At 66.7% G+C, this 54,187-nt stretch carries 45 protein-coding genes; 17 read left to right on the top strand and 28 right to left on the bottom strand.

Annotation, left to right across the window (positions count from 1 at the left end):
- On the top strand, positions 1-969 hold a 969-nt coding region (locus DPQ64_RS14790), incomplete at its 5' end, for a hypothetical protein (RefSeq protein WP_115865087.1).
- On the opposite strand, the gene DPQ64_RS14785 is transcribed toward DPQ64_RS14790, so the two are convergent.
- The 8 genes from DPQ64_RS14785 to DPQ64_RS18920 all read right to left on the bottom strand — a co-directional run bounded on the left by DPQ64_RS14785 (position 885) and on the right by DPQ64_RS18920 (position 9,152).
- Positions 885-1,757 (bottom strand): glycosyltransferase family 2 protein, encoded by an 873-nt coding sequence (locus tag DPQ64_RS14785; RefSeq protein WP_115865086.1) that lies wholly within the window; start codon positions 1,755-1,757, stop codon positions 885-887. The two genes, DPQ64_RS14790 and DPQ64_RS14785, sit on opposite strands and share 85 nt — an antisense overlap.
- Before the next feature lie 70 nt (positions 1,758-1,827).
- Positions 1,828-3,669, bottom strand: a complete 1,842-nt coding sequence (locus tag DPQ64_RS14780; protein WP_198662149.1) for a glycosyltransferase — start codon at positions 3,667-3,669, stop codon at positions 1,828-1,830.
- A gap of 86 nt (positions 3,670-3,755) precedes the next feature.
- Positions 3,756-4,721, bottom strand: coding sequence for a glycosyltransferase family 2 protein (locus tag DPQ64_RS14775; RefSeq protein ID WP_115865084.1), 966 nt, complete (start codon positions 4,719-4,721; stop codon positions 3,756-3,758).
- Between the two features lie 17 nt (positions 4,722-4,738).
- The gene (locus DPQ64_RS14770) at positions 4,739-5,698 is read right to left on the bottom strand and encodes a glycosyltransferase family 2 protein (RefSeq protein WP_115865083.1); all 960 of its coding nucleotides are present in this window, start codon (positions 5,696-5,698) and stop codon (positions 4,739-4,741) included.
- A complete protein-coding gene (locus tag DPQ64_RS14765; RefSeq protein WP_115865082.1) occupies positions 5,695-6,717 on the bottom strand; it encodes an FkbM family methyltransferase in 1,023 nt (340 codons plus the stop codon). Before DPQ64_RS14765 ends, DPQ64_RS14770 begins: the two co-directional genes overlap by 4 nt.
- 103 nt (positions 6,718-6,820) lie before the next feature.
- A complete protein-coding gene (locus tag DPQ64_RS14760) occupies positions 6,821-7,810 on the bottom strand; it encodes an AAA family ATPase (protein ID WP_115865081.1) in 990 nt (329 codons plus the stop codon).
- Between the two features lie 107 nt (positions 7,811-7,917).
- On the bottom strand, positions 7,918-9,006 hold the full coding sequence (locus tag DPQ64_RS14755; protein ID WP_157971736.1) for a DUF4350 domain-containing protein: 1,089 nt from the start codon (positions 9,004-9,006) through the stop codon (positions 7,918-7,920).
- Between the two features lie 2 nt (positions 9,007-9,008).
- Positions 9,009-9,152 carry a hypothetical protein gene (locus DPQ64_RS18920; RefSeq protein ID WP_157971735.1) on the bottom strand — a complete coding sequence of 48 codons (144 nt, stop codon included), beginning with the start codon at positions 9,150-9,152 and terminating at the stop codon, positions 9,009-9,011.
- 128 nt (positions 9,153-9,280) lie between these two features.
- Here DPQ64_RS18920 and DPQ64_RS14750 point away from each other — a divergent pair, with 128 nt between their 5' ends.
- The 3 genes from DPQ64_RS14750 to DPQ64_RS14740 all read left to right on the top strand — a co-directional run bounded on the left by DPQ64_RS14750 (position 9,281) and on the right by DPQ64_RS14740 (position 12,884).
- Complete coding sequence (locus DPQ64_RS14750) at positions 9,281-9,562, top strand: hypothetical protein (RefSeq protein WP_115865079.1); 282 nt, start codon at positions 9,281-9,283, stop codon at positions 9,560-9,562.
- Between the two features lie 122 nt (positions 9,563-9,684).
- Entirely contained in the window at positions 9,685-10,881 is a 1,197-nt protein-coding gene (locus DPQ64_RS14745; protein ID WP_157971734.1) for a DUF1616 domain-containing protein, read from the top strand.
- Positions 10,878-12,884, top strand: coding sequence for a hypothetical protein (locus DPQ64_RS14740; RefSeq protein WP_115865077.1), 2,007 nt, complete (start codon positions 10,878-10,880; stop codon positions 12,882-12,884). The genes DPQ64_RS14745 and DPQ64_RS14740 overlap by 4 nt, the downstream gene beginning before the upstream one ends.
- Positions 12,885-12,937: 53 nt before the next feature.
- Here the strand turns inward: DPQ64_RS14740 and DPQ64_RS14735 are convergent, their stop codons facing one another.
- From DPQ64_RS14735 to DPQ64_RS14710, 6 genes are all read right to left on the bottom strand, one after another.
- The gene (locus DPQ64_RS14735) at positions 12,938-14,170 is read right to left on the bottom strand and encodes a glycosyltransferase family 4 protein (protein WP_232820594.1); all 1,233 of its coding nucleotides are present in this window, start codon (positions 14,168-14,170) and stop codon (positions 12,938-12,940) included.
- Complete coding sequence (locus DPQ64_RS14730; protein ID WP_115865076.1) at positions 14,163-16,130, bottom strand: alginate lyase family protein; 1,968 nt, start codon at positions 16,128-16,130, stop codon at positions 14,163-14,165. Before DPQ64_RS14730 ends, DPQ64_RS14735 begins: the two co-directional genes overlap by 8 nt.
- A 2-nt stretch (positions 16,131-16,132) precedes the next feature.
- Positions 16,133-17,470, bottom strand: a complete 1,338-nt coding sequence (locus tag DPQ64_RS14725) for a glycosyltransferase family 4 protein (RefSeq protein WP_198662148.1) — start codon at positions 17,468-17,470, stop codon at positions 16,133-16,135.
- Between the two features lie 48 nt (positions 17,471-17,518).
- Complete coding sequence (locus DPQ64_RS14720; protein WP_115865074.1) at positions 17,519-18,817, bottom strand: nucleotide sugar dehydrogenase; 1,299 nt, start codon at positions 18,815-18,817, stop codon at positions 17,519-17,521.
- Complete coding sequence (gene wecB / locus DPQ64_RS14715; RefSeq protein ID WP_115865073.1) at positions 18,814-19,920, bottom strand: non-hydrolyzing UDP-N-acetylglucosamine 2-epimerase; 1,107 nt, start codon at positions 19,918-19,920, stop codon at positions 18,814-18,816. The genes DPQ64_RS14720 and wecB overlap by 4 nt, the downstream gene beginning before the upstream one ends.
- A 99-nt stretch (positions 19,921-20,019) precedes the next feature.
- Positions 20,020-21,060 (bottom strand): ATP-grasp domain-containing protein, encoded by a 1,041-nt coding sequence (locus tag DPQ64_RS14710; RefSeq protein WP_115865072.1) that lies wholly within the window; start codon positions 21,058-21,060, stop codon positions 20,020-20,022.
- A gap of 188 nt (positions 21,061-21,248) precedes the next feature.
- Here DPQ64_RS14710 and DPQ64_RS14705 point away from each other — a divergent pair, with 188 nt between their 5' ends.
- Positions 21,249-21,911 carry an HAD family hydrolase gene (locus DPQ64_RS14705; RefSeq protein WP_157971733.1) on the top strand — a complete coding sequence of 221 codons (663 nt, stop codon included), beginning with the start codon at positions 21,249-21,251 and terminating at the stop codon, positions 21,909-21,911.
- Between the two features lie 49 nt (positions 21,912-21,960).
- Here DPQ64_RS14705 and DPQ64_RS14700 read toward each other — a convergent pair whose 3' ends face one another.
- Positions 21,961-22,641: a PIG-L deacetylase family protein gene (locus tag DPQ64_RS14700; RefSeq protein WP_115865070.1), complete on the bottom strand. Its 681-nt coding sequence runs from the start codon at positions 22,639-22,641 to the stop codon at positions 21,961-21,963.
- 327 nt (positions 22,642-22,968) lie between these two features.
- On the opposite strand from DPQ64_RS14700, the gene DPQ64_RS14695 reads away from it, so the two are divergent.
- Positions 22,969-24,765, top strand: a complete 1,797-nt coding sequence (locus DPQ64_RS14695; protein ID WP_115865069.1) for an ABC transporter ATP-binding protein — start codon at positions 22,969-22,971, stop codon at positions 24,763-24,765.
- 279 nt (positions 24,766-25,044) lie between these two features.
- On the opposite strand, the gene DPQ64_RS14690 is transcribed toward DPQ64_RS14695, so the two are convergent.
- Together DPQ64_RS14690 and DPQ64_RS14685 are read right to left on the bottom strand one after the other, a co-directional pair.
- A complete protein-coding gene (locus DPQ64_RS14690) occupies positions 25,045-26,217 on the bottom strand; it encodes an NAD-dependent epimerase/dehydratase family protein (protein WP_115865068.1) in 1,173 nt (390 codons plus the stop codon).
- 1 nt (position 26,218) lies between these two features.
- On the bottom strand, positions 26,219-27,241 hold the full coding sequence (locus DPQ64_RS14685) for a Gfo/Idh/MocA family protein (protein ID WP_115865067.1): 1,023 nt from the start codon (positions 27,239-27,241) through the stop codon (positions 26,219-26,221).
- A 119-nt stretch (positions 27,242-27,360) separates the two neighbouring features.
- Between DPQ64_RS14685 and DPQ64_RS14680 the strand changes: the two genes are divergently transcribed.
- Complete coding sequence (locus DPQ64_RS14680) at positions 27,361-28,317, top strand: glycosyltransferase family 2 protein (RefSeq protein WP_157971732.1); 957 nt, start codon at positions 27,361-27,363, stop codon at positions 28,315-28,317.
- Between the two features lie 11 nt (positions 28,318-28,328).
- On the opposite strand, the gene DPQ64_RS14675 is transcribed toward DPQ64_RS14680, so the two are convergent.
- Positions 28,329-29,588, bottom strand: coding sequence for a glycosyltransferase family 4 protein (locus DPQ64_RS14675; protein WP_115865065.1), 1,260 nt, complete (start codon positions 29,586-29,588; stop codon positions 28,329-28,331).
- Between the two features lie 133 nt (positions 29,589-29,721).
- Here DPQ64_RS14675 and DPQ64_RS14670 point away from each other — a divergent pair, with 133 nt between their 5' ends.
- Positions 29,722-30,804 (top strand): glycosyltransferase family 2 protein, encoded by a 1,083-nt coding sequence (locus DPQ64_RS14670; RefSeq protein ID WP_157971731.1) that lies wholly within the window; start codon positions 29,722-29,724, stop codon positions 30,802-30,804.
- A gap of 55 nt (positions 30,805-30,859) precedes the next feature.
- On the opposite strand, the gene DPQ64_RS14665 is transcribed toward DPQ64_RS14670, so the two are convergent.
- Together DPQ64_RS14665 and DPQ64_RS14660 are read right to left on the bottom strand one after the other, a co-directional pair.
- On the bottom strand, positions 30,860-31,096 hold the full coding sequence (locus DPQ64_RS14665; protein WP_115865063.1) for a CopG family transcriptional regulator: 237 nt from the start codon (positions 31,094-31,096) through the stop codon (positions 30,860-30,862).
- Positions 31,097-31,157: 61 nt separating this feature from the next.
- Positions 31,158-32,426: a sulfatase gene (locus DPQ64_RS14660; protein WP_115865062.1), complete on the bottom strand. Its 1,269-nt coding sequence runs from the start codon at positions 32,424-32,426 to the stop codon at positions 31,158-31,160.
- A 297-nt stretch (positions 32,427-32,723) separates the two neighbouring features.
- Here DPQ64_RS14660 and DPQ64_RS14655 point away from each other — a divergent pair, with 297 nt between their 5' ends.
- The 3 genes from DPQ64_RS14655 to DPQ64_RS14640 all read left to right on the top strand — a co-directional run bounded on the left by DPQ64_RS14655 (position 32,724) and on the right by DPQ64_RS14640 (position 35,766).
- Positions 32,724-33,029, top strand: coding sequence for a hypothetical protein (locus DPQ64_RS14655; protein ID WP_115865061.1), 306 nt, complete (start codon positions 32,724-32,726; stop codon positions 33,027-33,029).
- A 222-nt stretch (positions 33,030-33,251) separates the two neighbouring features.
- On the top strand, positions 33,252-34,529 hold the full coding sequence (locus DPQ64_RS14650; protein WP_157971730.1) for a glycosyl hydrolase family 28-related protein: 1,278 nt from the start codon (positions 33,252-33,254) through the stop codon (positions 34,527-34,529).
- A 334-nt stretch (positions 34,530-34,863) separates the two neighbouring features.
- Positions 34,864-35,766, top strand: a complete 903-nt coding sequence (locus tag DPQ64_RS14640; protein ID WP_157971729.1) for an alkaline phosphatase family protein — start codon at positions 34,864-34,866, stop codon at positions 35,764-35,766.
- Positions 35,767-35,784: 18 nt separating this feature from the next.
- Here DPQ64_RS14640 and DPQ64_RS14635 read toward each other — a convergent pair whose 3' ends face one another.
- The 4 genes from DPQ64_RS14635 to DPQ64_RS14620 form a co-directional block, all read right to left on the bottom strand.
- Positions 35,785-36,963: a prenyltransferase/squalene oxidase repeat-containing protein gene (locus DPQ64_RS14635; protein WP_157971728.1), complete on the bottom strand. Its 1,179-nt coding sequence runs from the start codon at positions 36,961-36,963 to the stop codon at positions 35,785-35,787.
- An 18-nt stretch (positions 36,964-36,981) separates the two neighbouring features.
- Positions 36,982-38,415: a sulfatase gene (locus tag DPQ64_RS14630; protein ID WP_198662147.1), complete on the bottom strand. Its 1,434-nt coding sequence runs from the start codon at positions 38,413-38,415 to the stop codon at positions 36,982-36,984.
- Positions 38,416-38,590: 175 nt separating this feature from the next.
- Positions 38,591-39,727, bottom strand: coding sequence for a glycosyltransferase (locus tag DPQ64_RS14625; RefSeq protein ID WP_115865055.1), 1,137 nt, complete (start codon positions 39,725-39,727; stop codon positions 38,591-38,593).
- 2 nt (positions 39,728-39,729) lie between these two features.
- Positions 39,730-41,532 (bottom strand): asparagine synthase-related protein, encoded by a 1,803-nt coding sequence (locus tag DPQ64_RS14620; RefSeq protein WP_115865054.1) that lies wholly within the window; start codon positions 41,530-41,532, stop codon positions 39,730-39,732.
- A 504-nt stretch (positions 41,533-42,036) separates the two neighbouring features.
- Between DPQ64_RS14620 and DPQ64_RS14615 the strand changes: the two genes are divergently transcribed.
- Complete coding sequence (locus DPQ64_RS14615; RefSeq protein WP_115865053.1) at positions 42,037-43,359, top strand: glycosyltransferase family 2 protein; 1,323 nt, start codon at positions 42,037-42,039, stop codon at positions 43,357-43,359.
- A gap of 17 nt (positions 43,360-43,376) precedes the next feature.
- On the opposite strand, the gene DPQ64_RS14610 is transcribed toward DPQ64_RS14615, so the two are convergent.
- The 4 genes from DPQ64_RS14610 to DPQ64_RS14595 all read right to left on the bottom strand — a co-directional run bounded on the left by DPQ64_RS14610 (position 43,377) and on the right by DPQ64_RS14595 (position 48,164).
- Complete coding sequence (locus DPQ64_RS14610; RefSeq protein WP_115865052.1) at positions 43,377-44,447, bottom strand: glycosyltransferase family 4 protein; 1,071 nt, start codon at positions 44,445-44,447, stop codon at positions 43,377-43,379.
- A gap of 191 nt (positions 44,448-44,638) precedes the next feature.
- Positions 44,639-45,130, bottom strand: coding sequence for a hypothetical protein (locus DPQ64_RS14605; protein WP_157971727.1), 492 nt, complete (start codon positions 45,128-45,130; stop codon positions 44,639-44,641).
- Between the two features lie 144 nt (positions 45,131-45,274).
- The gene (locus DPQ64_RS18915; RefSeq protein ID WP_157971726.1) at positions 45,275-47,449 is read right to left on the bottom strand and encodes a DUF7282 domain-containing protein; all 2,175 of its coding nucleotides are present in this window, start codon (positions 47,447-47,449) and stop codon (positions 45,275-45,277) included.
- A 157-nt stretch (positions 47,450-47,606) separates the two neighbouring features.
- Positions 47,607-48,164 carry a metal-dependent hydrolase gene (locus DPQ64_RS14595; protein WP_115865050.1) on the bottom strand — a complete coding sequence of 186 codons (558 nt, stop codon included), beginning with the start codon at positions 48,162-48,164 and terminating at the stop codon, positions 47,607-47,609.
- Between the two features lie 210 nt (positions 48,165-48,374).
- Between DPQ64_RS14595 and DPQ64_RS14590 the strand changes: the two genes are divergently transcribed.
- The 5 genes from DPQ64_RS14590 to DPQ64_RS14575 all read left to right on the top strand — a co-directional run bounded on the left by DPQ64_RS14590 (position 48,375) and on the right by DPQ64_RS14575 (position 54,008).
- On the top strand, positions 48,375-49,214 hold the full coding sequence (locus DPQ64_RS14590; protein WP_115865049.1) for a hypothetical protein: 840 nt from the start codon (positions 48,375-48,377) through the stop codon (positions 49,212-49,214).
- Positions 49,215-49,415: 201 nt separating this feature from the next.
- Complete coding sequence (locus DPQ64_RS18910) at positions 49,416-50,276, top strand: hypothetical protein (protein WP_157971725.1); 861 nt, start codon at positions 49,416-49,418, stop codon at positions 50,274-50,276.
- Between the two features lie 368 nt (positions 50,277-50,644).
- A complete protein-coding gene (locus DPQ64_RS14585) occupies positions 50,645-51,463 on the top strand; it encodes an ABC transporter ATP-binding protein (RefSeq protein WP_115865048.1) in 819 nt (272 codons plus the stop codon).
- A gap of 33 nt (positions 51,464-51,496) precedes the next feature.
- A complete protein-coding gene (locus DPQ64_RS14580; RefSeq protein ID WP_115865047.1) occupies positions 51,497-52,735 on the top strand; it encodes an ABC transporter permease in 1,239 nt (412 codons plus the stop codon).
- A gap of 55 nt (positions 52,736-52,790) precedes the next feature.
- Entirely contained in the window at positions 52,791-54,008 is a 1,218-nt protein-coding gene (locus DPQ64_RS14575; protein WP_115865046.1) for an ABC transporter permease, read from the top strand.
- Positions 54,009-54,187: the final 179 nt, after the last annotated feature.

Here is a 54,187-nt window from a genome sequence, read left to right as displayed (position 1 = left end):
GCCGACGCGGCTGCCGGCGAGTCGGTCGCGGACGCGGCAGCCGAGGAGTCGGCCGCGGACCTCGCGGCGCAGGTCGAACTGCTGGCCGCGGAGAACCGACGCCTCCGCGAGGAGTACGTTCGCGCTCGGCGGACCACCGACCGGCGCACCGCGCTGGGGCTGTTCGCCATCGGCGCGCTGGCGGTGCTGGGCGGGCTCGCGCTTCCCGGGTCGCGGGAGGTGCTGTTCGCGCTCGGAGGCACCGGGCTGTTCGGCGGACTGCTGACCTACTACCTCACGCCCGAGCAGTTCGTGGCCGCCGACACCGGCGAACGGGTGTACGCCGCGCTGGCGACCACCGGTGCGGAACTGGTCGCCGAACTCGGACTGCAGGACGACCGCGTCTACGCGCCGGTTCGGGGAGGCGAATCCGCCGACGGGAGTGACGCGAACGGTGAGCAAGTCAGCGGACGTGCGAGGCATGGAGAAGTCCGGCTGTTCGTCCCCAACCGCTCGGAGTTCGCCGTCCCGGACGGCGACGACCTCGACTCGCTGTTCGTCGTCACCGGCGACGAGCGTGAGCGCGGCGTCTCGCTGTCGCCGACCGGCGGCGGCCTCTACCGGGAGTTCGAGTCCGCGATGGTCGAGACCGTCGAGTCCCGACCGGCCGCGCTCGCGGCCCAGTTGGCCGACGCGCTCGTGGAGGGCTTCGAACTCGCCGAGAGCGCGTCCGCGGACGCCGACCCGGCGGGCGGCCGCGTGACGGTCGAAATCTCGGGGAGCGTCTACGGGGCGGTCGACCGCTTCGACCACCCGGTCGCCTCGCTCTTCGCGGTCGGACTGGCGGCGACCCTCGGCGCGCCGGTGTCCGCGACGGTGACGCCCGCCGAGGACGGCCCTGCCGACTACTTCGTCACCTGCGAGTGGGAGCCGGATGCCGTCGAGTCCGCGGAGCCGTCGACTGACTCGGCGGCATCCTCGGAGAGGTAGTGTCGCGCGACCACGTCCCAGTTCCGGACCGTCAGGGACAGCCACGTCAGGAGCGATCGATGCAGCGGGGCCCGCCGCAGCAGGGTGCGCAGGTGGTGGACCATCTTGCCGTACTCGTTCTCGGTCCAGCGGTTCCAGATCATCCTGACGTGGAACTGCCGGTAGAACTCCGGAACGTACGGCCGCGCTCTGGGGACCCGATCCTCGGCCTCGCGAGCGAACTGGCGGTGGGTCCGGTCGATGAGGTCGGGGTCGGTCCGCGAGGAGAGGCCGAATTCGTGGTGGCGGACCGTGATGAGGTCCTCGCAGAAGCAGACGCCCGCCTGTGACGCGGCCTCCATCATGAACAGGTAATCCTCCAGACGCGCCAGTGACTCCTCGAACTCGACGTCGACCCGCTCGGTGTCGATTAGGATAGAGGAGGTCAGCGACTCGATGGAGCCGACGAACACCCCGCGGACGAACGCCTGCGTCGAGCGCGGCGACCCCTCGACGCACATCCCCGCGCCGGTTTCGGACAGCCGCGCCAGTTGGCGCGACAGCTTCTCCGGATGCCAGAGGTCGTCTCCGTCGAGAAACGCGACGTACCGCGTGTCGGCCCGCCGGAGTCCCCGATTCCGAGCCCACGCGGGCCCACGGTGGTCGCGGTCGAACACGACGACGACGCGAACGTCGACCGGCCCGCGCTGTTCGAGGACGCTCTCGACGGCGTCGAACAGCATCCCCTTCGGCGTGTGGTCCGGCGAGAAGGGGATGACGACGGTGACGACCGGTGGGTACTCGGACATGCTCCGGACGCACACTCATACTTGCAGTCGACGCATAAGGGTTTTTGCAGTACGCGTACTCCCGGCACCGTTATCGTGAGATTTCCCTGGTCGAACCGCGCGTGACTCGCCGTCGGAGCCACTGTTCGAAGCCGAGCACGTCGGTCGAGAGGTCCCGCAGTTCCCACCGCACGCGGGGCCACGACTTCGCGCCGTCCACCCGCGGGAACACGTGCGGGTCGGTCCAGCGCCGCCGGGGGAGTTCCCGGTGGACGCCGTCGACCGCGTATCGGTACGCGTCCCGGACGAGAGCGACGGATTCGGCGCTCTTCCCCGAGTACGGGTAGCTGAACTGGGTCGGCGTCACCCCGATCTCGGCCTCCATGTCGGCTTTCGCGCCGCGGATCTCCTCGACGAGGCGCTCGCGGTCGTCGATCCGGCCCAAGTCCGGATGCGTTCTGGTGTGGCTCCCGAGCGTGACCAGCTCGTCGTCGGCGAGTTCGCGCAACTGGCCGGCGGTCATGTACTCGTAGTTCGCCCCCTCGTCGTGGACGAACTCCCGGTCGGTGATGGACTCGGTCACGACGAACACGGTCGCCGGGACGCCGAGCTCCCGCAGAACGGGGACCACGTGGTCGTAGAAGTCCCGGAACCCGTCGTCGAACGTGAGCGCGACCGTCTTCTCGCCGGCCCGGGAGTCGATAGCTTCCGGAAGCCCGACGATCCGATACTCCTCGTCGAGGTACCGCAGGTCGTGGCGAAGCCGAGCGGGCGAGACCTCGCCGTAGAACCCGCCGCCAACGGAGTGGTACAGCAGGACCCGATTGTCGGTGTCTGGCCAGAACCGCGTGAATCCCATCTGCGAGTCCGCTCTGGCGAACCGCTCCCAGTTCGCGGCGGCCAGATCTCCACCGCGAGCGAGGAATTCGCTTCCTCCCTGCTCGTCGTTGCGTCCATCCGGCTCGTCGTCCGACCCCGACGCCACCGTCGAACCCGCGAACGTCCTCGGCCCTGCGAACGCCTCCTCGATTTGCTCCGTCAGTGAGACGACCCTCTCCGTCAGCGAAGCTGCGCGCAACGGCAGTTCGAACGCGACCGGCCCGACGTTCGCCGCGGCGTAATAGTAGTGGTTCATCACCCGGTCGGGTGCGAGCCGACGCGCTCGGTCGAACTCAGCGGCCGCCTCAGCCATCCGGCCCTGCCGAGCGAACGCGTGGCCGCGCTTGTACCGGAACTTCGCCCGGTCGTCGGTCGGCACGAGATTCGCCTTTCGGTCCAGTAACTGCCCGAGTCCCCGGAGCAGGTCGGCGTCGCTCTCGGTGATCTGGTCGCCGTGCTTGTAGTAGCGGTACAGCGGCTCGTCGACGCCCCGAAGCGCGTACTCGTCGAGCAGCCGGAGCCAGAACTCGTAGTCGTCGACGAACGTGATCGCGGGGTCGAAGCGGCCCACGTCGTCGAACACCGACGAGCGGAGCGTCGTCCCGCCCATCCGCACCTGATACCCGTCGAGCGCGTCGACCGAGCGAACGTCGGGGCGAACGTCCAGTAGCCGCTCTCGCTCGCCAGGACCGAGCACCTCGTACGCGACGTACGTGCCTCCGTACTCCGACGGGAGATCGGACAGCGTTCGCACCGACGCCTTCAGCAGGTCGGGGTGGAACTCGTCGTCCGAATCCAGAAACGTGACGTACTCGCCGGTGGCTGCCTCGATGCCGGTGTTGCGCGCCGCCGCGAGCCCCTGATTCTCATCGTGAGCGAGGTACCGGATGCGGTCGTCGCGAGCGCGGTAGTCCGCCACGACCTCGGCGGTCTCGTCGGTCGAGCCGTCGTCGACCACGAGAAGCTCGAACTCCGGATACGTCTGGGCGAGGACGCTGTCGAGCGCGCGCGGCAGGACGCCTGCCCGCTCGTAGGTCGGGACGACGATGCTCACCGTGGGCATGTCGACGGTCGCAACAATCGACGACCGACCGATTAAAACCCGCAGTCGATTCAGGCGCGAGCGGGAGAAATCCGTCGTTACCCGAGTGCCCGACTCGCGGCGCGCGCCCACTCGACGAGCTTCGGCGGCACTCGAACGAGCGGCGGACAGGTCGACGCCGCGACGTAGTAGTAGTAGTTCATCGGCCGCCGGGGGTCCGCCGCGATGGCTCGGTGAAACTCCCGGGCGGCGCAGTTCATCCGCCCCTGTCGTGCGAAGGCGTGTCCCCGGGCGTAGCGGTGTCGGGCCGCGTACGCCGGCGGCAGGTCCGGGTGCTTGGCGAGGAGGCGCGCGACGCCCTCGATTATCTTCCCGTCGTTCGCGGTGAGCTGCTCGCCGTGCTTGTAGTAGCGGTACAGCGGTTCGTCGATCCCGACCAGATAGTGGTCCGCGACGAGTCGAATCCACAGGTCGTACTCCTCGCCGTAGGGGAACGTCTCGTCGAAGCCGCCGAGGTCGTCGAGCGCGCGCGCTCTGAGCGTCGTTCCGCCCATCCGCACCTGCCGGCCGTCGAACGACTCGACGCTGCGAACCAACCCTTCGGCGTCGTGAACCGCCGCGCGTGACCCCTCGCGCATCACCTCGTAGGCGACGAACGCGCCGGCACAGTCGGTCGGCCGGTCGGCCAGCACCGCCATCGTCTCCGCGACGAGGTCGGGGTGGAGCTCGTCGTCCGAATCCAGGAAGGTGACGTACTCGCCGGTGGCTGCCTCAATGCCGGTGTTGCGCGCCGCGGCGAGTCCCCGGTTCTCCTCGTGAGCGAGCGAGCGCACGCGGTCGTCGCGGTTGCGGTACTTCGCGACGATCTCGGCCGTCCCGTCGGTCGACCCGTCGTCGACCACGACGACTTCGAGGTCGGAGAAGCTCTGGCCTAACGCGCTGTCGAGTGCGCGCGGCAGGACGTCGGCGCGCTCGTAGGTTGGCACGATCACGGAAACGTCAGGGTCGGAGGCGAGGTTAGGGTCGAAATCGGGGTCCGGGTCGGAATCGGAATCATCGGTCATCGTTTCGGAGGGGCATCTCACCGGGAGAGCGGACCGCTTCGCCCCCGGAAGAGCCGGTCGTTCAGTCGGCCAGCGATGGAGACGGCATACAGGGGAATCTCGAACGCCCGTGGACTCAGCTTCGAGGTCGCGTAGTAGTAGTAGTTCATCAGCCGCCGCGGGTTCGCCGCGATGGCCTTCTGGAACTCCCGAGCGGCCGCCTCGAAGTCTCCCCGGCGCGCGTAGTCGTGGGCGACCACGTAGCGGTACCGAGCCTCCAAGGTGCCCGAGAGGTTGTGGGCCTGCTTTTCGAGCAGCAGCTCCGTTCCCTCGAACAGCGCGTCCCCGGGCGAGTCGGTGAGCTGGTCGCCGTGGAGGTGGTAGTCGTACAGCGGCTCATCGATGCCCTCGACGACGTACGACCGCTCGGCGAGCCGGAGCCAGAGGTCGTAGTCCTCGTGGTACCGGATCTCCTCGTCGAACCCGCCGATCTCGTCGAGCACGTCGGCCTCGACGGCCATCCCGCCCGCTCTGACGAAGTCCCAGTCGACGCCGTCGGTCGACGCGAGCGCCTCCGCGGTGATTGTCGGGGCCGCGTCGAGAACCCGGACGAGGTCGCCGTCGCGGCGCACGTTCTTCGCCACGTACGTTCCGACGCAGTTCTCCGGGGTCTCGTCGAGCACCGCCACCGACCGCTCGACGAATCGTGGCCGGAGTTCGTCGTCGGAGTCGAGGAACGCGACCACCTCGCCCTCGGCCGCCTCGATGCCGGTGTTGCGCGCGGCCGAGGGGCCGCGGTTGTCCTCGTGGACGAGATATCTGACCCGGTCGTCGCGGGCGCGGTACTTCGCGACGGTCTCGGCCGTCGCGTCGGTCGAGCCGTCGTCGACCACGAGAATTTCGAGGTCGGGGTGTGTCTGGGCGAGCGCGCTGTCGAGCGCGCGCGGCAGGACGTCCCCACGCTCGTAGGTCGGCACGACGACGCTCACCGTCCTCATGACTGGCCTCGTCCCGTAGCTCCTCCCGTCTCGTTCGTGACCGGTCCGCGGTCGCTGGAATCCTGCCCGCCACTGCTCTGCCCCGGCCAGCCGTCGCCCTGACGCCGCTTCTCGGCCCGGACGTAGTGGCCATCTCCGTACGGCCAGTCCCAGATGCGCTCGACCTCGAACCCGTGGTCGCGCAACAGCCCGTGGACGGCCTCGTCCGGAACGTCGGTCATCTCGGAGCAGACGTCGCAGTACACCAGTCGACAGTCCTCGTCAGCGAGAACGCCGTCCAGCCCCCGGAGCGCGTCGTACTCCGCGCCCTCGACGTCGATCTTTAGGACGCTCGGCGACGGAATCGACTCGCTCTCGGCCAGTTCGTCGCCGCGGACGACCCCGACCGTCGTCTCTGAAGCCCCGTGGTCTGTTTGCGGTTTCATCTCGTCGTCGACCACGACCCCCGACCCGCCGACCCCGTCCGAACCCGTGGTCCGGAACGCCATGGCCCCCGTCCGGTTCGAGAGCGCGCACTGCGCGACGCGAGCCGAGACGCCGTTGAGCGCCATGTTCCGCTCGATGCGGGCGACGTTCTCAGGCCGGGGTTCGACCGCGACGACGCTACCCGATTCGACGACCTGACCGGCGAACGCGCCGTAGATGCCGACGTTCGCGCCGACGTCCCAGAACGCGTCGTCGGACTCGATTCGCTCTAACAGGTCGACCAGCACCGGCATGTCGTCCTCGCTCTCGGGGTATCGCCGCGGCCCGTCCCGCGTCCAGAACAGTTCTGACTCGCGGATCGACCCGACGTGGAACGTACAGGTGACACCTCCTGCAGACACCTCCGCGTTCGGCGGTTTCCCGACGGGCGTCCGGTCGACGGCGAGGCCGTCGAGCGTTCGCAGCGCGTCGTAGACGCCGGTTCCGCCGAGCGCCGCTCGGGCTCGGTCGGACGCCAGCACGTCGGCGAGCGCGGTGCGCACGCGCCAGACCGTTCCGGCCAGCGACCGACGGAGTCGGTCCCCCACTACCATTCCGTGACGCCACGGCGGTCGTTCTATTAACAGTACTGCCCGTTTATCGACTAACGCTTACGTACCCGGCGTCACGCGTCGCTTCTAAGTCCGAACGGTTGGGTTACCCGTCCTCGGCGGTCGGAGCCGCGGCTTCGCTCGGCGGGGAGATGCCGTCCGGCGGTTCAACGCTTTCGAGCACGTCCGCGATCACGTCCTCGGCGGTCACGTCGCTCAGCTCGGCCTCCGCGCTCGGGACGAGCCGGTGGGCCAGCGCGGGACGAGCCAGCGCCTTCACGTCGTCCGGGATGACGTACTCGCGGCCGTGGATCGCCGCGCGGGCCTTGGTCGCGGCGAGCAGCGAGAGGGCCGCGCGGGGCGACGCGCCGTACTCCACGTCGGCGCTCTCGCGGGTCGTGGCGACAATCGTCCGGAGGTATCGCTTCACGCCGTCGGCGACGTGGACCTGCGTGACCACGTCGCGCGCGGCGAGGATGTCCTCGGTGGTGACGACCTGTGACACGTCGTCCGGGCCGAGGTCGGGTCGCTCGTCGAAGCGGTCGAGCAGTGCGAGCTCCTCGTCCTCGCCGGGCGTGCCGACGGTGATCTTGAACTGGAAGCGGTCGCGCTGGGCGACCGGCAGTTCGTAGGTCCCCTCCATCTCGATGGGGTTCTGGGTCGCCACGACGAAGAACGGCGTCGGGAGCGCGAGCGTCTCGCCGTCGATGGTGACGGTGTCCTCCTGCATGGCTTCGAGCAGCGCCGACTGGGTCTTGGGCGTCGCGCGGTTGATCTCGTCGACCACGACGAGGTTGGCGAACACCGGCCCGCGCTGGAGTTCGAACTCGCCGGTCCCCTCCCGGTAGACGTGCGTCCCCGTGACGTCCGCGGGAAGCACGTCTGGCGTCATCTGGATGCGGTTGGACTCCAGCCCCGTCGCCTGCGCGAACAGGCGCGCGATAGTGGTCTTCGCCACGCCGGGGACGCCCTCCACGAGCACGTGACTCCGGGTCAGCAGCGAGATGGTCAGGACCTCGAGGACGGCCTCGTTGCCGACCAGCACGGTCCCGATCTCCGACCGAAGGTCCTCGTAGAGGCTCGCAGGTTCGGTCATCGTGGTCCGTAACCACGGCGAGCCGGATAACTCGACTGGTCGGTTTCGACGATTTGGTCGGAATTAACTCCTCGGGCGACAGGTTCTTCGCGGAACTAACCGATAATTTATCGCTCGCGACGGCGCTGCATCGCGGCCGCGACCCGCTCGACTCGCTCGCGGTCCCACTCGGGACGCTTGCGTTCGAGGTACGCGGCCAGTTCGGACGCCGACGCCCGCGGGTCGTCCCCCGAGATTCGGCGCGCGTCGCCGTCCCTCCACCAGCGAAGTCCAGCGAGCCGGTTCGAGACGGCGGCCGGACGCCCGGCCCAGACCGCCAGCGCGCCGACTGCGAGCGCGCCGAGGCCGAACTGGACGACGGCCGAACTGCGGACGAAAAGCAGCGCGAGGATGGCCGGCGGGAGGCCGTCGGCGTGCGAGTGGTCGAGGACGACCGTCCCGTGGCCCGACTGGAGCGCCCCGACGAACGCCCGGTTGCCGGGCCGCTCGACCATCGCGTTGATGAACGCGCTGGCGTCCCCGACGACGACCACCTGCCCCTCGCCGACGCGCTCGACGGTCGCCACCGGCCGGCTTTCGAGCGTCTCGTTCGGCCCCAGAACGCCGTCGCGGTTCCCGTCCAGATACGCGTTCTCGGAGGTGTTGAGCAGCGGGGTGGCGTCCCCGGGGTCGACCGTGGTCCCGTAGTTGAGCGTCACGTTGTCGACGCCCGCGACGAACGGATGGTCGGCGACCGGCGTCGCCACCGGCATCGCCGGCGACCGGTAGTTCGACCGGGGGTCGCGCACGGGTCGGCCGTCGATCCGGGCGGACGCGCCGAGTCGCCGGAGCAGTTCGTTGGCGTGCGGGCCGTAGTCGTCGGCGACGACCAGCGTGCCGCCGCGTCGCACGAAGTCCGTGACCCGGGCCGCGTCGCCCGACGAGTACGCCTCGTCGGGAGAGAGGACAAACGCTACCGCGTCGGTCGCCCGGACTTCCGAGTAGGTCGCGGTCTCGTGGGCGAATTGGATTCGCAAGCCAGTTTCGTGAGCGATCGACCGAACGTCCGTCGTGCCGTCCCAGTCGTCGTTGTACGGGCTGTAGGACGCCGCGGACGTTGCGAGCGGAACCATCGACGTTCCCAGCACGGCAACGACGAGAGCCGCGAGGACGAAGTTCGGAATCGACGCCCACTCGCGCCAGTCGTCGCGTGCCACGGTCACGCCACCTCCGAATCGGGGTTTCGGTGGCGAGCTGGCCCGCGGCGGTCCGGAAACCGGACCGCCGCTGGCCAGCCCGCCTGCTGGTGGAGCTCCAGTTTCCGACCCGCGACGCGACGACTCCCGACCACCCCCGTTCCCATGTGCCCGAGGGTACGCTCGCCGTCGCATAGAATCGTTCGGCCGATTCCGGTCGTGCTCGGTGCGTACGAAAGCGATTCCGTAAGTTCCGGGCGGTGGCTTTTATTGAGTCGCCGTCGAACCACCGTCGATGGCGACTCACCGCCGACAGCGGTTCGTGCGCTGGCAAGTGGCGTGGATGGTCGGAACCGTGCTGGCGCTCGCGCTCGTGGAGTCGCTGACGCTGGAGGTGTTCTTCGTCGGGTCGCTCGTCGGCTTCCTCCTGCTGACGGTGTTCGTCGTCCCGCTGAACGTGACGCCCGCGTGGCGGAGCCGCCTGTGGTGGCTCCTCCTCGCGGGACTGCTCGTCTTCGGGGTCCTCGTCGCCAGACGCGTGCTCAGCATCCTGCCGTCTGGACTGCTGCCGTTCTGACCGTCGCCGGGCCGGCGAACGCGCTGGACCGAAGTCCGACTCGCTAGCGGTCGCCCGACGACGCCCGAATGAGCTTCAAATTACCACGTGGTTTTTATCCGTTGGCGGCATTGGTCGGTGTGATGTCGTGGACGCGGACGGCCGTGGGGATGGTGGGCGAGCGGACGCCCGTCGATCTCGGCGTCATCGCGGCGTGGACCGTGCTGAGCGCCGCGTGGGCCGTTACTGTCGGGAACGCGATTCAGCTCGTGACCGCCGTTCTCGCGCTTCCGATCCTGCTCGTCTTTCCGGGCTACGTCGCCGTCGCGGCCCTCTTTCCCGAGTCCTCCGACCCTGCCAGCGACGGTTCGCGGGGAGATGCCCGGCGAACTGCCGGCAGTTCGCCGGGCATCTCCCCGCTCGAACGCGCGGTCCTGTCGGTGTTCACGTCGCTGCTGGTCGTTCCCCTCGCGGCGCTCGCGACCAACTTCACCCCGTGGGGGATCGGCCCGGCGACGATACTGTTCGCCGTGAGCCTCGTGACCCTCGTCGGGACTGCTGGCGCGACCGTCCGACGGTTCGGCGTCCCGCCGGACCGGCAGTTCGGCTGGGCGGTCGACGATCTGGAGGCTGCCGGACGGAGTGGACGGAATCCGGTCGGGACGATTTCGCGTGCAATGGCCGGCGAATCGACGGCCGCGACGGCCCTGAACGTCGTCCTCGTCGTGGTCGTCGTGGCGGCCGTCGGGAGCGTCGCGCAGGCCGTCGTGCTCGACAACGGGCCGGGCTACACCGAGACGTACCTGCTGACCGAGAACGAGTCGGAAGGGCTCGTCGCGGCGGGCTACCCCACGAACCTGACCGCGGGGGAGTCGACGCCGTTGATCGTCGGCGTACAGAACCACCACTCACGAGCCAGCGAGTACACGATAGTCGCCCAACTCCAGCGCGTGGAGTCGTCCGGGAACGCGACCGGAGCGTCCAGTAACGCGACCAGGGCGTCCGAGAACGCGACCGAGGTGGTCGAGACCCAGTCCGTCGGGGAGTTCGACCGCAGGCTCGCTCCCGGCGAGCGCGCGCTCGTCGACCACGCCGTCACGCCGGAGCTGACCGGCGACCGGCTCAGACTGACTTACCTCGTCTACCGGGGGGAACCGCCAGCCGAGCCGTCGGCGGCGAACGCCGACAGCGAGGTTCACCTCTGGGTCGGCGTCAGTGGGAACGAATCCGGAGCGAGCCAGTTGATTGGTGCGAGTCGACTGTCCGGAACGAATACGCTGTCCCAGGCAAGTCAGCTGTCCGGACCGAGTTCGCGGGCGTGCCAGATGGTGTGTTCATGAACCCCGTCGAGTTCCTCCGTCGGCATCCCGCGGTGCTCGTCCTCGTCGTCCTCGCGCCCGTCATCGCGGCCGCGTGGCGCTACCTTCCGCTGTCGACGGCCATTCGGGCCGTGTTCCTCGTCGTCGCGTTCCTGACGAGCGTGGCGGTGTTCTACGCCACTAATCGTGCGGACGGGGGTGACGGGACAGACGCGCCAGAACGAGAGATCCGCGGCTCGGACTGGACCTACGCCAAAATACTCACCATCGCGGCTGGCCTCGCGATCTGTGCTACCGTCTGGCTCGGCTCGCGAGCGCCGTGGGTGGCCGCGTTCCTCGGGCTCGGCTACCTTGCCGTCGCGTACCAGCTTCGCCGAGACGCCGCGCCGACCGCTCTACTGTACGAACTCGTACTCCTGTTCGCGGTGCCACTGTTCGCGAAGTTCCTCACGACCGGGCTGTACTTCGGCGGCGGGGACGTCCTCCGGCACGTCACGTTCGTCAATCGAATGCTCGACGCCGGAAGCGTCCTCGCGATTCAACCGTCGGCCTACTGGATGTACCCGGGGTTCCACCTGCTCGTCGGCTCGTTCGCGGAGCTGCTGGGGCTGACGACGTACGACGCGATGGTCCTGACGGGGCTGGTGGCCTACTCGGCGCTCGTCCCGCTGGTCTACCTGACCGTGCGAGCGCTCTGGGGCGACGAGGCTGTCGCGTTCGGGACGGTGATCGCCTTTACGCTACTGCTAGTTCTGAAACCGTACGTGCTGGCGTTCTACCCGCAGGCGCTGGCCGTCGCGATGCTGTTCGTCGGCGTCTACCTCAACGCGAGCCTATTCACCGCGGAGACAGCGAGGGCGGCTCGTCGGTACGCCGCGGTCGTTCCGCTGCTCGCGGTCGCTATGGCGACGACCCACCACCTGACGTTCGTCATCGCGCTGGTCCCGCTCGGTCTGCTGCTCGGGCTGCTTGTCGTCCAGCGGGGCGTCGCGGCGAGCGACTTCCGGAGCGCCCTGTCGAGAGCGTCGAACGTCCAGGTGGTGTACGCGTTCCCGCTGCTCATCGCGGCGGTCGTGCTGTTCGCCTACTGGCTGTACACGCCGAGCATCTTCCTGACCCGTATGGTCGGCGGCCTCGTCACGTTCTTCGTGCTGACGACCGGCGGCGGAGAGGGAGGTGGGATCTTCCTGTACGGCGTCGGGCTCGTCACCGACGACGTTCGAACCGCGATCCGGTGGCTCTACTCGCCGGACGGGATCTACTATGCGCTCTTGAGCGGGCTCCTTCTGGTCGCGTTCTACGAGACAGTCCAGCACTGGCGACGCCATCTGGATCGGATGCCGCTCCTCGCGACGGGGCTCATCCTGAGCGGGCTGCTGTTGCCGCTCCCGCTGCCGGTTCCGTGGCTGGACCGCATCCGGCTGCTCGTCGCCATCGTCGCAGTGTTTCCGCTCGGCGTGGCGCTGTCGCGACTCGCCCGGACGAACCCGCGATATCCGCGCTACGCGGTCGGCGCGCTCGTACTGATCGCTGCGGGAGCGAGCGCGTCGTTCGCCGCGCCGGTCGCTCGCGACCTCGACTCGCTACACACGGACAAGCAGCGCGTCCAGATCGAGTACGGCGAGCGCGAGTACCGGACCGTTCAGTCGCTCTCGTCGTTCCTCGACGACCACGCGGCAACGACGAACACGGGCACGCAGCTGATCCGGAACACGTTCCTCAGCGAGGGCTATCGCGGGAGCAGCATCGGGCTGTCGCCCGAGGAGGACGGCATGTCGGCAGCCGCCGGGCTGATGATCGTCCGCGAGGAGTGGACCGACCACAAACTGCTGCTGGTCGACGGCAGTCAGGTTACGATCTCCGACGACAGATTCGCCGTCGCCGAAGCCCGACGGAACAAGGTGTACGAGAGCGGCGGCACGTCGCTGTTCTGGTCGGACAGCGAGTTCGTCGGCGTGTTCGGTCGCAGCGAGACCGCGTCGGGGAACGCTACTCCGGCCGCGCAGAACGGCACGGCCGCATAGAACGACACGATCGCGCCGAATGTTACCTTCCTCGGTCCGAGCGACGGCTCGCGTCAGACGTCGCGTCGGTGGAGTGCCTCGGCGTGGAGGTCGGTCAGTCGCTCGGCGTGGGCCTCCCACGTCCAGCCGCGGTCGAGCAGACGTTCGAGCCCCCGTGCGCCCATGCGCTGGAGTCGGTCGAGGTCCGTCAGCAGCGATTCGAGCGCGGCCGTGAGCGCGGCCGGATCCCGCGGCGGGACGAGGACACCCGTCTCGCCGTCCGCGACCTGCTCGGGGATACCACCGGCCGACGAGGCCAGCACCGCCGTCTCGCTCGCCATCGCCTCGTAGATCACCATCGGTCGGCCCTCGGCGTGGCTCGGCAGCACGAGCAGGTCGGCGACGGCGAACCACCGCCGGACCGCGACGGGCGAGAGCTTCCAGTGGACCTCCGAGCAGTAGGGGCTGGCCTGAAGCGCGTCGTACAGCTCCCACCGCAGGTCGCCGCCGTGGCCGATGCAGACGACGTGGGCCTCGGGCACGTCGAGTCGTTCGATCGCCGCGATCAGCTCATTCACGCCTTTCGCTTCGCTGAAGTGGCCGCAGAAGACGACGACCGGAACCTCGGGGTCGACGCCCAGTTCGCGCCGGAGCGCCGCCTCCCTGTCGACGGGGAACCGATCGGGGTCCGCGCCGAGCGGGAGGACGGTTACCTTCCCGCCGGGTACGAACCGCTCGGCCTTCTCGGCGAGCGCCTCGCTCACGCAGAGGACCCGTTCGCTCACGGCGAGCGTCTCCCGAATCCTCGAGCGGACCGCCTCCGAGCGCTCGTCGAACCGGTTCAGCACCGTGCCGTGCGCGACGACGAACAGCGGCACGTCGTGGGTCCGACAGTACGGGAGCACGCCATACCCGTCGAGGTAGATGTGGCCCGCCTGGACCACGTCCGGGCGGGGCAGGTTCTTCTCGACGTACGGCAGCACTCGCTTGGCGTAGGAGTCGCCCGAGACGTGGTAGAACTGGGCCTTGGGCAGGGCGTAGAGGAATCGCGGGTGGTGGACGACGTAGGCGTTCTGGCGCTCCACTGTGGGAATCCTGCGATACTCAGAGTACGGACCGACCGGGGGCGCGTACGGCCGGGGCGACACCACGTCGAGGTCGACGTTCGTCTGCGACACCGCCTCCAGCAGCCGCTGGTTGAACAGGCCGCGGTACGGGCTCACCGGGTCTGGGTGGTTCACCGCGCTGGCGAGGAGGCGGTAGTTCTCGTCGTTCATCGGCTCGTCACGCATCGGTTCGTCACTCATCCGCCCGACGCACCTCCGGAAATCGTTCGTACTCGCCGTCGAGCCGGAGTCCGACGGGTGTCCGACCGTCGAAATTCCGGCCGTCGCGCTCCACGGCCACCGTCTCGCGCCTCGTCGTGCTGAGGAGGAATCCGAACTCGGTGTCGGTTCCGCCGCGCGCGCGGAGGTCGAGCATCGGGCGTCGCTCCTCTAGACCGAACTCGGGATAGTAGTTGCTCTCGCCGAGAGCGACCTCGTCGGCGTCCAGCGCGTACAGCCAGCACGTCGCGTCGTCCAGCGAGAGCGCGAACCGGTCTTCCGTCTCCCGCTCGACGGTGGCCCCCGGGGCGAGGTGGAGGCGGCTGTGAGCCGTTCGCGAGTCAGCCCCCTCGACTTCGTCCCAGACGAGCCACCACGACGGTCGATGGTAGACCTTGCGGCGGTGGGCGTACTCCCGGCGAACCCCGGAGCGAGTCTCGTAGCGCCCCGAAAAAGCGGCCCCGTCGCCGCTGGCCCGGTAGGTCGCTGTCGGGCGGATGCGGCGACCCATCAGGTAGCGGTCCCCGATCTCTATCGGTTCGGCGTCGCCTACCTGAACCGTGTTGTGGCTGCGGACGCTCCGCGCATCGGTCCGGTAGGCGTCGGGCGCGTAGTGGAACACCCCGGTGTCAGTGACGAGCCGCCGGCCGTCGAGCCAGAGGAGCACCTGCAGGTGGTCGTTGTGCGCGTGCCCCGGGAGATGTGGCGGCCCCGGCGGCCCGCCGTCCACGAGGAGCCGATCCGGTCCGAACCCCAGCCAGTAGTAGCCCGAATCTGGAAGCGACGTGCGCTCACCAGTCGGATGCTCTGGGCTCGGGGCCACACCGAGTGCATCGGCGTACGCGAGGACTGCTTGCGTCGAGAGCGCCTCCCCGAACACAGAGTCGTTGAGCAGCGGCAATTCGCCGTCCGGCGAACAGAGCTCCCTGACGAACCGAACCGCGTCCGCGGCGGTCCGCCGAACGACGGTCGGGACCGGGTAACCGACGGCGTCGAGCACGTCGACGGCCGTCAGGAAGTCCTCCAGAACGAGCAGGTGGTACATCGAGCTGCGCTCGAAGTGACCGCCGTCGGCGAGCAACTGCGTCTCGGCGACCTCGCGGAGCACCTCGACGCCCGCGTCGAGCCACGAGCCGCCGTGGTCCGGAAACAGCGAGCCCGCGACGACGAGCGCCGCACCGTTCTCCGCGAGGTGGTTCCCGCCCACGTCGGTTTCGAGGTTGTTCCGGAGGAAGATGGCGTTCTTGTAGATTGCGCGCCGAAGCTCGGGAAAGTTCGGGGCGCTCGGGCCGTCCGAGTTGTCGTCGCGCGTCGACCGCCACGCGAGATACCGCGCCCAGTGTTGGAGCCGCAGCGAGACGGCGAACGGCGTCCACGCGCGCCGGAGGTAGCCCTCGCTCCCGAGCGGGTGGGTCGCCGTCCAGTCGCGAATCCAGCTCCGGAACAGGTCGTCGAGTTCCCGCGTCGGATGGTCGGTTTCGGGGACCGGGTCGTCGGGTTCTGACCCCGGATCGTCGTAGCCGAGGACCGCCCACGACAGCGGGACGAACCCGTGGAGCTTGATGCGCCAGAGCCGGGGGTACTCGGCGAGCGCGTCGTGGTCCCAGTCGATGTCCGCGGGGTCCTGGAAGCGTATCGACCGATTCAGGAAGCGCAGCGTTCCGTCGAGCGCGAGTTCGGCTCCCTCGCGGCACCGCGCCCGCTCGACCTCGGTGAGGCTCGCCCGGAGTTTCGCCGTGTTCGCCCGGAGCGGTCCGGCATCGATCGACAGGTCCGACGGTATCCGGCGCTCGTACCGGCCGTCGAAGTCGACGGGGAGCGACGGGATGACGGCGTGGCGGAGCTTCCGCTCGGTGATGCCGAGCAACTGCTCGGGCCGCATGTGGCTCGCGGTCGAGAGCAGCAGTCGCCAGCGGTCCGACCGCGATTCTGCGCCTGCCATGATTACGCTCCCGGCGGCTCGGGCTCCGAAACCCGGCGCTCTGGCTGGGCGAGGCCGAGCCGGACTTCCAGCTGGTCGGCGAGTTTCCGAGCGATCTGGCGGCGGTCCCGGTGGCGCTCGACGAACTGACGTCCGTTCCGTCCGAGTCGCCACCGCCGCTCGTCGTCGGTCGCGAGTTCGTCGAACGTCGCCGCGAGCGCGACCGGGTCGTCGTCGGCCGCGACGCCGCCCGCCGATTCGGCCACGAGGCGCTCGACAGCGCCGGTTCCGGTCACCACCACGGGGAGTTCGCTCGCCATGTACTCGTAGGCCTTCGTCGGAACGGCGTACGAGAGCGCCTCGCTGGCGTCGGTGGGAGCGACCCCGAGCAGCGACGAGTCGAGGATTTTTGGGACCCGACTCCGGTCGACTGGGCCGGTGATATCGACCGCGTCCCCGAGGTCCAGTTCCGCCACGAGACGTTCGAGGGCCGACCGGCGGTCCCCGTCGCCGACGATGGTCAGCATGAGGTCGGTCTCGACGTACTGCATCGCGCGGACGCAGCATTCGAGGTCCTGCGCGTGGCCGAGGTTGCCGGTGTAAACGACGCGGGACTCGGCGGATTCGCGGAAGCACTCGGACTCGCCAGATTCGCGGGGATGCTCGAACCTTCCGGTCTCGACGACATCTGCGGGCGCGGCCGCAGACTCGTCGGTGGGTGCGAACTGAGAGGCGTCGGTCGGCGCGAACCGTGAGGCGTCGACCCCGTTCGGAATCACCGTGACCGCGTCGGGGTCGATGGACGAGTACCGCGACAGGAGCTGCGAGCGCATCTCCGGCGTCGTGGTCAGGATCAGGTCGCTGGTCGAGAGGGCCGCGCGCTCGAACAGCCGGGACGCCCGGATCAGCACGCGCTCGGCCGGGACGAAGTCGAGGTGCGCCGCGGGGTCGACCCAGAAGTCGCGAACGTCGGTGACCCAATAGAGCCCTTGGGCGAGTTTCCCGACGAGGCCTACCAGCGCCGTGAACATCGGCGGCGTGGACGCGAGGACGGCGTCGAACCGGCCGCCGTTCCAGAGGACCCACAGCATCGCGTGGAGGGCGAACGTCAGATAGTACGCCAGCCGCTGCGCGAATTCGGGGTCTTCCTCGGTGGGCTGGTACGACCACAGGCGGTGGACTTCGACGCCCTCGCGCTCCTCGGCGCGCCGGAGCGACCACTCGCGCTCGAACTGGCCCGGCGGATAGCTCGGGAACGGCGCGAGGACCGTGACGTCCCAGCCCTCGTCCGCGAGGTGTCGGGTCGTGTCGCCGATGCGCGACGCGTTGCCGCCCATCTCCGGCGGGTAGGTCTGTGTCACGACGAGCAATCGCCCGGTCACGGTCGCTCCCCACGAGTACCGTTCATGCTACACCTGCGAAACGTCGAACCCGCTGTCGGTCCACGCGTCGCGGTCGATCATCGCCTTGGTGTCGACCATCACGGGCGTCCGCATTCGCTCGGCCATCCGCTGGGGGTCGAGGTTTCGGTACTCGTCGTGGTCGGTCATGATCACGACCGCGTCGGCGTTCGCGGTCGCCTCCGACAGCGACGACAGTGCCACGCGCTCGGACTGTGCGACTGAATCGGCCTCGACGTGCGGGTCGTGAAAACTGGCGTCCGCGCCCGTCTCGACCAGTTCGTGGGCGAGCCGGAGCGTCGGGCTCTGGCGCACGTCGGCGACGTTACCCTTGTACGCGACGCCGAGGACGGCGATCCGGCGGCCGTCGAGGTCGCCGAGGTGCGACCGGACGAGTTCGACGACGTAGCCGACCATCCCGTCGTTGACCCGCCGCGCGCACTCGAGGAGTTCGGTCCGGTCCGAGTGCTCGGCGAGGAACCACGGGTCGACGGGCACGCAGTGACCGCCGACGCCGGGGCCGGGCCGGTGGATGTCGACCCGTGGATGAGTGTTCCCGAGTCGGATAGCCTCCCGCGACTCGATGCCGTAGTCCCGGGCGAGCTTGGCGAACTCGTTGGCGAGCGCGATGTTCACGTCCCGGAACGTGTTCTGGGCGAGCTTGGCGAACTCGGCGGTCGTCGCGGTAGTGGTGTAGACGGTCGCGTCGACGAACGAGTCGTACAACTCGACCGCCGAGCGCGTCGACCCGTCGTCGACGCCGCCGACGATGCGGTCGTTCTCGCGGAGCTCGCGGGCCACGTCCCCAGGTAGCACCGTCTCGGGCGAGTACGCGAGTCTGAAGTCCTCGCCCGCGGTGAGTCCGCTCGCTTCGAGGATGGGCCGAACCGTCTCGGCGGTGGTGCCCGGCGGAACGGTCGACTCGACGATCACGGTGTCGCCGGGCCGCAACTCGTCGGCGATGGTGTCCGAGGCGGCCTCGACGGCCGAGAGGTCGGCCCGCTTTCGTAGTTCGGTTCGATTGTCCGTCTGCGTGCCGACGCCGCTCGCGTCGAGCGGCGTCGGCACGCAGACGAGGTGGTAGTCGGCCGTCTCGGGCTCGGTCGCGAGGACGAGGTCGCCCGAATCCAGCGCGTCGGACACCAGCGAGCGGAGCTCCGGTTCGTCGAACTGGAGGTCCAGCCGCTCGATGCGGTCCAGGACGCGCTCGGAGGTGTCGAACCCGACGACCTCGTGGCCGTTGCTGGTCAGCATCGCCGCGGTCGGCAGGCCGATGTACCCCAGTCCGTGGACGCAGACTCTGCTCATGCTACCTCCGCCAGCACGTCCGCCGAGACGGCGTCGAGAATGTTGGCCGCGGCCGTCCCGTTGCCGAACGGACACGCCCAGTCGACCGGGCGGTCGAGCATCTCGGCGGCTCCAGATGCGATGTCCTCGGCGTCCGTTCCGACGAGGATGTTCGCACCGACAGAGAGCGTCTCCGGGCGCTCGGTGCTGTCCCGGACCGTCACGCAGCGCGTGCCGAGGATGCAGGTCTCCTCCTGGACCCCGCCGGAGTCGGTGAAGACGACGAGCGCCTCGTCTTCGAGACGGAGGAAGTCGAGGTACGACAGCGCGTCGACGAGTTCGATTCCCTCGGGGACCGAGAGGTCGAACTCCGCGATGCGCTTCTCGGCCCGCGGGTGGACGGGGTAGATGCAGCGGACGCCCCGGTCGGCGGCGAACCGGCCCACGCCGTCGAGGATCGACTGAAAGCGGTCCGGATCGTCGACGTTCTCGGCGCGATGGGCGGTCAGGACGGCGTATCGAAAGCCCGAGATACCCAACTCGTCGAGCACGTCGCTCTCCTCGGCCGCGATGTCGGCGTGGCGCTGGACCGCGTCGACGACGGTGTTGCCGGTCACGTGGATGCGCTCGTCCGGGATGCCCTCGTTTTGGAGCAGTCGCTCGGACTCGGTCGTCGGAGCGAACAGGTAGTCCGAGGCGTGGTCGGCCAGAATCCGGTTGAGCTCCTCTGGCATGTCCCTGTCGAAGCTCCGCAGGCCCGCCTCGACGTGGCCGAGCTGCGTGTCGAGTTTGCAGGCCGCGATGCTGCCGGCGAGCGCGGAGTTGGTGTCGCCCTGCACCAGCACCGCGTCGGGCCGCTCGTCCTCCAGAATCGGCTCGATCTGGGCGATGAGCGTGCCGGTCTGTCGGCCGTGCGGGCGCGAGCCGACGCCGAGGTCGTAGTCGGGCTCGGGGAGGTCGAGTTCCTCGAAGAACACCGAGTCCAGTTCGTCCGAGTAGTGCTGGCCGGTGTGGACGACCGCGTAGGGGTAGTCCCGTCGCTCGCACTCGTGGACGATGGGGGCGCACTTGATTATCTCCGGGCGCGTCCCAAGTACGACTGCGATAGATGGTGTACTCGTCATTCTCGAAAGTTCGGGATACCTACCCGAACGACCCGGATAAAGCGTCACTATCGTTCAGTTTCGTCCCGTGAGGTACTGCGGTATTACGACGGCGGAAGGTCAGGCCCAATCCGGATTATTGGGCTGTTTCGGCGCTGGCGTCCTGAGCTCCGACTCGGACGCGTACAGCTCGTCCGTGTAGCGCACGAGGTGGAGGTCGGCCTCGAACCCCTCGGGAGCCTCGACGCGCTCGCCCAGCGCGTCCCGGACGAGCAGGTCGAGTTCGTTCACGCCCGCCTCGACCGTGAGACACGCCGTCGAGGAGAACCGGGGGTTGATCTCGATGGTGTACACCTCGCCCGTCTCGTCGTCGCGCAGCTGCTGGACGTTGATCGGCCCGCCGGGCGACAGCGCGGAGAAGATGCGCTTGCAGGACGCGATGACCGACGGCTCCAGCCGGGTCGCGCCCCGGACGGTACACCCCTCCTTGGCGATGGCCTCCTTCGGAACGATGGAGAGCAGTCGGTCGTCCCGGGTCGCCACCACGCTCGTCGTGTACTCGGTCCCGGAGACGTACTCCTGAACCACGAGGTCCTCTGCCACTCGGTCGGTCTCGGCGAGGTGGGCTTCGAGGGCCGCGAGCGAGTCGAGTTTCGCGACCCCGCGACTGCCCCGGCCGCGCCGGGGTTTGACGACGACCGGGAAGTCGTCGGGAGCGAGGTCGTCCGAATCGAAGTCCTCGGAACCGCCTTCCACGACCTCGCTCGCCAGCCTCGTCGTCGGGACCGATAGGCCCGCGTCGGCCAGCCGGCGCGCCATCCGGTACTTGTCGAGCGTGTCGTCGACGACCGACTGGCGCGGCGCGACCAGACCGACTTCGTCGGGGAGGCGCTCGTCGAGTTCCGAGAGCCTCGCCAGTTCCTCGTCGACCAGCGGGACGACCGCGTCCGCGTCGAACTCGTCGACGACCGCGGCCATCTCGACCGGCCACGAGTCGTCGCTGGCCGGCGGCACGACCCGCCCGCGGTCGACCAGATGGAACCCCGTTGCCGTCGGGTCCATGTCCACCCCGACCACCTCGTGGTCCGAGTGGTCCTGCAACGCCCCAATCGTGCCGGTTCCCCCAGTACTCCCCACTCCCGTGACTAGCACCGTCGCCATTGGCCTGGGTTGGTACGCCGGACGCGCCCGTATACCTTCGCACGAGATTGGACCGCTGGCAAAATCGATTAACTCCCGAGAGGCGCGAAAGTATGAGTGAGGTGTCTGAAACGAGGAGAAAAAGCCGAAACAGAGAACAGCGCACGTGCGGGGAAAACAGTTGTATGGTTCTCGGTCGGAAGGACAGTATGGTCACGGCGGTGGGGTTCGACCTCGACGGGACGCTGTTCGACGACCGCCAGTACGTGCGGGCCGGGCTCAAGGCGGCGGCCCGCGCCCTCGAATCCAGAACGGGCGTGGACGCTCGGGAAGACCTTCTAAAGGCGTACTTCCGGCGCGACATCCGGGAGGGGACGTTCGATCACGTCCTCGACGCTCGCGACCTCTCCCCGGACCTCGTTCCCGAACTCGTCGCCGCGTACCACGACCACGACGACGACCTCGTCGCGTACCCGGAGACGGTGCCCGTGCTGGAGAGCCTCGACGACTACCGGCTCGGACTCCTCACCGGCGGGACGAACGGCGGCGAGAAACTGGAGCGGCTCGCCATCGCCTCGTACTTCGACGCGGTGGTCGTCACGGCCGACGGGGACGCGACCAAGCGCGATCCCGAGCCGTTCCGGGAGCTCTGCGACGCGCTCGACGTGGAGCCGTCGGAGATGGCGTACGTCGGCGACAGACCGGAGTTGGACTTCGCGCGCCCGAACGACCTCGGTATGTACACGGTCCGAGTGATGAAGGGCCAGTACGCGGACGTGGCTCCGGAGTCCGACCCCGAGGAGCCTGACGCGACGATAGACAGTCTGGCGGCCCTGCCCGGCCTACTCCGGCGACGCGCGTCGCCGGAGTAGGCCGGGTAGGGCCGCCGCGAATTCGGACGACCCCCGAGAGAAGGAACCGCTACCGGACTTCCCGAAGGAGTTCGAATGGCTCGGCCGCGTCGACGCCGGCCTTCGCGCCCCAGAGCTTCGCGTTCCGGCGGACGTTCTCGACGTTCCGCGGGTGGGGATGCTCGCGGAGTTCCGTGCTGTGTTCCGTGAGCGCGTCCAGCTTGCGGTCGAGGTACTCTGAGACGTCCATGAAGGTGGAGGGCTGGAACGCGTTGACGACGTGCGGGACCGACCACTCGGAGGTCGACAGCGTCTCGTACGCGAGGACGGAACTCACGTTCGACTCCGGGAGCGGTCGGGCAGCGGTGACCACGGCACGGCAGGTCAACTCGTGGCTCAGGTTCAGATCACCGTAGTGGTGCGTGTAGATGACGTCCGGGTCGTGGGCCCGGATCTCGTCCTCGACGGCCTTCACGATGTCCAGCAGTGGAATGTCGTCGAACGCGTTGTCCGGGAACCCGTGGAACGTCACCGAGTCGACGCCGAGCGCCGCGCAGGCGTTTCGCGTGCAGTCTCGCCGCTCGGCCATCTTGGCCTCGACTTCTGGCGTGATCTCGTCGTAGCGTGCCGGTTCTGCCTCGGACAGGATAGAGACGTGCACGTCGTCGCCCTGGGCGGCGTGTCGCGCGAGGGTTCCGCCGACGCCGATTATCTCGTCGTCGGGGTGGGTCGCGACGCAGAGAACTCTCATTTCCCACCCGGATTCGCTATTTCGCCACAAATACCTTCGAGTTCGTGTACAGCGTAATGGTCCGTTTCGGTTCGGGTGAGAGGGCGGTTAACTCGGGGGTTCGCGGGGGTTTTCCAACGGACGCTCGCGACGCTTCTTGCCCGGTTAGGTCTCGAAACGCGATCATCGCCGTTCCACAGCCCGCCGGGGGTCGACTCGACCGTTCCGAGTCGGGATACTCCTTCCGAGACCGGGTAAGCAGCCGTTTCGCCCGGGCGCAGGCCGCGAACAGCAACCATACATTTGTACGTGGCGGTCGACTATCGGGACAGGGCCGTTGGGGGACATATGGAAGATATAGACGAGAACATTCCTTGGCGACAGAAGTTACGCACTATCGAGACAGTCATCAAATTCCGTCCGGATCTGGCCGCCATCATCGTCGTGACGGGGATGATGGCCGCCGTACTCGAGGGGATCGGACTCAGCTTCCTCTATCCCATCATCGAGGTCGCACAGTCCGACGGGAGTCTCACCAGTCAGGGCGGCGTCCTCGGGGCGTTCGTCACGGTCTACGATTTCGTCGGACTCCCGCTTACGCTCGAAACCATTATAGCGGGCGCGGCGGTCGTCGTGATTCTGCGGTACGTCGTCACGTTCCTGTCGGCCTGGATGCGCGCGACGCTCCAGACCAAGTACGTCAGGCACATGCAGACGGTCGCGTTCGAGAACTCGCTGAACACCCGCGTGTCGTACTTCGACACCCAGGGGTCCGACGAGATTCTCAACGCCATCGTCACCCAGGCGCGGTACTCCGGACGGCTCATCCAGCGACTCTCGATGCTCATCAATCAGGCGCTGCTCACCGTCATCTACCTCGTGCTCGCGTTCGTACTCGCACCGCGGCTCACGCTGCTCACCATCGGCGTCCTCGGCGTGTTCCTCTACATCCTCCGGTCGGTCCTCGAATCCGGCTACTCGGTCGGGGGGCGCGTCGCGAACGCCAACGAGCGAGTCCAGGAGGCCGTGCAGGCGGGCACGCAGGGCATCCGGGACGTGAAGCTGTTCAACCTGAGCGGCGAGCTGTTCTCGAACTTCGACAAGGCCGCGGGGCAGTACGAGACCGCGAGCATCAAACTCCAGCGGAACAAGGCTGTCATCAACAATGCGTATCGGCTCGCCGCGGCGCTGACGGTCTTCGGGCTCATCTACGCCGCGTTCGTGTTCTCGTCGCTCTCGCTGGCCGGGCTGGGCGTGTTCCTGATGGCCATGTTCCGGCTCGCGCCGCGACTGAGTTCCCTGAACGACCTGATCTATCAGGCCGAGGGCGACCTGCCACACCTCATCCGGACCCAGCAGTTCGTCGAGGCGCTCGAACAGCGTCAGGAGCCACAGGACGGGAGCGAACCGGTTCCCGCGACGATAGAGGAGGTGGCCTTCGAGGACGTATACTTCGCGTACGAGGAGAGCGAAACCGTCCTCGAGGGCCTGTCCTTTACCGCCTCGCGCGGCGAGTTCCTCGCGTTCGTCGGCTCGTCGGGGGCCGGGAAGTCGACCATCGTCTCGCTGCTCGCGCGCATGTACGTCCCGAATCGGGGGCGGATAACCGCGAACGACCGCCCGATCTCGTCGTTCGACCTCGAAGAGTGGCGCGAGCAGGTCTCGGTGGTCCGCCAGAACCCGTTCATCTTCAACGACTCGCTCCGGTACAACGTCACCGTGGGGAACCGCGACGCCACCGAGTCGGAGATCAGGGAGGTGTGCGAGGCCGCGCGGGTGACCGAGTTCCTCGACGACCTGCCCAAGGGGCTCGACACCGTGTTGGGTGACGACGGGGTCAGGCTGTCGGGCGGCCAGCGCCAGCGCATCGCCATCGCCCGCGCGCTGCTGAAGGACGCGGAGGTGCTGGTGCTCGACGAGGCGACCAGCGACCTCGACACCACACTGGAGAGCGAGGTCCACTCGAACATCGAGGCGATGAGCCGCGACCACGTGATGATCGTCATCGCCCATCGGCTCTCGACGGTCAAGAACGCCGACTGCATCTACACGATGAAGAACGGGCGGGTCATCGAGGCCGGTGAGCACGCCGAACTCGTCACGAACGACGGCAAGTACGCCGAACTGTACGCCACGCAGTCGTAACCCTCGGTAGTCCGAGACGTTCGACTGCCCCTCGAAAAGTGTCACAGACCACCGGGATGCGCTCGATGTCACAACCGGCAGGGACGCACTCGGTGCCACCTCCGACAGGGGCGCGCTGGCGAGCCCTCGTGGCGAGCCAAAGCGCGAAGTGGGCAAGAGTCAGCGGGATATTGGCGCGCGCAGACTTCGCGCGCCAGATATCCCGCTGAACGACTGTGACCGGACAGGAGCTTTCTACCGACTCTGGACTGCGAGCGTCCCCGATTCACGGGAGCCCAGTCAGACCAACTCCTCGTACTCCATCCACTCGGCGAGCAGGTCCATCGCCTCCGGGAACGAGACGCGGGGCTCCCAGCCGAGCGTCTCCTTCAGCTTCTCGTTCGATAGCGTTCCGGTCGCGGACTGCATCCGGAGGACGTTGCGGGTCGGCATCTCGTAGTTTGGGTCGGTAGCGGAATCGCCGTTAGAGCCGGACGCGGGCAGCGAGCCTCCGCCGCCGTCCGGCGAGACGAGGTCGACGGCGGCGTCCTGTAGCCGTTCGGGCAGCGAGCGGTAGATGGCCTTCGCCCACGGCGTCTCCTTGATCTCCGAGAACGCCCGCTCCCGGAGGTCGGTCGACGTGAAGAGGTACGCGAACAACCGGGCGGGCGGCACCACGCTGTCCCGCAGGTACCACGTCTTCTCCTTGAGGCGTATCTCGCGCCACGACAGCGATTTCACGGGCGGGTGCTCGCCGAGGACCTCGCCGAGCGCGGCGTAGTACTGGTTCCACGTCACCGTATCGTCGTCGACTGCGAGGAACACCTCGCCGTCGGCCGCGGGGTCGTTCAGCGCGAGGACGACGGCGTCGACCAGATTGTCCACGTGGATCTGGTTGAGAGCCCCGACGCCGCCATCGGCGAGCACGGTCCCCTGCCGGAGCTGTTCGACCGGGGTCGTCACCCACCGGCTGTGGGGTCCGTAGACGATCATGGGCCGGAACACGGTCGGAGACAGCGCCATGCGCTCGTCGGCGCGCTGGACAACCTTCTCGGCCCTGGCCTTCCGCCTCGCGTAGTCCGTGTCGGGGTCGAGCGGCGAGGACTCGACCACCTCGCCGTCGACCTCGTGGCCGTGGACCGCGGCGCTGCTCACGTGGACGAACGACTCCACGCCGGCCTGCTCGGCCGCCTCCAGCACGGTTCGGGTCCCGTCGATGGTGGTCTCGGCGTCCCCGTGTGCGCAGTGGACCACGGCGTCACAGTCGGACACGAGGTCGGCGACTCGCTCGCGGTCGAGCACCGACCCCTCCTCGATCTCTATCGGCAGCCGACCCAGCCGCATCGAGTTGGCCCCGGAGATGTTGTGGACCAGCGCGCGAACGTCCATCTCCTCTCCCAGCGCGAGTCGGTGGGCGAGCCGACTCCCGACGAACCCGCCAGCACCCGTGACGAACACCGTCGTTCCGGCCATGTTAGAACACCGACGAGACCGGCTCCATCCCCGTCGCTTCCCACGAGTTCGTCAGCTGCTCGCGGCTCCCGTAACACTCCTCGACCAGTCGGCTGACGGTCACGCCCGTCTCGGCCGGGACGTACGAGACGGTGCCCGTGCTGACGGACTCGGCGAACCGGCGAACCTGCGCGGCCATCCGCTCGTACGGCTTCGTCGGCGGGTTCGACTCGCCGGGCGAGACGACGGTCCGGTCGCCGGTCTCGAAGTCGTGCAGTTGCGCGGTCACGCCGCCGAGTTCGCCCGTGATCTCGCCCCGCGTACCGACCATCCGGACGCTGTTGGTCAGATTCCGCGACGCACTCAGCTCCACGTCGACGACGGTCTCGGACGCGGTCGAGGCCAGTTCGATCTCCGCGTTCGCCTCCAGCCCTCCGAAGCTGTCGTCGCGATACGATTCGACGGTGATCGGTTCGTCGAGTATCCAGAGGACCACGTCCAGCGCGTGGGGGCCCTTGTCCGTGAGCACCCCGCCACCGGACAGCCGCTCGTCGAGTCGGTAGTTCGACGCGAACTCCCAGTTGGTCTCGTCGCCGAACCGGATCTCGAACCGCTCGCGCTCGCCGACCGCCCCGTTGTCCGAGAACAGTTTGAGCAGGCGGCAGGCGGGCGACTCCCTGTACTGGCGGGAGATGGCGTAGTGGACGCCGCGCTCGTCCGCCAGCGAGACCAGCGCCTCCGCGTCCTCGCTCGACATCGCCACCGGTTTCTCCGTCAGTACGTCCACCCCCGCGCGGATGCACGCCTCGGCGATCTCCTCGTGGAATCGCGGCGGCGTGGTTATGATCGCGGCGTCGACCTCCCCGAGCACGTCCTCGTAGTCGGTCGCGTACCCCCCAGCGCCGGACTCCTCGGCGACCGACTTCGCGCGTCGCTCGTCCACGTCGACCACCCACCGGAGATTCGCGTTCGATAGTTCGTCGACCGCAGGAATGTATCGGATCTGGGCGACGGTCCCGGCACCGATAATCGCGAACTGTAGCATCTACACGAAGGTAGATAACAGAACGTATATTCTTTATTGCCCGAGCGACGAATCGACCCGGGACGGGTGGCACAAGAACTAATTCCGTACCGATGATACAGTAGGTGGACGATCAGATCATGACAGCAGAGGGGGGCCAGCAGCCGTCGTTGACTGCGGGGGACCGGGACGCGGTGACCGTCATCGTACCGACGTACTATCGGAACGACACGTTGGCGGAAGCGATAGAGAGCGTCTACCGACAGGAGTACCGGCCGATAGAACTGATCGTCGTCGACGACTCCGGAGAGGCACACGCCGAGCCGGTCGTCGAAAAGTACGACGAGGTGACGTACGTCCCGCTGGCGGAGAACGGGGGCGCGCAGGCGGCGCGGAACGTCGGCTTCGAGCGCACGACCGGCGCGTACGTCCAGTTTCTGGACGACGACGATCGGCTTCGACCCGACAAGTTCACCACGCAGGTCGCTCGGTTCACCGATTCGGTCGGGGTCGTCTACTCCGCGTTAGGAATCCTCGAAACGGAAGAGGTCATCCCGCCGAAGCCCGAGGTTCGTGGCGACGTGCTGGAGTACGCGCTACAGCACGCGCTCTGGCCCTGTTCGAACTGCACGATGCTGATGAAGCGGAGTCTCCTCGACGAGGTGATGCCGGTAGACCACGAGCACGCCGCCGACGACGTGGGGCTGCAGATCGAGATGGCCAGACGCACCGAGTTCGAGTACGTCGACGAACCGCTCATCTACTCGCGGAACGACCTCGAAGACTCCCTCAGCGCGTCCCCCGAGTACTTCGAGTCGCGTCTCCAGCTGGTCTCAGAGTACTCGGACCTGTACGACAGGTACCCCGAGTACGTCAGAAAACGGGCGCTCTCGGGGATACACCGGGCCAAAGCCGAGCAGCTGATGGCGGAGAACGACTGGTCGGTCGAGGCCATCAAGTCCTACGGCCTGTCGGCCTACTACGCGCCTTCCGACAGACCGCTGAAGACCGCGGAGTTCGCGCTGTCGGTCTTCGGGAGTACGGGGCTGGAAGTGGCGGACCAACTCCGCCGCGTCTCCCGAAAGCACCTGACGTAGCGGGAACTATCTCACTGACTGGCAGCTCGATTCGACGCCAGCGATTCGAGCAGGTCCAGATACGCCTCGGTCTGCGCTTCGAGGGAGAACTCGTTCTCGACGCGTCGTCTGGCGTTGGCCCCGTACTCTCGGCGGCGCTCCGGGTTCGAGACGAGTTCGCGCAGTTTCGCCGCGAACGTCGCCATGTCGTGAGGGTTCACGACGAACCCCGTCTCGCCGTCCACGACCAGTTCCTTCGACCCGCCGTAGCAGGTCGACACGACCGGCGTCCCCGCGGCCATCGCTTCGAGATTGACCGTCGGGAACGGGTCGAGGTAGATGGAGGGCGTGGCTACCACCGCCGCGGCCTTGTACGCCGACCGGAGCAACGGCTCGTCGATCCAGCCGGTCGCCGTGATGCGGTCGCCGTAGCGTCCGGCGATCCGTTGCATCCGTTCCACGAAGTCGGTTCTCGACCCGGTCACGACCAGCCGGACGTCTTTCTCGCACGACTCCGCGACCCTCGCGAAGGCTCGCGCGAGGTGCTCGCCCCCTTTGTGGTAGCTGGCGCGTCCGCTGTAGAGGACGACAGCCGAGTCCGCGAGGTCGTACTCCTCCTCGAACGTCGCCGGGTCCGCCTCGTCGTACGGCGCGACGTCGATTCCGTTGTGGATGACCTTCGAGCTCCGGACGCCGTTGACCGACAGCGCGTCGTGGAGCGCCCGGCTGACCGAGACGCCGACGTTCACGTACGCGTTGAGATACCGCTTGTTGAGCCAGTTCCGGAGCGGGAAGTACGACACCCGCTTGCGCTTTAGCTGTTCCCACGGGCTGACGCGATAGGCCGTCAGGTCCGCGTCGCCGTCGTTCGGAGGCTCGTTCGGCACCAGTTTGCCGTACTCGACGCTCATCGCGTCGTGGTGCGTGAGGACGACGGGCAGCGAGTGTTGCTTCGCCAGCTTCAGCGAGTGGAGCGAGAGGTATCTGTTCAGCACGTGCGAGTGGACCGCGTCGAAGTCGTAGCGGTCGAGAATCCGGTCGACCTTCCGGACGGCCAGCGGGTGGTAGACGCTGTAGTAGGCTCTGAGCGGCGGAATCGTCGGCACGACGAACGACTCGACCGTGACCCCGTTCCGTCGTCGCCGCCCCGCGTCGGCTTCGTCGTCGACCCCCGTGACGACGGTCACGTCGTGTCCGCGCGAGGCGTACCGTTCCGCGAGATTAGCAGCGATGACCGCGGCCCCCCCTCGATGATTCGGCGGATACTGATCGGTCAGCACGCAGAGACGCATACCGTATCGACAGCAGTCATGACTAAAGTTATTGTGTCACTTTCGATGCCTGCGAACCGAGACAGGACTACGAGTCGAAATTGTCAGAAAGTCTATGCAAATCGTTAACGGTTTCGCTGTGGTTATACGGTTCATGACTGGCTCTCCGGACGTATCCGTTCTCATCTCGGTCTACAACGAGGAACCGTACGTCGAGGAGGCGATAGAGAGCATCCTCACCCAGACGTACGACGACTTCGAACTCGTCGTCATCGACGACGGGTCGACCGACGGGACGAGAGCGCGACTCAGGAACGTCGACGACCCGCGGATGAAGTACGTGGAGAACGACCGGAACGTCGGGTTCGTCAGAACCCTCAATCAGGGTCTCGACATGTGCAGCGGCAAGTACGTCGCGCGGATGGACGCCGACGACGTGGCTCGGCGCGACCGCATCGAGAAGCAGGTGCGGTTCCTCGAATCTCATCCCGAGGTCGGGATAGTCGGCTCCTACTGGGAGAACTTCGCCGACGAGACCGAGAGTACGCAGTTGGTCACGGTTCCGGAGACCGACGCGGAGATCCGCTGGAACGTCCTCCTCCACTGTCCGTTCGGACACCCCACGGTTCTGCTGCGGAGGCGGGTGCTGGAGGACAAGGACCTCCGGTACAGCCCGCACTACTCCGAGATCGAGGACTACGAGCTATGGCCACGAGTCCTGAAACACACGCAGGGCGCGAACATCCCGGAGCCGCTGTTGGCCCACCGCGTCCACGAGGACAGTCGCTACCAGCAGAACCTCGTCGATTTGCTCCGCGAACACGACAAGATCGCGCTCCGGACGATACGCGAGTACGTTCCGGAGTTCGAGACGACCCAAGAGGAGGTGAGCCGGTTGCGCGTCCTCGTCGGCGGCTCCGAGGAGTTCGCGCCGTACGACCCGCGCGAGCGGACCGTGGAACTCGTCGAGCGCTACCTCGAACTGCTCGGGGAGTTCGCCGAAACCCACCGGGGAGGAGCCGGGCTGGACGCCGCGAAGCGAACCGGCGTGGAAACCGCGGTGTCGCTCCTCTTCAACGAGTCGGTCAAGGGGACCAGCCCGCTGGACGTCGGGAACCACCTGCGGGTGAGCAACGCGCTAGCGCGAGCGATGGAACTTCACCCGCAAGCGACGATAGAAGAGACGTCCGCGACGTTCGGGTCCACCGTCAAGCGGCGAATCGAAGACCGGTTGTGAGTCCGACCTTGAGCGAGTCACTCCTCGGCGGGAGTTGTCGTCCCATCGAAACGATTCACAGATAGCCGAGCCCCTCCAGCCGCTCGGTCACCGCGTCCGACTCGTCCCTGGAACCCTTCGACTCGACTTCCCCGACCGTCGCCCCATCGCGGTCGACGTCGGCGTTCACCACCTCGGCGACGACGAACTGCACGTACTCCTCGACAGAGTCGAAGTTGGTCCCCTCGATTCGGCGCTCACACTCGGCTCGGAGGTCCGGCGGGAGCCGAACGGTGGCGTCGTCGGTGGTCATTCGCCGGTGATACGACGGACCGACCCATCAAGATTTGGGGAGCCGAACGGCTACGATCCGGTCACTGTTTGTACCCGAGCGCCTCCAGCTGTTCGTCGAGTTCGTCGTCCTCGACGACCTCCATCCGGGGACCGTCGACGCGAGACGCTTTCAGGTTTTCCACGTGCTCACGGCCCGCCTGGGACAGTTCGGAGAGGAATTCCCCTTCGGAGACGTCGTGAGTGGAGTTTCGGCCGTCCGAGATCACGCGGACCTCGTCACTCGACGCGGCGAAAATTTCCCGTCGTTCGGCGGTGTCGTCGGTAGAGAGGTCGATCCCATCGACGTCTGAAACTGCATCCCCACCGGCCATCGAGACCAAGGTCGGGAGGACGTCGATAGTGGATACGGCAGGTCGTTCACGGGGTGTGTCACCGGCCCCGGAGAAGAAGAGGGGGATCTTCAGGAGTTTCGGATGGACGCTCGGCGGGTGGAAGTACTGGCCCCCTTCGCCGAGCAACTCGCCGTGATCGGAAGTCAGACAGACTATCGGATCGGTGAGCGCTCGTTCCACGTCGTCGAGGAACGAATCGAGTTTCCGGTCGAAGTGCTGGACTGACCCTCGGTACGCCGTCCGTAACCTGCGTCGGTCGGCGTCCGTGACCGAAGACGGATTCTCGCGGGCCTTGTAGAAACTCCGCATCAGGCTCTTTTTCTCCACGTCCTCCGAAACGGTTCCATCCCGCGGGTACCACGGATTGTGGACGTCCATGTAGTGTAGCCAGAGGAACACCGGCCTCTCCCGACCGTCGACCCACTCCAGTGCCCGCTCGTGGAGCTTTTCCGCCGGGATGTAGGGGACGCTCGTTCCGCGAACGTCCCTCCCCATGTGCTGGCCGACGAGGGACATCACTTTCCGGGCCACTCGGCTCGCGACGTCGAACGTCGTAACGACGTCGCGAGCGAAATCCCACGCGCTGGTCCCGGACCCCTCGAACCCCCCGTCGAAGTAGAAGTCGAACCCCCGATCCCAGTCGTTGCGACCGAGCAAGAACGGATTGGAGTGGAATCCCGCGGTGTCGTAGCCGAGTTCCGCGAACTGCTCGGCGACGTGCGGTCGATCCCGTTCGTACGGGTCTCCCTCGTAACTCCACTGATAGCATCCGCTCAAGATGGAACGCATCGACCCCACGGTGTACGAGGCGGTCGACCACGCGTCGTCGTACGAGACCCCGTCGTGGGTCAACTTCTGAAATCCGGATAGTCGCGTCCGCACGCTGTTTCGCCCGGTGAACACCGCGTCGTATCGGAGGCTATCTACTGACAGTAGCACGACATCCGGTCTGGCCATGGCGGAGCAGAAAGACGCCAGTCGTCGACTTATAATCTGCGCTAAAAATCATCCGGGCCGACCATAAATGCCTCGAAGTCGTCGTATGGGGTCAACTGCCGTAAGCATAGAGAACTCCACATTCCGGAACAGAGGGCTTCTACGGCACCTCTCTCCGACGGGGACGATATATTTTCAGTGTGACTCCTGAGACGTGAGCGATCTAGAAGAAACCACTTAAAGAGAAAGATTTACATTGAAGGTCTGGCATCGGGCAGAGGCAGGACAACGCCTGCACGCCGCGACCGATATCCCACTATGAACCACGACTACCAAACGCCCTCCAAGGGCACGGAGAACTGGCACACCCCGCTGAACGCCAACTTCGAGAAGCTAGATCAGGACGTCGAAATCCGCGACGCGGACGGAAACAAATCGCAGTACGAACCCCGTAAAGGCGCGAAGTTCGTCGCGACCGACACCAAGACGGTGTACCTCGGCGACGGCTCCCAGTGGCAGCAGTTCGCCACGCTCGGGGCCGGGTTCGACGGCACCGTCCACGTCCAGTCGTCGAAGCCGGAGAACGCGTCCGAGGGCGACCTCTGGGTCCAGATCCCTGAGTAGTTCCGACGCGTCAGTACTCCCCGACGCGCCGACACCCCGGCGGATCGACACTCACCGATGGGCCAACGTCCCCCGTCGCGTCGAGTGAACACCGCTACCGAATTTTCTCGCGAGAATCTGCGGTAGCAGAGACGGCGAACAGTGACGGCGACGTCCATCGAGACTCACAGTTCAAGCTTAAAAGATAAGACTTACATTGAAGTCATGGGGAACCACGTCTGCATGGCTAACATCCCAACTCCAGAGGTCGCGAAGGGGACGGCTGCCGGTGCGCAGGAAGGCCGGAGTCCCGACGAGTTCCACGACGGGTCGCTCTACGACGTTCGAGACTACGGCGCGTCCGTCGACGGCTCGTCGGACGATTCGAGTGCGATAACCAGCGCGATCTCCGACGCAGCGGCGGACGGCGGAGCGGTGTACTTCCCGGCGGGCACGACCGCATCGAGCGAAATCAAGCTCGGGCGGTCGGCCAACGGCGTCACGCTGGTCGGCGAGGGAGCCGACTCGGAGTTCAAGGCGCTCGGGTCGTACGGTATCGCGCTCAAGGACTCGGGCGGTCCCGTCCAGAACGTGAAGATAGCGAATCTACGTCTCAACGCGAACGGGTGCAAGTACGGACTGACCTCCGCGCACAACGGACACGACGACGGCCCCATCACCGTCGAGAACGCGTGGGTTCACAACGCCACCGGCGCGAACGTTCGCGCGCAGTTGAAGAACATGGCCTTCCGGAACTGCTCGTCGTGGAACACGACGAACTGGCACGGGTTCACGATGGGGAACGACGGTCAGGGTTCCCAGCGCCTAATCCAGTGCGTGGCGTGGGGCTGCGGGTCCTCGTCGAACAGTAACGCAGGAATCGGATTCGACTGTTCCGGGACCCGCGTCGTTGTGGACGGGTGCATCTCGGTCAACAACAAGCGCGGGATGAAGACGACGGATCGAACCATCAAGACGGAAATCCACAACACCGCCCTGCTGAACAACACCTACATGGGCTTTTACTCGTCCGGGCGGAACGACTCGGCGGACGTAGTGCTCGACAACGTCCTCGCGAAGGGCAACGGCGGGGAAGGGTTCTCGTTCCGCGCGAGCAACTACACGACCCCGTCGTGTATCTGGTCGATAGGCAACTGCACCACCGGTGCGGGCCAGACCCACGGCGGCGTCGAGTTCGCGTACGGCGCGACGATGGACGTCAGCGAGATGCAGGTGTGTGGTACACAGAACGGGTATCCGGGAGTGCAGGACACCACGAGCGACAGTTCGGGCACCGTCTCGACGCTGATCGCCACCGACAACGACGGGGCGAACGTCAAAGAGTCGGGCGTTCAGATCGAGACGGTCGAGAACACCCAGTGCGAGGTCCCGTACGTCGAGGACCTCGTCGGGGGAACCTCACCGTCCGTGCACCACTACGACGGCGAAAGCTGGCAGGACGCGTCGATCAAGTATCACGACGGCCAGCAGTTCACGGACGCCTCCATCAGCCAGTTGTAGTCCGACCGGACTGCCGAGGTGGAGCTAGCACGAGACGCCCGGTTTAACGGGGCCCTGTTCGGCGTCCACGGGCGGTAACGGGTCGATACCGCCGCGGTGCGCCGGACCCGGCGGTTGCGCGCCGTCGAGGCGCGGCCGTCGGGGCGCGGTCGTCCGGGCGCGGGGGGGGGGGGGGGTGGGCGGGGCGGGGGGGTGGGCGCCCGGCCCGGGTGCTGCGGGCGCCCCAACGACCGAATACGCCGGGCAGCGTTCTGCCTGGGCACGGCTAGGACGAACTTGTCGTCCCTAGCTATCCCTACTGTCTTTGTAGACGGACGCCGGAGTCCACGGAACCATGTACTCCGTAGCCCAGATCAAACACGGTCTCAAGACCCCGAAGGCGATGGCACGCGAGGCCGCGCGGTTGACGAGCTCGAACGGGGACGGCTCGTTCAACGTCGACGGGATGGACATCTTCGCGGAGGACTGGGACAACCTCGTCATCCTCGACGCCTGTCGGTACGACACCTTCGCTGACGTGGCTGCGGGCCAGCTTTCGGGCACGCTGAGCAGCCGAATCTCGCGGGGCAGTTCCACCTCGGAGTTCGTGCGGGGTAACTTCGCGGGCAAGCGCGCACACGACACCGTCTACGCGTCCGCGAACAGCTGGTACGCGCGACTCCGCGACGAGATCGGCGCGAGCGTGTTCAAGTTCGTCGAGTTGAACGGCGAGAAGTACCGCGATCCCGGGACCCAGACGTTCCACCCCGAGCCGGTGACCGAGGACGCGAAAGCCGTCCACGACGAGTACCCCGACAAGCGGCTCATCGTCCACTACGTCCAGCCGCACACGCCGTTCATGGGGCCGACCGCGCGGCAGTTCTTCACGCAGTACGGGCAGGCGACGCTGTCGCAACTGGCGAAGAAGCCCGACATCACCACCGCGCGCATCCGCCGGGCGTACGAGGAGACGCTCGACGTGGCGCTCCCCCACGTGGCCGAACTGGTCGAACACGTCGAGGGGAAGACCGTCGTGACCGCCGACCACGGGGAACTGCTCGGCGAGCGCCACTGGCCGATACCTGTTCGGGGGTACGGCCACCATCCCGGCATCTATCACGAGGAGCTGGTGAGGGTGCCCTGGCTACAGATCCCGACGGACGAACGCAAGTCGGTGACCAGCGAGACGCCAGAGCGCGACGAGTTCGAAGTCGACGAGGTCGACGACCGACTCCGCGATCTCGGCTACAAGGTGTGAACGACTGACGATTTACAGTCACCGCTCGGTGACGCGCTGTTTCGACCGCGCCGACGCCGTCCGGTCGAGACCCGCTTCCAGACCGAGCAGCGCGTCGGCGAAGAACTTCGCGGCCCAGTTCGGGTAGCGGAGCCGCTGATACGGCCCCCAGATTGGCCGCGAACCCGCAAGCCCACCTCGGACGGGCGGGCTGTCCGAATCGGCGATCCGATGGACGGTCTTCAGGAACTCGACCTCGCGCTCGGCCGCAGACCGATACCGGGCGTCGCCGGTCAGTTCCGCCAGTCGAAGCCAGATGACCGCGGCCTGCGCGTTGCCCGTGAGACAGTAGTACGACGACCCGTTCCACGCCGCGTCGTACGCCCCCCGGAGCGCTCCGTCGCGTTCCTGGACCGCCAGCAGTCGGTCGGCCGACTCGCGGGCGACGGCGAACAGTTCCTCGTCGTTCGCCCTGACCGCGCCTTCGAGGAGGCCCCGGACGGTGTACGCGATGGTGTGGAGGAACGGCGCGTCACCCGGTTCGAAGCCCGCGTCGTCGAACCAGCCGTTCTCGCGCTGGCGGCTCGCGACCCACGAGAGGTTCGCGACGCCGGCGTCGCGGAAGGCGTCCTCGCCAACCGCGTCGCCCGCGGCGAGCAGCGCCCAGCCGATTCGGGAGCTGTAGCTGTGGACCGCGTCCTTGTAGTCGTAGACGTCCCAGTAGCCTTCGTCGTGCTGGACCGACGCCAGCCAGCGACCGGCCCGCCCGATGGCGTCTCGAAGTTCGTCGTCTCCCGTCTCCTCGTACGCGCGCACCAACCCGAGGAGTATCTGGCCGGTGTTGAACACGCTCGGAGGGGTTCCGCTGTCGGGCGCGACCCCGCGCGGGAAGCCGCCCGACGGCGTCTGGGTCGCGAGCACCCAGCGGGCCATCCGGCGAGCGCGCCGAGTTGCCTCGGGCGAGTCGAACCGCGCCCCGTACTCGTACAGCGTCGGTATCAGATACCCCGTCGTCTCCGGGTACGCGGCGTCCCAGCCGAGGATGGGGTTGTAGCTGGCCGCCGACCCGCCGGTCTCCGTGGCGTCCTGGCTCCGGAACAACCACCGCATCGTCTCGTCGAGGTGCTCGCGGTTCGAACGCGGCGTCGTGGTTTTGCCCCAGAAGTCGCGAACGATGTCGTCGATGAGCACCGTCGGCTTCGCGTCGTTCGGTCGCAAGCGCGGTCTCCATCGCATTCAGATCGCCCCCGCTCGTTCGAGTTCCGCGAGGCGACGCCGGACGCGTCGCCGCTCGGCGATGGTTCGATTGCGTCGCTCGATGCGGTCGCGGTGGACCGCGATGGCCTCCCGGAGGTCGTCGACCTTTCGCGGCTCGGCCTCGCTCCGGTCGACGCGCTCGTCCGGGTCGGCGTCGAGGTCGTACAGTTCGTGAGTGCCGAGCTCCCGGTTCTGGACGAGCTTCCACGGCCAGTCGTAGCACGCCACGAGGAGGTCGTTGTCGAGGTTCGCGCCGGTCGCGGGGTCGAAGTCGTAGACGACCTCCGAGACGACCGGTTCGTCGTCGGCAGCGAACGCGTCGGTACCGCAGAAGGATTCGAGGAGCGACCGCGACGGCTCCGCCCCGCTGCGATCGAGTAGCGTCCTGGGAACCCCGACCAGCGAGGTGGTGGCGTCGCGTTCGGCCGTGGCGACCCCCGGCCCTGAAACCACCAGCGGCACCCGGGTCACTTCGTCGTACAGCGTTCGCGGTCCGTGACTGAAGCCCCCGTGGTCGCCGAGTTCGGTTCCGTGGTCGCCGACGACCGCCAGCAGCGTGTCGTCGAACGCGTCCATCGACCGGAGCGCCCCGACCAGTCGACCGACCGCCTCGTCGGTCCGGCGGACCTCGGCGTCGTACAGGTCCTCGATGGTCGAGAGCGCGGACGACGAAATCGAGGGCGCGCCGTCTGTTGCGTTCTCGGTCGAGCTATCGTGATGTGCTACTGCGTGCCAGAGCCGCCCCTTCTCGAAGTCCGAGACGGCCGATGCGCCGACGCGACGGAGGTCCTCGTCGCGGGGCACCCACGGGTAGTGGGGGTCCATGTAGTGGATCCAGAGGAAGAACGGCCGGTCGGACGATTCGCGCCCGGCGAGCCAGCGGATCGCGTGGTCGGTGACCGTCTCGGCGGGTTCGAGCGGCGTGCGGTCGGTCACGGCGAACGTCGTCCGGGCGAGCCAGCCGAGCTTGTCCTCGAGCACCGCTGTGCCGTCGAGGAGTGACTGGGCCCGCCGTATCAGTTCGTCGAGTCCGCCCTGCGTGGAGCCGTCGTCGTCGGTCAGGAAGTCCCGGAACGTCTCGACCCCCCGGTCGTACCCGTGCTCGGGCGTCAGCCACGGGTTCCCCGCGTTGAACCCGGCGGTCTCGTAGCCGAGTCGCCGGAACGCCTCCGCGAGCGTCGTGGTCTCGGGCGGTATCCCGACGTCCCGGGAGTGACTCAGCGCCGGAACACCACCGAGGAGGGATTTGAACGAGTAGTACGTCGGAATCCCGCTCGCGACCGCTCTGGTCCAGACGGTGCCGTCTCGGGCGAGTTCGTCCAGATTCGGCGTCGTCGGTCGGTCGTACCCCGAGACGCCGGTTCGGTCCGCCCTGATGGAGTCTATCGTTACGTAAACTATGTTGTTCGCCATGCGTGTCGAGTGTCCGAATTCGCGTCGAGTGTCCGAACGGCGGCCCGTCGGCGGGGACGCCTCGAACGCAGTATCGGCAGAGACCGGTTTTGTTATTGTGTCGTTAGACGCCGCCACCACTCCCGGCGGCCGGGAGGCGCGAGCGCGCCTCCCCGGCCGCCGTCGTAGCGTAGCCCTACTTCCTCGCGTCGGCCTCCCTCGTCGCGGCATCGAGGGCCCGCTCGGCGACCTTCTCCCACGAGTGGTCGAGTGCGAGCGAGCGCGCCGCCGCGGACGCGTCGGCGTCGCCGTCGAGGAGCGTCAGGACGGCGCGGGCCACGTCGTCGGCGTCGTGGTATCGCGCTTTTTCGCCCGCGCTCGTACCGTCGAGCAGGTCGAAGTCGGCGTCGTCGGTCGCCAAGACCGGCGTCCCGCAGGCGAGGTACTCGAACAGTTTCAGCGGCGACCCCGGGATGGCCGGATGCTTGAGTATCGTCCCGACGTCGAACGCGCTCATGTACAGCGGAACCTCCTCGTGAGGAACCTGACCGACGAACTCGACCGCCTCGCCGACCCCGCGCTCGCGGGCCAGCGACTCCAGTTCCGCCCGCATCGGGCCGTCGCCGACGATCACGAACCGGGTTCGCGGGCGGCGCTCGCGGACGGCCGGAAGCGCCTCGACCACTCGCTCGACGCCGTGCCACGCGAACAGTCCGCCGACGAACCCGACGTGGTCGGCGTCGTCGTCCCAGCCGAGTTCGCTTTTGGCGCTCTCCACCGGCCGGAACGCGTCGGTGTCACAGCCGTTCGCGACGACGGCCAGTTTGCGCTCCGGGACGCCACGGGAGCGGAACTCGTCGGCCAGCTTGGGCGAGACGCAGACGACGTTGTCGGTCCACCCGACCAGCAGGCGCTCGTACCCACGGAGCAGCCGCGCCGTGGTCGGCGAGATGCTGCCCTGAAACTCGTGTTCGGTGATGAACGAACCGTTGACTTCGAGCGCCATCGAACAGGACTCGCCCGCGGCCCCGACGATTCCCGAGCCGAACAGGTGGTGTCGGTCGTAAACGAGGTCGTAGTCGTTGGCGACCCGGAATCGGAGCGTCGCGACCAGTGCCCGCAAGGGTTGTTGGGCGTACGCCGGGAGGAAGTCGACGACGCTCGCCGAGGACGCCGTCGACGCGACCCCGTCCGGGCAGTCGGCCGCTTCGGTTGCGGAGATCACGTCGACCTCGTGTTCGCGCGCCCAGTGGTTCACCACGCTCCGGAGGTGAATGGAGTCGCCACCGACCTCCCCCATGTCCACGCTCGGCGCGACGACCAGTATCCGCATGGTCACCGGCGTCCGTCGACGTGGTTCTGTATCCAGTGTTCGAGCGTCGTGATCTGGGCGATGAGGCCGCCGTTGTTCGCCCCGTGCATGTGCTCGTCGAACACCTCGCGGACGGCGTCGGCGTCGAACAGCGCCCGACGACTCGCGTCGTCGAGCAGGTCGACCACGCGTTCGTGGACGCGCGACTCCCGGTTCCGTATCCAGAAGTCCGCGAGCTGTGGGCCGCCGTAGGTCGGCTTCGACCGGAGCCGACCGACGAGCACGTTCGCGAAGAAGCCCGCGACGTGGAGCGGGTACGGCATCGAGGGGTCGAGCTTCGTCCGCTCGTACGTGACGTCCGCGAGGTCGGGGGTGATCCGTCTGCATAGCGCGAGCTTGGCCCGCGTCGTCTCGTAGGGGATCGACCCGCGGGTGAACGGGACTGCCCCTTTGCGAAACCGGGACGGGAGCCGAGAACACCATTCGAGGTAGTCGCCGTCGGCGTGGGGGGTTCGGGTCCCGACGAAGTCCCGCATCACGCGGTTGCTCGTGAGGGTCTTCCGGCTGTAGTAGTTCCGGAAGTGGACGTCGAGTATCTGCTTGCGAACGTCCGTCTCACCAGTGGCCTCGACCTCCTCGCGCAGCGTCGCGAGCGGGTCCACGTCTGGGACGAGAAGCTCGGACACCCGATCGACGCTGGTCGTCGCCTCGCTCAGGTACTGGGACTCGACGGGCGAGGTGACGTTCGTCAGGTGGGGCCGCAGCAGGTGGTCGCCAACCAGTTCGCCCTGCATCCCCTCCATCATGACCGGCGGTAAGGGGTCCACGCCGTAGGTGGCCGAGAGGTTCGCGACGGTGTTCCAGCGCACCATCCCGTCCACGGCGTCGATGGCCCGTTCGAAGTTCCCACCGAACGTCTCGGCCGAGAGCGGGACGTCGGTGAGTTCGACCCCGAGCTTCTCGGCGATCTGGGCCGCGATCTTCGGATTGTCGTTCGTCGGAGGATTGGCGTCGTACGTGTAGGCCCCGAGCGTTCGGAACTCGGCGGCCGGATCCGAGTCCCGCCCGGCTATCGTCTCGATCAGCGCGGCCGCGGTCGTCCGGCTGTCCAGCCCACCGGACAGCCAGATGCCCGCTTCGCTCGGGAGCGTCCGGCTCACCCTGCGAACCGTCTGTCGATACCGGTCGACGAGCCCCGAAATATACGCCTCGTTCGGCCGCATCTCCCGGTAGCTCGGTTTCCAGTACCGGGTGGCGGACCGCTCGCCGTCGACGGCCTCCAGCACCATCGCGGGGCGGATCGCACGAACGCCGTCGACGAGGGTCCGATTCCCCCACGTGCTCCCGAGGAGAAGCACGTCGCTGACCGACTGTCGGTCGACCCGAACGTCGTCCATCCGGGGAACCAGCGCGGCGACCGAGGTCGAGTACCGCAGGTCGCCCTCGGTGATCACGTAACACTGACGAGCGCCGATCTTGTCGGTGACGAGCAGCTGTCGGTCCTCCTCGGAGTCGTACGCGGCGATGAGGAATCCGCCTTCGAGCCGGGCGGCCGTCCCGGCCGGGTCGTCGAACAGCGACTCGAACACGTCCGCGTGTGACGCGGAGAGTTCGGGGAGATTCGTGATCGCGCCGTAGACCACGCCCGCTCGCTTACCGTCGTCCCACGTCGTCACGCCGTGACTGTCGGCCGTGGGACCCGTGACGCCGAGGCTGAACTCGCCCGAGCCGAACACGTCCGCCGCGTCGTCACCGGGACCCGCCACCTCGTCGATCATCGCCCGAGTCGCCGCTCGGTCCAGTCGGCCACCTGCAACGCCGCTCATGTAGGTCTCGGGAAATATTCCATGGATGATTTGTTAACCTTTGTGGCCCGTCTTCGGGCCTTCAGAGGTCGGGTGCGAGCTAGGGGCTGGTGAGCAGTGCCTCCCGACTGTCGCCGCGACGAGTTCCCAGGCCGACTGCGAATGCTGTCGGTCTACCAATCAGTGTCGAGCTGCCGCTTCGTTCGGCCTCGCCAGTCGATTCAACGGTCGAAACGGTCGGCAATCTCATAGGATGACGAATAGCTCTCCGCGATACTCGCCGGAGCACGGATTACGGTCGTCCCCCAGCAGATTCGCCGTGCTCGTAACTGAACCCTAATCCCTACAATCTCGGATTGTAGTCGAAACGGCATCTGAACCGTCTGAGCGCTTTATTAGCGGCCTCGAAGACGTACGCACGAGACGGGCCGTACGGCCCTGCTACGCCAGCCAACGGTGGGGAGACGCCGACTTCGGTGATTCGGTCGAGACTACTCCAGCACGCGCTGCGGGCCCGTACCGAAAATGACACGGGACGAACTAGAGACGCGCAGTCAGCAGCGGGGTGAAGCCGAACAGGTAGCCGTGGGCATCGTCGCCCGCGCCGGGGCGACCGACGCGGTGGTTAGAACTGCACTCCGAGCCAACCAGCGGGGGTACCCCGTCGTCGTGACGTACCCCGGCGGCCGTCGCCCAGCCGCCATCGAACTCCTCGAACAGTTCGACGTGGAGATTCTCGAACCGCTGGAGCCAGAGTCCGACGAGCAGCACCTACGCGACCTGCTCGCGCTGACCGCGCGCGCGAGGTCGTTCGCCGGTATCATCATCCAAGGCGACGACTACGACTGGATCGACTTCGAGTCGAGCGAGGCGAACGTCGACGAGGAGACGTTCGTCGTGGACGCGGTCACCGACGCCGAGACGTCGCTCCCGCCGTCGGTCGGGGTACTCGTCGGCATCCCCGCGTACAACGAGGCCGGAACCATCGCCGACGTGGTCGCCCGCGCCGACGACCACGCCGACCACGTGCTGGTGGTCGACGACGGGAGCACCGACGACACGGTCGAACGCGCCGAAGCGGCGGGTGCCCACGTCCTGCGCCACGAGACCAACAGCGGCTACGGCGCGGCGCTGAAGACCATCTTCGAGGAGGCCCACCGCCGGAACGTCGACCGTCTGGTCGTCCTCGACGCCGACGCCCAGCACGACCCCGAGGACGTCCGACAGCTCCTCGACGAGCAGGAACGAACCGGCGTGGACATCGTCATCGGAAGCCGATTCCTCGGGAGTTCCCGGAGCGAGCTCCCCGTCTATCGCCGCGTCGGCCTCGCGGTGATCAACGCGATGACGAACCTCTCGCTCGCGAACCTGACACCCGACTCGTGGATTCACGACACCCAGAGCGGGTTCCGGGCGTACAACGGGCGAACGGTCGGCATCCTCGCCGAGAGCGACGACGTGGGCAACGACATGGACGCCAGCACGGACATCCTCCACACCGCCTACCGGAACGACTGTGACGTTCGCGAGGTCGAAACCACCATCAGGTACGACGTGGACAACGCGAACAGCTACAACCCCGTCTTCCACGGGCTGTTGCTGGTCTCGAACCTGTTGCAGACCGTCGAGCGCGAACACCCCATCCTGCTGCTCGGCGTCCCCGGATTCGGGCTGTTGAGCGTCGGTATCTTCTTCGGCTACCTGCTGGTGTCGAACTTCGTGCAGACGGGGACGTTTCCGGTCGGGACCGCGATGGCGATGCTGTTTTTCAGCATCGTCGGGCTGTTCTCGTGTTTCACCTCGCTCATCCTGCACTCGTTGAACGTCCACCTGAGAAACGGTATCTGAGAGCTCCAGACGCCGAGTCAGCTGCTCCGGGCGGTCTCGTAAACGCGTTCGGTCCGGCGCGCGACGGACGGCCAGTCGGCGTCCCGAGCCGCGGCGAGGGAGCGCCGACCCTGTGCGTCGAGGTCGGCGTCGGCCGCCGTCTCGATAGCCCGTCGCAGCGCCTCCGGTTCGGCGGGGTCGTACAGTATGCCGCCGTCCTCCGGAACGGTCTCGGGGAGACAGCCGACCCGCGGAACGACGACCGGGGTGCCGAACGACATCGCGATCACCACCGACCCCGAGGTGAGGACACGCTCGTCGAACGGGAGGACGACCGCGTCGGCGGCGTTCAGGTAGATCTGGAACTCCTCGCCCGGAATAACGTCGAGAATCGTCTGGATGCGGTCGTTGCCCGCGGCACCCGACTCGATTCGAGCCCGGACCTCGTCGTTCCACGGCTTGCCAGCGACCACCAGTCGTGCGTCGCCGACGTCCGCTCGTTCGAACGCCGCCACCAGCGAGGGCACCTGCTTGTAGGGCCTGATCGAGCCGATGAAGAGGAACACGCGCTCGTCGGCCGGAAGGTCCAACCGCTCGCGCGCCTCGGCTTCGGTGACGGAGTTCTCGTAGACGTCGACGTAATTGCCGTGCGGGACGACGTGGACGCGCCGCCGGACGCGCTCGGGCAAGCCCAACTCCTCGATGACGGCGTCCTCGGCGGCCGAGCAGTGAACGATCACTCGGTCGCAGAACGTGGTGGCGAACGCGTGCTTGACGCGCCGTTCTACCGTGGGCCACCGTCCCTTGTGCTCGCGGCGGTTGTGGACCGTCCAGACGATGGGCGCGTCCGAGACCAGTCGGAGAACCACCAGTTCGAGGAAGAACTGCGCGATGCGCACCAGCGTGAGGACGAGGCTATCGTCGAGGACGAACTTCCGGATCCACTGGAAGTGTATCACGTCGGGGTCGGACTCGTAGTAGCCCGAAAGCAACGGGAGGACGGTCCGGTACGAGAACGAGACGTCGTGGCCGTGGGCCTCCAGGCCTGCCGCTAACTGCGTCGCGTAGGGGTTCATCCCGTCCTCGTTCGCCAGCAGCAGGACGTTCATCTCCCCGGCGAGTTAGACGTATCCGTGGTTAAGTTTTCGGGGATTAACGGCGCGAGCTCCGAGTAACGCCGCCGAAATCGCCGCTGCGTTCACGAGCGCTTGCGGCCCGTCGAGGCGAAAGCCCGTGTGTCGGGACGCAGCCCGGCCGGCAGAACGAGCGTCGGCCCGTCAGAGCGACAAATCGCCGTCGATCAGAGAGAGATGGATTTGGACTCCTTCGAGACGCTCCCGGCTTCGTCTTTGGCTCGAATCGTCACGTCGATGGAGCTACCGACGGGGAACTGGAACAGTTCCCAGCCCGACGCCGACCCACCGGTGACGTCGGTCACCTCGAAGTTCACGTCGGACGAGGTCTTCGCGACGACGACCTCGACGGTGTCGAGATCCTCGGCGGGGTCCGAGGCGGCCCACCGGACCGAGAACATCCGGTCCTCGCCCAACCGTTCGCTGCTCGACACCGTGAACTCGTCGATAGTGGGGGTCGAATCGGTGGCGTCAGCCTCCCCGCCGCCGTAGGGGACCTGCCCGTAGCCACCCGCTCCGTAGCCGGCGTCGGTCTGGGCCGAGCCCATTCCGGACGTCGCGCCGACTGCCGCGACCGCGGAGCCCGCCAGCTTCAGGTACGAGCGGCGGTCGAGTAGAGATGCCTCTGAGTCGTTCGCTGCCAGTCGTTCGCGTGCCATGCGCACTCGGAAGGCGACGACCACTCAGTATGAACTTTTTGGTCTGCTCGTAAAAAGAGAGAATCCTTTGAAACGATGCGGCCGGGTCAAGGAAGGGAGAGTTCGGTCGCGCCAGTCCGACCCTCCGCGCCGAACCGCCGCGGACTACGCGGACTCGTCCGAGTCGCCCTCGACGGTCACGCTGATAGTCTCGCCGAAGTTGCGGGTGAGCACTTCGAGGAACGTCTGGCCGGGGTCGAGTCCGAGGTCCTGCTTGTCGACTTCGAATCGGACCTCCTCGCTCTCGCCCGGCGCGACTTCGACCTCCTGGGTCTCGACGAGATTACCGTCGACGCGGAGCTCCGCGGTGTCGGTCACGTCCGCGTCGCTCGGGTTCTCCAGTTCCGCGGTCACGACGAGCGTCCCCTCGTCGAGGACGAGCGAGTCCGGCGCGTCGAGTCCGGACACGCGGAGCGACGGCTCCTCGGCGTCGCTCGCGTCCGTTTCTGTCTCGTCGTCAGCGTCGGCCTCGGTCTCTTCGGTGGTCGTGGTCGTCTCTTCCGGCGTGGTCGTCGTCAGTTCCTCAGTCGTCGTCTCCGTCGGCTCCTCGGTCGTAGTCGTCTCCTCCGGCGTCTCCGCTTCGGTGGTAGTCGTCGTGGTCGTCTCTTCGGTGGTGGTGGTCTCCTCGGCCTCCTCGTCGTCGGGCTGGCCCGTCTCCCTCACGGTGACCTGCTGGACCTGCCCGAAGTCGCTGGTGAGGATACCGACGAAGCTGTCGCCGACTTCGACGTCGAGCTCCTGCCTGTCGACTTGGAATCGGACGCGCTCGCTCTCGCCTGCCCCAACCTCGACCTCTTGGGTCGCGATTACGCTACCGCCGACGCGGAGCTGCGCGGTGTCGGTGATCGTCTCCTCGCCGGTGTTCGATAGCTCCGCGGTGACGACCAACTGGCCCTCGTTGAGCACGATGGTACTCGGAGCGGTGAGGTCGGCGACGCTAAGCGAGTCGACCGTCGCCGGCTCCTCGGTCGTCGTTGTGGTAGTGGTCTCCTCGGGCGTGGTGGTCGTGGTTTCTTCAGGCGGGGTCGTCGTCTCGTCCGGCGTGGTGGACGTGGTCTCCTCAGTCGTCGTTGTCGTGGTCGTCGTCTCGTCCGGCGTGGTGGTCGTCTCGTCCGGCGTGGGCGTCACCTCCGCCGGCGGGCCACGGGCGAGTTGGATCGTCACGTCCTCGGGCGCGGTCACGCGGACCATGACGTTCTCGACCTCCACGTCGCGGATCACGAACTGGATGGTCTCCCCGTCCGAGACGTTCTCCAGTTCGTCCGCGTTCAGTATCTCCGTCAGGTCGATGTCGACCGTCTCGTCGGTGACCTCGACGTCCTCGACGAAGACGGTCCGGTCGGGCTCGTCGGCTTCGCCCACGACGAACGAGACGTTCTCGACGTTCGCACTGTCGATCTGGAAGGCGAACACGCGCTCCTCGGGCGGTTCGACGTCCGGCTCTTCGGTGGTCGTCGTGGTGGTTTCGGTCGGCGTCTCAGTGGTCGGCGGCGTATCGGTCGTCGTCGTAGTCGTCGTGGTGGTGGTTTCGGTCGGCGTCTCAGTGGTCGTCGTTTCAGTCGTGGTGGGTGTATCGGTAGTAGTCTCGGTCGTCGGCGGCGTCTCGGTCGTCGTGGTGGTGGTTTCGGTCGGCGTCTCCGTGGTAGTTTCCGTCGTCGTGTCCGCGGTCGTCGTCTCGACGGTCGTCGGCGTCACCGTCTCGGTCGGCGTCTCTGTCGTTGTCTCGGTAGTCGTCGTTTCCGTCGGCGTCCCGGGCTCGCCCTCGACCGTCACGTCGGCGGCGTCGATGACGACCTGATTGTCGACGGTGTACGCGCCGTCGTCGCTCCCCCGCGAGTCCACGAAGTCGTACTCCTCGTTGTCGTTGGTGTCCTGATACGCGACGGCGAGCAGCGTCTGGGACTCGTTCACCGGCTCGTCGAGTTCCACGGTGACGTTCTCGTTGACGCCGGGTTCGAGATACTCCGACACCCCGACGACGCTGTCGAGGACCGACCCGTTCAACAGCTCCGCCGTGTGGACGACGATGAACCCGCCGTCGGTGAGGTTCGCCTCCTCGACGGTGACGGTGGTCCCGTCGGTGGTCTGGTTCTCGAAGGTCACCAAGGTCTCGGTCACGTTCTGGACGTTTTCGGCCGCCGCGGCGCTCGGCTGGACCGCCGAATCCCCGGGCTCCGACGCGGCGAAACTCCCCTGCGACGTTCCGAGCGTCGTGGCTGTCCCCCCGAAAACGAGTAATCCTGTCAGCAGTACGGCTAAGACGGCGTGTCTGCGGCTCATTGTGTTTCTCCCCCGGCTGACAGTCCACGACGAATCGGATAAATCCGAGGGCCAAATGGTCCGGTATTCCCCCGTTACCGCGGGTTGTCGGCGTCCTCGCGCACTGACCGACCGCGGATCTACTCCTCAGGCGTCGAGCCTCTCGCGGGTCGAATCATCAAGCACCGAGCCGACCCCGGACCCAGCGCGGGACCGCCACGAGCACGCCGAGCCCCGGGCGACCATCGCCTATCCAGAGGAGGAAGACGAGGAGCGCCAGTCCGGACTCCACCGCGACGAAAGACGTTAGCGAGAGCCCCTGGAGGTGCGCCGAGAAGCTCGGCTCGGTCGCGTACTCGACCGGCGGGACGAGCGGCCACGCGAGGAATCCGATTCGGTCGTACTCTCCGGCCATCAGTGGGTAGATGGCGTCGGTGAACAGGTGGACGAGGTAGCCGATCCCGAACGCCGTGGCCACCGACCGGGCGTCGTACCGGCGAAACAGGAGGTTGAGCGTGACGATGACGAGAACCGCGGTCAGAAGCGAGTGGGCCAGCGACCGGCCGTTCGGGATGAGACCGAACGACCACGCCAGCGGCTTGTCCACGATGTCCGGAAACTGGGTTCCGAACGCGAGCGCGACGGTGCCCCATCTATCGGGTCGTCGACGGAATCCCAGATGGACGACGACCGAGTAGACGAGATACCCTGCGGCGAGATGCCCCCACGGCCACATGGAGTCCGGTTCGCGGCCCGCGGTGTTAGCCCTTGGGCCCGCGGCGGCGGGACGCCGGGTAGCTACTGACGAACGACAGCACGTGCGACAATTAGTGAAGTTCAAATCGGAAATAAATGATATTCTTTTTTACCACCGATATTGACTTTTGTGTGACGGAATGGCGGGAAACGGCCGACAGTCCACGACGAAAACCGCAGTTTCCCACGCATGGAGAAGAGAAAGATGAGAGCTCACCTCCGAGCAACGTTTGCCGACAGTAAGTTGGGTGTTTTTCTAAACCAGCGAGCGAATAACTTCGCCTCCGACTACCCATTTACTGCTGCGAAACTCCGTTACTACACCTATCGCCTCACGAAGGGGCCAGCTCCACGACCGTTCGATATTTACGTCGTCGATCCAAACGCTATCGACAGGTACGTCGAGTGGACGCAGTTCGGCACGTTTCCATACGCGGGGAGAATCGTCTCGGGAACGTGGGACCGCGATGCCGAGCCGCTTACGTCCCTCGCCAAGTATTCGCTTATCCGACAACACTTCGCCGGCGAAATCAGCGCTCAGGAACTCACCAGCGAGGATTTGATCGATCACGGGTATCCAGCAGTCGAAGCCGTTCCCTACGACAATTACGGATACGGAAAGTACCTCGACATCCTCTTTCGGTCTTTGGATGACAACGGCGTACTTCTCCAAGAGACGCTAACGGCCGAAAAGCGAAGTCGAAGCCGATACGATTACGTCGCGGTGAATATCGGCCGCGACGGGGAGTTACTCTTCGACGAGAACGGCTGCCATCGTTTTACTATCGCGCAGGAACTCGACGTATCGATTCCGGTTCGGATCGATGCCATTCACAGGGAGTGGTACGAAGAACACGGTCACCCAAAATCGCACGCGGAGTTGAACTACGCTGGCTACGTCCCGATTCCGTGGACGAACCTCCCGGCTTTGGATAGAAGGACTGCCGAGATCCTTCACGGACCCCGGATAGAACGACACGCAAGCGAAAGTTCACGTCGGAACGTCACCGCACCGGAATCCAGTCCGTAGAACTGTCATATTTACGCGTCGATTGAACCGGCATCGACGACGCATCTCCGGAGTCAGCCAGTAGCCAGAGACGACCTGAGCAAATCGCCTGTGATTGATTTGATCCCTCGGCGAGCCGAACAAGCGCGCATAAATTAGTCTCGTGAACATTCAAAGCCACAGTGCTCTTTATATGGGAAGCCGTGTAAGGACCGTAGCGAAATGTCCGACTTTTCCGAACTTCCGAAACGATGCTTACAGTTGGGTAGGACCTCGTGGGACGTCTACCACAGGGAAGGTGCCGCGCAACTGATAAAATCGGTAGCTAACTTTCTTTCCACTCATGATTCCCGCGAGTATGCCTTGGCTATTTTAGAGTATTGTAAGTACAAGCACGAATATGGCTCAAGTGCACCACACCCACATGATTTAGTTTATATTAATCCGGTTGAAATAAACAAGTGGATCGACTACACGAAAATACAGGAGATAGATTACTTAGAGCACGGGACAGTAATAAGAGATGGGGATTGGGACCTGCAATTCGTAAGAGAGGGAAGGACGAAACCCAGATTCAAGAAGATGGCAAAATCCTTTGAAAGACATTTCGAGGAAGGAACACCGTGGGAAGACACCGAACTGTACCAGTATGCGTTAGAAACGCCGGACATCCACGAGATGTACGATCCTGATAATGGAAACTTAGAAGAAAGGCTGTCGAAATTGGATGAACTGTACAAAGAACTGGACGAAGTGGGATACAAGACTCAACGAGAGCTGGACTACCAAGGATTGTTATCAGAAAGATCCAGTGCAGAAATCCCATGGTTTGTTCCGCCAGAAGTTCACGAAATTGAAATTGCCGTAACGAGAAACGGGGACCTTGTTTGGTGGGGTGGAAACCATCGCTTGCACCTAACAAAGATTCTCCAACTCAAGGGGATACCTGTAAGAGTCGTTCTCCGCCATAAGAATTGGCAAGATTTACGCGCAGAGATTGCGCGGGCAGACTCGATCGGCGAACTAAGCCAGAAAGCAAGAGAGCAGATAACTCATCCTGATATGCAGGATGTAATTACGTGACAACTCTATTTCATTTCCTCAATATTTGTTTTCGGTTCCCCCTAATCACAGTACAAAATCGGATTTTTACTGCCAGTTGTAGTCTCGACAAGGGCGACGCGCCGAGACCACAGACATATCAGTGAGAATCGATTTTGGCATCAGTAATCTTATCGATCGACAGTACCCCGGGGAGGCACATCACATCTACAAATGCGTTCCTCGGGAGCGGCCGGCCGGATTCCGATTCCCCCTCCCGGTTCCCGTCCCGGCCGGTCGGAAAACCACCCAGAAGGGACGCCAATGGTTGATTTAACCCGTCGCCGAGCCAAACTGCCTGAAACGCTAAGTGCGTTCGCGTGGTTCGTTCGGACGTTCTGGTGGGGGAGATGGACGGAAGCACGCGAACAGCGACGGAGGAATCGGACGGGAGAGCCGACACTGCGGAGGGCACCGAGGCCATCACGGAAGACAGCGAGGCCATCGTGGAGTGTTCGAACGTCACCAAGCGCTACGAGCGGTCCGGCGGCGGTGGCTGGTTCTCGTTCGGAAGCGGCGGCGAGGACGACCGGCCGACAGTCACTGCGCTGTCTGACGTGTCGCTGACCATCGAACCCGGCGAGTTCGTCGGGCTGTCGGGACCGAGCGGGAGCGGCAAGTCCACGCTAGTCCACCTGCTCGCGGGCCTCGACGAGCCCACGGAGGGGACCGTCATGCTCGCGGGTCAGAACGTGTCGTCGCTCTCGAAGCGACAGCTCACCCGCCTGCGACTCGAACGGGTCGGCATCGTGTTCCAGCGGTTCCACCTCCTGCCGTCGCTGTCGGCGCGGGCCAACGTCGCACTCCCGCTGGTCGAGCGCGGGGTGGGCAAGCGCGAGCGCCGCGAGCGCGCGAGCAATCTGCTCGAACGCGTGGGGCTCGGCGACCGGATCGGCCACCGGCCGGGGGAACTCTCCGGTGGGGAACAGCAGCGCGTCGCGGTCGCCCGCGCGCTGGCCGGCGACCCGCTCGTGGTGCTCGCCGACGAGCCGACCGGCGAACTCGACACCGAGACGGGCGCGGCCGTCCTCGATCTGCTCGGGGACCTCGCCGACGACCGGGCGGTGGTGCTGGCCTCCCACGACGGGCGGGCGCTCGACCGGACCGACCGCGTGATTCGGCTGCTCGACGGGCAGGTGCAGGACGATGGACAGGTGCAGGATGCGTGAGAGGATGGTCGGATACAGCGAGGTGATACGTAGATGTCGTCGCTGACTCGCTGGGCTGGACTCGTCGGGGTGGCGCTGCGCCGGACCGCGACCAAGGCCACCCGAACCGCGCCGCGCCAGACCGCGGTCAGCGTGCTCGGCGTCGCCATCGCGGTGGCGCTCATGCTGGTCGTCACCGCGACCGGGCTCGGCCTCGTGCAAGGGACCACGGTCCGTGGCGACGCGGTGGACTACTGGGTCGTGCCCGAGGGCGGCGGCGCATCCACGATGGTCGTCTCCGCCTCCTCGGCACAGCTTGGCGACGTCCACGACAAGAGCGCGGCGCTCGTCGACGACGACCGGGTCGAGTACGCCTCGCCGGTGTTGATCTCCGTGTTGGAAGTGAGTTCGGGCGGCCAGAGCCAGTACGTCCTCGGCGTCGGGGTGATTCCTGACCAATCGCTCGGTAAGGTGGCGGGGCTTCCGACCGGGGCGCTGTCGCCCGGCGACCCCTACTACGCCGACGGGAACTACGACGGCGAGTGGACCGGCGAGGCGGTGCTGTCCGAGCGGGCCGCCGAAGTACTGGGCGTCTCCGAAGGCGGGAGCCTCACGGTCGCGGGCGCGACCTCGGGCGACGGGAGCCGTGAGATTGGCGTCACCGCAGTCGAGTCGGCGGACGTCGAATCTGGGCTGTCGGGCGTGCCGGTGATGATCGCCCACCTGAGCGAACTGCAGGCTATCACCGGCGCGTCGTCGGCTGATTCCGCCGACCAGATCCTCGTCCAGTCGAACGCGGCCGGGCTGGAGTCGGCGCTCGAAGACGAGTTCCCCGGCGCGACCGCGGTGACCCGCTCGGGGTTCACCGCCCAGCAGTCGGTGGACTCCGAGCTCCCGCTCGCGATGGGGCTGGCCGCCCTGCTGGTCGCCATCAGCGTCGGCGCGCTGTTCGTCGCCACCACGCAGGGGTTGCAGGTCGAGGCCGACAGCGAGCAGTTGGCGACCCTCGCAGCCATCGGAATCTCGGGGCGCGCGCGAGCGACCCTGCTCGCGGTACAGGCGCTCGCCCTCACGCTCGTCGGGGGCGCGCTCGGGGTCGTCCTCGCGTACGCGGCGACGCTCGTCACGAACTGGGCAGCCGTCCGGGCGCTCGCGCCGGTTCCCATCGCGAACTTCCACCCCGCGCTGGTGGCGTACGGGCTGGCGGTCGCCGCGCTCATCGGGCTGCTGGTCGCGCCGTACCTGCTCGTGATGGAGCGCCGGACCGACGCCATCACGGAGGTGATTCGGTGAGGGAATCGCGCGGTACTCCGGGTACGAGAATCGAAGCTCGCGCAGAGGTGGGCCGATGAGCCGGCTCCGCGTCGCAGCCGGGGTCGCGCTCGCCCAGCTCCGCCACGACCGGGCGCGGACCGTCCTGGCCGTCGTCGGCGTGGCGGTCGCGGTGCTGTCGACCACGCTGCTGGCCAGCATCGGCTTCGGCGTGGTCGAGACGGGCCAGCAGAAGTTCGACGCCTCGGGTCGGGACCTCTGGATCACGGGCGGCACGCTCTCGGGTGGCTCGGGCGGCGGATTCGGCGCGTCGATCCTGAACGCTCACGAGGTTTCGGAAGATCTCGACGCCCGCGACGACGTGCGGTCGTCCATCCCGATGTCGTTCAAGTCGGTGTACGTCGGCAACGGCTCCGGGGAGATGAAGACCCTCGTCGGGGTGGGCGTCCTCGGCGGCGGTCCCTTCGTCCAGGTGACCGAGGGCTCGGGCTTCGAGGAGCCCGACACCCACTACGCCGACGGGAGCTACGACGGCCCGATGACCAACTCGGTCATCATCGACTCCCGCACCGCGGCGTTGTTCGACGTGGGCGTGGGCGACACGCTCCAGATCGGCGGATCGGTCGAGAGCGCGCGCCAGCACCAGTTCACGGTGGTCGGCATCTCGCCGACGTTCTCGGGGTTCCTCGGCGCGCCGACCGCCACGGTCCACCTCAGCGAACTCCAGCAGGTCACGGGCTCAACCGGGACCGACGCGGCGACGTTCATCGCGGTCGACCTCGAACCGGGCGCTGACCGGCAGGCCGTCGAGGCCCAGCTACAGGAAGAGTATCCCGACTACGAGGTCCGGACGAATCAGGAGCAGATGCAGTCGGTGCTCCAACAGAACGCGGTGGTGCTGGCGGTCGGCGGCGCGCTGGTCGTGCTCGCCGTCATCGCGGGCTTCGCGCTCACGGTGAACGTCCTCTCCATCGTGGTGTTCCAGCAGCGCGAGGAGCTCGCCGCGCTGACCGCGCTCGGCGTCTCCTCCCGGACGGTGGTCGCCATGGTCGCCGCGCAGGGCGTCCTGCTCGGCGCGCTTGGCGGGATTCTGGGGCTGGCGGTCACCCCGCCGGCCGCGCTCGCGCTGAACTACGCCGCGGCCGAGATCGTCGGCTTCGAAGGGCTGGTGCAGTCCTCGGCGTCGGTGCTGGCGGTCGGCGGCGTCATCGCGCTGGTCATCGGCACCGCGGCGGCCGCAGTCGCCGGCTGGCGCACGGTCCGGACGGTCGGGATCGACGCGCTCCCGAACTGAACCGGGTTTTACGTTCGGCGCGTCACTTTCGGCTTCGGACTCGATATTTGATCATTCACTCTGGCGCGCGCTGTCTCGACCTTCGACCCGGCGCGTGCTGAATTATCTCGCCTTCCAGCGTACGCTGACTTAACAATCCACCCGGCGCGTGCGGGCGCGGCACGAGGCCGCGCCCGCAC

The sequence above is a fragment of the Halorussus litoreus genome (genome assembly GCF_003382685.1).
In the GTDB taxonomy this organism is placed as follows: domain Archaea; phylum Halobacteriota; class Halobacteria; order Halobacteriales; family Haladaptataceae; genus Halorussus; species Halorussus litoreus.
The sequence above is the reverse complement of the archived record's forward strand: the minus strand, read 5'-3'. Positions and strand labels throughout refer to the sequence as shown.

Excerpts from the sequence above, each read along its gene's own strand:
- DPQ64_RS14700 (WP_115865070.1), bottom strand. The coding sequence starts at position 22,641 with ATGAGAGTTCTCTGCGTCGCGACCCACCCCGACGACGAGATAATCGGC.
- DPQ64_RS14580 (WP_115865047.1), top strand. The coding sequence starts at position 51,497 with ATGTCGTCGCTGACTCGCTGGGCTGGACTCGTCGGGGTGGCGCTGCGC.
- DPQ64_RS14655 (WP_115865061.1), top strand. The coding sequence starts at position 32,724 with ATGAACCACGACTACCAAACGCCCTCCAAGGGCACGGAGAACTGGCAC.
- DPQ64_RS14620 (WP_115865054.1), bottom strand. The coding sequence starts at position 41,532 with ATGAGCGGCGTTGCAGGTGGCCGACTGGACCGAGCGGCGACTCGGGCG.
- DPQ64_RS14690 (WP_115865068.1), bottom strand. The coding sequence starts at position 26,217 with ATGGCCGGAACGACGGTGTTCGTCACGGGTGCTGGCGGGTTCGTCGGG.
- wecB (WP_115865073.1), bottom strand. The coding sequence starts at position 19,920 with ATGACGAGTACACCATCTATCGCAGTCGTACTTGGGACGCGCCCGGAG.
- DPQ64_RS18915 (WP_157971726.1), bottom strand. The coding sequence starts at position 47,449 with ATGAGCCGCAGACACGCCGTCTTAGCCGTACTGCTGACAGGATTACTC.
- DPQ64_RS14670 (WP_157971731.1), top strand. The coding sequence starts at position 29,722 with ATGACTGGCTCTCCGGACGTATCCGTTCTCATCTCGGTCTACAACGAG.
- DPQ64_RS18910 (WP_157971725.1), top strand. The coding sequence starts at position 49,416 with ATGTCCGACTTTTCCGAACTTCCGAAACGATGCTTACAGTTGGGTAGG.
- DPQ64_RS14575 (WP_115865046.1), top strand. The coding sequence starts at position 52,791 with ATGAGCCGGCTCCGCGTCGCAGCCGGGGTCGCGCTCGCCCAGCTCCGC.
- DPQ64_RS14650 (WP_157971730.1), top strand. The coding sequence starts at position 33,252 with ATGGCTAACATCCCAACTCCAGAGGTCGCGAAGGGGACGGCTGCCGGT.
- DPQ64_RS14750 (WP_115865079.1), top strand. The coding sequence starts at position 9,281 with ATGGCGACTCACCGCCGACAGCGGTTCGTGCGCTGGCAAGTGGCGTGG.
- DPQ64_RS14680 (WP_157971732.1), top strand. The coding sequence starts at position 27,361 with ATGACAGCAGAGGGGGGCCAGCAGCCGTCGTTGACTGCGGGGGACCGG.
- DPQ64_RS14710 (WP_115865072.1), bottom strand. The coding sequence starts at position 21,060 with ATGGCGACGGTGCTAGTCACGGGAGTGGGGAGTACTGGGGGAACCGGC.
- DPQ64_RS14735 (WP_232820594.1), bottom strand. The coding sequence starts at position 14,170 with ATGAGTGACGAACCGATGCGTGACGAGCCGATGAACGACGAGAACTAC.
- DPQ64_RS14785 (WP_115865086.1), bottom strand. The coding sequence starts at position 1,757 with ATGTCCGAGTACCCACCGGTCGTCACCGTCGTCATCCCCTTCTCGCCG.
- DPQ64_RS14615 (WP_115865053.1), top strand. The coding sequence starts at position 42,037 with ATGACACGGGACGAACTAGAGACGCGCAGTCAGCAGCGGGGTGAAGCC.
- DPQ64_RS14745 (WP_157971734.1), top strand. The coding sequence starts at position 9,685 with ATGTCGTGGACGCGGACGGCCGTGGGGATGGTGGGCGAGCGGACGCCC.
- DPQ64_RS14730 (WP_115865076.1), bottom strand. The coding sequence starts at position 16,130 with ATGGCAGGCGCAGAATCGCGGTCGGACCGCTGGCGACTGCTGCTCTCG.
- DPQ64_RS14695 (WP_115865069.1), top strand. The coding sequence starts at position 22,969 with ATGGAAGATATAGACGAGAACATTCCTTGGCGACAGAAGTTACGCACT.
- DPQ64_RS14590 (WP_115865049.1), top strand. The coding sequence starts at position 48,375 with ATGGAGAAGAGAAAGATGAGAGCTCACCTCCGAGCAACGTTTGCCGAC.
- DPQ64_RS18920 (WP_157971735.1), bottom strand. The coding sequence starts at position 9,152 with ATGGGAACGGGGGTGGTCGGGAGTCGTCGCGTCGCGGGTCGGAAACTG.
- DPQ64_RS14685 (WP_115865067.1), bottom strand. The coding sequence starts at position 27,241 with ATGCTACAGTTCGCGATTATCGGTGCCGGGACCGTCGCCCAGATCCGA.
- DPQ64_RS14705 (WP_157971733.1), top strand. The coding sequence starts at position 21,249 with ATGGTCACGGCGGTGGGGTTCGACCTCGACGGGACGCTGTTCGACGAC.
- DPQ64_RS14595 (WP_115865050.1), bottom strand. The coding sequence starts at position 48,164 with ATGTGGCCGTGGGGGCATCTCGCCGCAGGGTATCTCGTCTACTCGGTC.
- DPQ64_RS14675 (WP_115865065.1), bottom strand. The coding sequence starts at position 29,588 with ATGCGTCTCTGCGTGCTGACCGATCAGTATCCGCCGAATCATCGAGGG.
- DPQ64_RS14630 (WP_198662147.1), bottom strand. The coding sequence starts at position 38,415 with ATGGCGAACAACATAGTTTACGTAACGATAGACTCCATCAGGGCGGAC.
- DPQ64_RS14665 (WP_115865063.1), bottom strand. The coding sequence starts at position 31,096 with ATGACCACCGACGACGCCACCGTTCGGCTCCCGCCGGACCTCCGAGCC.
- DPQ64_RS14740 (WP_115865077.1), top strand. The coding sequence starts at position 10,878 with ATGAACCCCGTCGAGTTCCTCCGTCGGCATCCCGCGGTGCTCGTCCTC.
- DPQ64_RS14765 (WP_115865082.1), bottom strand. The coding sequence starts at position 6,717 with ATGGTAGTGGGGGACCGACTCCGTCGGTCGCTGGCCGGAACGGTCTGG.
- DPQ64_RS14660 (WP_115865062.1), bottom strand. The coding sequence starts at position 32,426 with ATGGCCAGACCGGATGTCGTGCTACTGTCAGTAGATAGCCTCCGATAC.
- DPQ64_RS14610 (WP_115865052.1), bottom strand. The coding sequence starts at position 44,447 with ATGAACGTCCTGCTGCTGGCGAACGAGGACGGGATGAACCCCTACGCG.
- DPQ64_RS14770 (WP_115865083.1), bottom strand. The coding sequence starts at position 5,698 with ATGAGGACGGTGAGCGTCGTCGTGCCGACCTACGAGCGTGGGGACGTC.
- DPQ64_RS14640 (WP_157971729.1), top strand. The coding sequence starts at position 34,864 with ATGTACTCCGTAGCCCAGATCAAACACGGTCTCAAGACCCCGAAGGCG.
- DPQ64_RS14605 (WP_157971727.1), bottom strand. The coding sequence starts at position 45,130 with ATGGCACGCGAACGACTGGCAGCGAACGACTCAGAGGCATCTCTACTC.
- DPQ64_RS14625 (WP_115865055.1), bottom strand. The coding sequence starts at position 39,727 with ATGCGGATACTGGTCGTCGCGCCGAGCGTGGACATGGGGGAGGTCGGT.
- DPQ64_RS14760 (WP_115865081.1), bottom strand. The coding sequence starts at position 7,810 with ATGACCGAACCTGCGAGCCTCTACGAGGACCTTCGGTCGGAGATCGGG.
- DPQ64_RS14585 (WP_115865048.1), top strand. The coding sequence starts at position 50,645 with ATGGACGGAAGCACGCGAACAGCGACGGAGGAATCGGACGGGAGAGCC.
- DPQ64_RS14720 (WP_115865074.1), bottom strand. The coding sequence starts at position 18,817 with ATGAGCAGAGTCTGCGTCCACGGACTGGGGTACATCGGCCTGCCGACC.
- DPQ64_RS14775 (WP_115865084.1), bottom strand. The coding sequence starts at position 4,721 with ATGACCGATGATTCCGATTCCGACCCGGACCCCGATTTCGACCCTAAC.